Source organism: Pontibacter coccineus (assembly GCF_030546575.1).
GTDB lineage: Bacteria > Bacteroidota > Bacteroidia > Cytophagales > Hymenobacteraceae > Pontibacter > Pontibacter coccineus.
Genome location: NZ_JAUOTN010000001.1, coordinates 229,730 through 287,400 on the forward strand (window position 1 = coordinate 229,730; position 57,671 = coordinate 287,400).

Sequence of the window (57,671 nt, forward strand, 5' to 3'; positions counted from 1 at the left end):
CCCTTACAGAAATATACCCACAACGCACTTTTATAAGACACCATCCTGATAGCCATACCTACTTCTCAATTTGCAACACATCTGCCAGCACATCATGCTCTCCCACCGTACGTTCATCGGTCGGGCTGTCGAAGACCACCAGCACACGCTCCTCATCGAGTATGGCAAGGCCTTCGGCTTTGTCTTTCCCGGAGTCCTCGCCAGTGCCGTGCGGTACCTCGCACAGGCGCTCCAGTTCATTGTGGTGTAGCAGCTGCTCTGTGCGCCCGTTCACAGCATCGCGCCAGCGGTAAATGGCAATCACGCCGTCCAAGTCCATGGTGGGCCCGGCCAGCAGGTACATATCATTCCCGAAAATGCGCAGCTCCCGTATACCTTTGCCCCGCAGGTTGAGAAAGTGCTTCCGGTAGGGCTTCTCCTTGGTCAGCTGCTTCAGGTGCAGGATGCCAGCCTTGTCCTCCTCGGGCTCTACTTCCAGCACCATGGCCCAGCCGCGCAACACCGGACCGCGCAACCCGATAAAAATGCGATGCCCGTGTATAGCCAGTCCTTCTATATCGAAGCCGTTGTCTTTGCCGGGGATGTTCATGAAAGGCGCTATGTGCTCGTCCTGCTCCATCAATTCCGTTAAGATGTTGCTGTTCTTGTCGCCCTTCAACTGCCCCGCACGCAGCATTTTGCCGGGCTGGTCCGGGTGTGCCACTTCTTTGTACAAGGTATAGTCCCCTGTTGCCGGATCCTGAAGAATAGGTATGCGCGCCAGCAGGTAGCGGTTGGGGTCACTCTTGATTTGAGCCAGGCGCTTGATCTGTTTTTTGATGGAGTCGTGCCGCTTCGGCTTCTTCCGCTTCAGGCTGTGGGAGCCCACCAGCCACAGGTAATGGTCGGCCATGCCCATGCCCTCTATGTCTATCTCGCTGAAATCTTTTGCCGGGAGATCCAGGTAATCATGAATATCAAAGGAATGGTGTTTACCAAAGTCCCCGTCGGGTAGGCGGGTGAGGCGCTCGATGGTGGTGCGCTCGTCGCAGCTCAACCATAAATTATCGCCAGTAAGCATGGCGGTCGAAAGGCCATCGCGCACATGCTTGCCTTCGGCATTCAGGCTCAGGTCGGGGGAAAAGCAAAGTTTAATCTGATCACGCATGTTTGGTTTCGGTTTAGGTATCACCTGTTCTGGTGTACGTACGCAGGTTCAGGTGTACAGACTGTGGCTATATAACGAACCATGCGACAAATCGTATGTCCCCCGCTAACGCGACCTTATAACCTTATCTTGTCCCATAAATTTCTGGGTATGGGCCTTGATTTTGGGGAACTGTCCCCTTAAGGGGACCACAGGGGTGTAAAGCTACAAAGCGGCCGTCTTGTGTGCACCTATGCCGATAGATCCACAGGAGTAGACACCCCTATTGACCTTTGGTCGCAAGTTTCGACTCTCGTCTCACTTGTCCTCATGGGGATACTTTTAGCCTGCGACTGGTATTCTTCAGCAGGGAAAGGCCGAAACTGAAAAAAATGTAGGACAGGATAAGGTTTGCAGCTCGTGTCGATACTTTTCCACGCAGCTATACCTCCGGCACGCGAACAGAACGAGCTACAAACTTGAACCGGCACTTCATGAATGCGCGCTGTAAACTATAAAAGCGGGGCGCCAAGGTTTTGTCCCTGCCCCGCTTTTATAGCATACTATTCAAAATTTCTGCAGTCTACAGACTTCAGGCCTCCTGTTTCTGGGCAGCCAGCAAGGCATCAAGGCCTTCCATAGCCATGGTCAAGCCTTCTTTAAAGCCCATCTGGATGGTGGTTTCGAGTTGCGCCAGGTCATCGAATACGATCAGGTTCTCAACCAGCGTCACCTCGTCTTTGGGTGTAAAGCTGACCTCCCACTTCGATTGCGGCATTTCCGGGTTTACTACTCCTTCGGCATCTGCAAAGCCATCCAGTGCGGTAAAGCGCTTTTTAGGATCAATGGACTTGTAATTAGCCAGTGCCCAATGCTCTTCCCCTTCCGGACCAACCATGGCATAGTGCCAGTGGCCGCCTTCTCTGAAGTCCATCGTTTTGGTGCGGGCTTTCCAGGGTTTAGGCGCCCACCACTGGTCCAGGATCTCACTCTTGGTATAGGCATCCCATACGAGCGGAAGCTCTGCGGCAAATTCTCTTTTAACGGTGATCGTTTTGTTTTCCTTGTTCACGGAAAACTCAAATTCCAGGTCTTTTTTCATGGCTTATTTGTTTTTAGGTTTGATAATACGGTGTCAAGTTCGCTGAAACGGTCTTCCCAGATCTTCCTGAATTGTTCCAGCCATTTGTCAATCTCTTTCATTTTAGCTACTTCCAGTTGATAGTAAATCTCGCGCCCCTGCTGTTCCTGTTTTACAAGTTGGCACTCCACAAGGATCTGCAGGTGTTTGGAGACAGCTTGCCTGCTGGTGTCAAAATGTTCGGCTATCGCATTAGGCGTCATGGCCTGCAAGGCAATCAAACCAATAATGGCTCTTCGGGTAGGGTCTGCTATCGCCTGAAAAACGTCTCTTCTCATCTCTTAATTAAAATATGCAACCGTTTCATTGCTAATATACGCGCAATTAATCGGTTGCGCAAGTTATTTCGCAATTATTTTTGTCTAATGTACTGAAGTATAGCCATTAAGGAGTTAATGTGAAAGAATTTTTTCCGCATACTTATACCTGCAGCTTGCGTCATAGTCCGATCTACAAGTCAACACTAGCGGAGCTAATAAGCAATTTCACCTGTTATTTCCAGTACTCCGGGTACCACCCCAGGTATACCCGCTGGCGCGAGCCTGCCGCTTCCGAAAATTCCACCTGATACTTTTATGATAGCTTCAAGCGTATCCACTTTTCTGCTACTGCTTCATCTTCAAAAGATTTCACCTCAAAATGCTTCTCCATTTCAGGCTTTAGTTTTTCGAAAGAACGTTTACCGAATATACCATGCGACAACACATGGGCAAAGTAGAGCGTACCCAGCGCTTTTGCCTGTGGGGCCCACTTGTACGCCATCCAATTTACAGCAATTTCCCAGGGACCTATCAGTTCGCGGTTGCTGTTTAATATAGCAAGACAAGACTCTTCTCGCAGCATGGTCAGCACCTGGTTCCCTCCCATCACCATGGTCTCCAGAGATTGTATGCCAATCCAGTTCACATAGATAAAAGCGTTATCAGCCGACCTTTTCAACTCGCAGAACACATCTCCATTAGCTTTTCTCAGCTCCTTGTTATTTGTGGTCTCTGTCAATTGCTAAATATCTTTTTTATATGTGTGCTTTCAATACTTCAGAATTTCTAATGCAAGGAAGTGCTGCAGCTGCCTGAGCGGCCCCTAATTTAAAAAGCTTTTCATGGCTGCAATGGTTGTTGCGGGTGAGCTCAGATTCGGGCAATGCCCGGTTGCATCCAGCAGTACCATCTTACTTCCGGCAATATGCTTGTGCACATAATCGCCAACACTGATAGGGGCAATAGCATCTTCAGAGCACTGCAGAATCAGGGTACCTGTTTTTACTTGAGGCAGGTCTTTCCTGTTATCAGACAAGAAAGTGATGTGAGCAAAGTCTCTGGCTACTTCCGGGTTGCTTCTGCAGAAACTTCCGGCCAACTCCTGCCCTAGCTCCGGCTTATCTTCATTACCCATAATAACGGGCGCTATGGTGTTGGCCCAGCCCAGGTAATCGCTGTCCAGCGATTGCAGCAGGCCATCTATTGCCTCTCTTGTAAAGCCTCCTATGTATTCCCCGTCGTTAATAAAACTTGGCGACGGACAGATCAGGATCAGCTTCGAAAAGCGGCCCGGTTCCTGAATGGAAGCCAGTACACCTATCATAGCACTTACCGAGTGGCCGACATAGATCACATCCTGCAGTTCTAACGCCTGGCATATCTCCAGTACATCGGCAGCATAACCCTGCAGGGAATCATACCGCTCTTTGGAATAGGTAGAGGCATCGGAGTTTCCGAAACCGATATGATCGAAAAGAACAATCGTGTAATCGTTATAAAATGCCGGCGTAATGTAGCGCCACATATTTTGGTCGCAGCCATAGCCATGGGCAAACAACATCGTCTTTTCACCTTTACCAATAACCTTAACGTTATTCCTTTTCAGTACATCCATAGTCCAAAGTTCGGTTAAACGACTACCATCAGACGCTATTACGTATACAGGTTAATTTTATGATGGTAATTTCTATAAACAAAAGTACTATAAATACCCGCACAAATCGAATAAAGAAAACTAAAGCAACCCTCTGTTGGTGAAAGCTTGCAGCTAGTGCCTTTTCCACGCCGTTATACCCTCCCCCCCGCTGGCGCGAGTTTGCAGCTCGTGCCTATACCTTGCTACGCAGCTATACCCCTGGCACGAGTAACAGTACGAGCTACAAGCTCGCACTAGCGGAGTATAAAGTCGATTTTATTGGATTTACCAGGTAGCATGAAGTTATACTTTTTGTATATTTCTCGTACATATTCCTTCCTCCCACCTTAAACAATACACTATGAAATCACGCCTCTCCATTCGCCAGTTCTCCCCCTCCGAAAACTCCGGCAGTTCCACCCCTTCGGTAGCAGACTACCACAACTACGCCGGAACGGTAGACGAACTAAGCGGTGGCGCGAGACGAATCACCATCAGCACCCCCAAAGGCGATTTTTTTGTGTGGACGAAACGGGTAGGCAACAACCCCACCATGAAGCTGTTGTTGCTGCATGGCGGACCGGGCGGCACGCACGAGGCCTTTGAGTGCTTCGACAGCTTCCTGCCAAAGGCGGGCATCGAATACTATTACTACGACCAACTAGGCTCTCACTACAGCGACAAACCCGACGACACCAGCCTTTGGGAAATCGACCGCTTTGTGGAGGAAGTGGAGCAGGTGCGCCAGGCGCTGAACCTGGACAAAAGCAACTTTTACCTGCTGGGTCACTCCTGGGGCGGCATCCTGGCCATGGAGTACGCGCTCAAGTACCAGCAGCACCTCAAAGGCCTGATCATCTCGAACATGATGTCGAGCGTGCCCGACTACAACCGCTATGCCGACGAGGTGCTGGGTCCGCAGATGCCTGCCGAGGTGCTGGCCGAGATCAAGCAGCTGGAAGCCGACAACGACTTTGATAATCCGCGTTACATGGAGCTGCTGCTACCGCACTTCTATACCCAGCACGCGCTGCGCATGCCGCTGGAAGAGTGGCCGGACCCGGCGCTGCGCATGCTCGACCACATGAACCAGACCATCTACGTGCAGATGCAGGGCCCGAGCGAGTTCGGCATCCGGGGCGAGGCCTCACTCCTGAAATGGGACCGCTCCCGGGATTTGCCTGACATCAATGTGCCCACCCTCACCATCGGCGGCCAGCACGACACCATGGACCCGAAGCACATGGAATGGATGGCCACGCAGTTTCCGAACGGCCGCTACCTGCACTGCGCCAAAGGCAGTCACATGGCCTTTTACGACGATCAGCAAACCTACTTTGAGGGGCTGGTGCAGTTTATGAAGGAGGTGGATCAGTTGGGGAGTTAAAAAAATTAAAAAGTTTAGGAGTCATGGGTTCTGCGTTTCGTAGGGACAGGTCGCGACCTATCCGAATCGTGCAAAAGGGCTATACCTATACCTATACCTATACCTATACCTATACCTATACCTATACCTATACCTGAAGCGAGGGCTCCGGCATGACGGCGGGTCTACCTGTGACTAAAAGACCTCGCAGCGTCCGAAGGTCCTGCAAGTGCCTGGGCAAACACTAAGCATGCAGCAGACCGTTACAAAAGCGATTTATTTCAAAATTTATAGCCTTTACACCAGCCATCAGTCTGTTCACGCGGTAATCCGGTTAGTTGTTCCGGAACACCTGGATTATAGGTAAATTAGGTAGTACAGTTAACTTGTTTATTCTACCTAATCCTTACCACTATGAAAATTTTTCTGTTTATCTCCTCTCTCCTTCTCTTCTCCATCCTGTTGCTTTCTACACCGATTTTGAAAAATAAGCCTGAAACAAGTAAGCAGCCTACTGGTTCTACTACCGCTCTTCAGCAGGATCAGGAAAAGATCAAACTCGGGAAGCACCTGGTCTTAACATCTGCCTGCCATGACTGTCATACGCCCAAGAAAATGTCCGACAAGGGTCCGGTGTTTGACTACGACAGAGCTTTATCTGGCCATCCGGCTAATTTGCCTCCTCCTGATATAGACCGCAAAGAAATAGAACAGAAAAATCTGGTGGTTACGCAAACACTGACTGCCTGGATAGGACCCTGGGGAATTTCGTATGCGGCCAATCTAACCTCTGATGCTACCGGCATTGGCAACTGGACGGAAAAACAGTTCTTTACGGCCATACGGGAAGGTAAGTATAAAGGCCTGGAAAATTCACGGATGTTGCTGCCTCCCATGCCCTGGGACATGTACAAGAACATGACAGACGAAGAGTTGAGTGCCATCTTCGCCTACCTCAAATCTACCAAGCCCATCAAGAACGTCGTTCCGGCCGCCACCCCTCCGGTGACAGCCGCAACCGGCAAGTAAAGGTTATATCTTGCTTTTTTCCATCGAACAGAAAGGTCCGCTTGTCAGATCAGACAGGCATCCGCTGTTGCGAGCATGCAACTCGTGCCCAAACCTTGCCACACAGCTATACCTGCCAGCACGGGCAACAGCACGAACAACGAGCACACATCATTAGGTGGCTTCGTTCTGCTGAATCAGGCTATTCTTCCTGGCAAACATTACAACCTGCGCCCTGTTTAAAGAGTAAACAGGTAAAAAAAAATCGCGCACTCTGCATGAACCCACAGCATTCACCGGAAGAAATCAACTCTTATTTTATTGAGCAAGTTAAAGATTACGCCATATTCGCGATGGATACCCAGGGTATCATTACAACTTGGAACCAGGGGGTAGAGCAGCTGAAGGGCTACAAGGAAGAAGAATTTGTTGGCGAATATTACGGTATGCTTTTTCCGGATGAATACCAGCAGGCGGGCAAACCCGAAACAGAGCTGAAATCTGCCCTGAAAGATGGCGTGTACGAAATGCAGGACTGGCGCAAACGAAAAGACGGCTCCCTGTTCTGGGCCAACATCAAACTCACTCCTATATTCGATGCCGAGGGCAAACACATCGGTTTCACGAAAGTGACGGGCGACAGAACCGAGCAGAAAGAGCTGCGGGACAAACTGGCCGCTCGCCAGCAAAGTGCGCTCGAGCACAAGAATATGGAGCTACAGCGCATCAACCTCGACCTGGATACCTTTATTTACACCGCTTCCCACGATCTTCGCTCCCCGATCATGAACATTGAGGGGCTGATGGTTATCCTGAAAAAGGAACTCGAAGCCTCCAAGGCCCTGAACAACACCACCGAAGAGATCCTGAAGCACGTAGTGGATTCTGTTAACCGGTTTAAACGCACCATCGCAGACCTGACCGAGATCAGCAGGATGCAGAAAGGATTCAGCGAAAGTGCCTCGAACGAAGTGATCAACATCAAAGATGTGTATGATGAGATCATGGCCGACCTCAACAAGCCGGCCAAGCTAAAGGATTGCTTCATCCATACCGACCTGCAGGTTTATCAGCTAAAGTTCTCACGAAAGAACTTCAGGAGTATCCTGTACAACCTGATCAGCAATGCCGTCAAGTTTCAGTCGCCGGACCGGGAGTGCCTGATCACGCTCAGCACCCGCCTGGAAGAGCCCTGGGTGGTGCTCAGCATGAAAGACAATGGCCTGGGTATCAATAGTCGCCAGCATCCACAAATGTTCACGATGTTCAAGCGTTTTCATGACCACGTGGAAGGCACCGGTATTGGACTTTACATGGTAAAGCGTATTTTGGAGAATGCCGGCGGCAAAATAGAATTGAAAAGTGAAGAGGACGCCGGTGCAGAATTCAGGCTCTATTTTCCGGCGGCTGTTTAGGGCTTTCTTTGGGTATGCATCATTTAGAAAACCTCCGAGCAGGCTGAGCTCCCTGCCGCTATACCTTCAGCACGAAAACTGCACGCGCTACAAGCGCACGCTTGCATAGAACCCGACAGCAGGTACTACTTAAAACGAATAGGTTATGCCTGCTTTGATGAAGAACGGGGTGCCCGGCGTGAAGTGTATTTCCGATACCGGCTCCGTCTCATTTCTCAGCCTGGATTCCGTTTCGAACTGGGCTTCCTTCCAGTCGTTGTTCAGCAGGTTCTCGGCCGTCAGCTTCAGCTCCAAGTTTTTTAAGGTATAGCTGGCCACCGCATTCAGCAACAGATACCCTTCCGCGGTCAGGCTGTAGTCTTCGTTTGCCGGGCGGCTTTTCAGGTAGCGGTAGCGGGCGCTGGCATTCAGCCCCGTCTTGTTCCGGAAGGTCAGCCCTCCGGCACTGGTTACCATGGGCGCCAGAGGAATATAATCGCTGCCTTCTGCTGCTTCCCGCGCTCTCGGCCGGGTCACACTGAGGTCGCCGTCTGCAAACAGGTACGGGCTGAGCTGCCAACGTGCCGTTACATCCACGCCGTAGCGCCTTGTTTTCCCTGACGGTTCCACAATGCCTTCATCCCCGACATAGACAAACTCCTCCTCCAGGTCGAGCGCCCACAGCGCCGTATGCAGCACCAGGCTGGGAAGCGGTTTGAAGATAAACCCCAGGTCAGCCCCGTAAGCTGCCGGCAGTATGCGGTTTTTGTCAGCCAATACTGATACCCTGGTGTCGTTGGAATGGAACCCCATGCCGGCACTGGCATAAAGGCGCAAGGTTGGGGAATAGGTATAGAAAAGATTTAGCTTGGGACTGAACCGGTTTTGCGATGCCACCTGCCTGTTAAAGACGGAGTCCGCTGGCAGGCGGCTCACGTAATCGAAGAGGAACTGATCGAAGCGAAGCGCGGCATTCACCGTCCAGGCGGGGCTCAGCTCCAGCGTCTCACTGATATACGCCGAAGCGTTCACTTCATCTATGTCTCCTTTCTGCACCTCGCTCAGGGTAATTTTTCGGCCCAGTGTGCGCGACAATTCCGAGTCCTGCACCCTGTCGTAACGCAGGCCAAGCCCGGCTACGCTTTTGAGTGGGAGATTGAACAAAGTGCCCTCTCTGCTGTAGGCCCCTTTGTATCCGATGATGCTGCGTTGCTCTTTCTGCCTGATCTGGTCACCGTTCACGCTGTCGTGCAGGAAAAAAGTAAAGTTGGAGTAGAGCTCGAAGTCGTAGTGGATGATGTATACCTGGTTATCGAGCACCGCATTGTTCGGGAGCACGGTCATCAGGCTTATGTTCAGGCTCTGGCGCGACGTACTGCCTCCTTCCGTATCGTCAATGGCGCCAAACCGGCTAATGGTACCATCGGCTATGGCACGCTCGGGTATCTGCCCGGAGGCATCCCATTTGCTCCCGAAGCTGGCCATTGATACAGACAGTACTTTATTGCCGTCCAGCAGGCCGTTGTAGCGGCCGAACAGGTTGATGCGGTTAAAATTTTGCGGAGACTCAAAATACCCGTTGGTGAACATGTACTCTGTGGCCAGGTAGGCGTTTTGTTGTTTCTGCTGTGCGCCCTCGCCGAGCAGGTTAAACAGGCCTACGGCCCGGTAGGTATCGAAGCGGCCCGCCTCCAGCTTTAGGCTGCTCCTGCTCAGCCTGGAGCGGGTGCTGAAATCGGCATACCCGGCTGTGGCGAAATTGCCCTGCCTGGCCTCATATGGTCCTTTGCCGAAGTCGACCTGCTCAATGGTTTCGGGAATGATGAAGTGGAGGTCCGAGTACCCCTGCCCGTGTGCATGCGACACCATGTTGACAGGCATGCCATCCACGGAGAGGCTTATATCGGTACCGTGGTCAATGTCGAACCCCCTCAGAAATATCTGCTCGGCTTTGCCGCCGCCGGCATGCTGGGCAATGAACAGGCCCGGCACAATGCGCAGTACGTCCTGCGAGTTTTGTGTCGGGCGCAGGTTAATATCGATGGAACTGATGGTGTTGAGGGGCGTTTCCTGCCCGGCAGTTACGTTAACCTCAGATAGGCTGAACTCCCCCCGCTCCAGGTATGAGGTCACCAGGCTAGTTTCAGTACTTTTCACCTCCACCACCTGTGTAACCGTCTTAAAACCCATATAAGAAACCTGCAGGCTGTACCGCCCTTCGGCCAGGTTGCTGAAGGAGAACACACCGAAGACGTCGGTGGTAGTGCCTTTATCCTGGCTCGTGAGTACAACGGTAGCCCCTGCCAGTGGCGCATGGTCCGCTTTGCTGAACACCCCACCCCGGATGGTGCCGTTGTGGCCGTAGGCAGCCCCACCCAGCAGCAGAAGCAGTGTGACGATCAGGAATGGCTTTGTCATCTGTGCGCACTTGACTTGACGAATAGGATTATGGTACCGCTGCGTGAAGCGTGACAGCCAGCGGGCAGCTGCTTTCTGTTATTTTAGGCTTGTGCGCTTAGCTATAGCTTTTCCCAACAGCCGCTGCCCTTCCTCCCCGATGGAGTTTGTCTGAAACGGGTTGATAGCAAAAGACTTTTGCAGCAGCTCCTTCCCGGCTACGGTGTCTCCCAGTTTGTAGTGTACCAGGCCATTCAGGCAGAGCAGGCTCGCATCCTGCCGGTTGGTGCGGTTTGCTTTTTTCAGATAGGCCTCCGCCTGCTTGTAATCCTGCTTTTTATAGTAAATGGTGGCCATGGTTTTGCAGACTTCGATGTTGTCGGGCCGCCTCTTATATTCTTTCGAGGCATACTGCATGGCCTTACCCAGGTCCCCATCCAACTCCAGGTAGATGTTTGCCAGCTCCAGGTCTACAATGTGCCCTGCGTCCTCATCTTCCTGCAAGCCATCCAGTAACTCCTGTCTGCTGGCTTTCGCTTTTCTGGGCTGACCTGTCAGTTGGTACAGACTGGTGAGCTCTTCCTGAAAAGTGAATTCAGGGATGACGGTTGCCGCACGTTCAAATAGTTGAATGGCCTCCTGGTAGTTTTTCTTTTTCGCCTCCAGCCTTCCAAGGCCGCCAAGTGCAAAGGCATAATCAGGGTACTCATAAAGCGCTCTCTGAAACTCCGCCTCTGCCTGTTGCAGGTCTCCGTTCTGCTCATAGAGCTTACCCAGCGTGACGCGTGTCCAGGCGGTCTGCTCCAGGCCGGGGTATCCGGCATCGGCCGCCATGCGCATTGCATCAATGGCCCCCGGCATGTCGCCGTGTAGCTCACGCAGGTAAGAAACGCGTGCGTAGGATTGCAGGTCCGGGCGAACACTCACCATTTTATCGGCCATTTCAATGGCCTCCTCATAGTTGCCCAGCTCCACATTCGCGTCGCACAACACCCCATACACGGCTGCTCTGTGGGCATTCATCTTCAATGCCGCATGGCCGGTTTTAAGGGCTTCCTCAAACTGGTGCAGGGAGAGTTGTATCAGGGCTTTGGCCACGGTGGCTTCAAAGCGAATGGCCTCATCCGCGTTTCGCCGGGCCAGTACATCGTTCACGAGTTTAAGGGCTGCCGGGTAATAGTAGGGATGCTCCCCCGTAACGCGTGCTTCCTGCATGTAGGCCATGGCCAGGAACAGCTTGCTTTGGGTGTCATTCGCGTTTTGCCGCAGCTTGTACTGCAGGCCCTCAATGGCTGCCTTGGTATTCACCCATTCGCTGGTGGTGGAGATGGGCCCGGACCTTTCCAGCAGCGGGGGAATAGGCTCCTCTTTTTCTCTGCTATAGAGGAAAATGACAAGAGCGGCAGTAAGAAGAACGATGAAGGTAATGGAGTAAATGTTTTCTCTTTTCATATAGTGTGCTTTATGAGGCTTGAAAAAGCAGGCCGGACATGGTGCCCGGCCTGCTTCTGCTTATTTTGCTACAACTATTTTCACTGTCTGCTTCTTGCCGTCACTGTCCTCCATGGTAGCGAAGTAAACGCCTCTGTCGAGCTTGCTCACATCTATCTTTACTTCATGCACTCCAGCGCGCTGCTGCCTGTTCTGGAGCGGAGAACCTACCAGGCGTCCGGCCATATCGAAAACCTGCATCGATACCGTGGCATCGTTTATGAGGTTGTAGCGGATGGTCGTGAACTCCGACGCTGGGTTCGGGTACGTCTCGATCTCCTTCATCAGGATGGCGGGAGGCGCCATGTTCAAACCCATGTTCATACCTTGTATGTTTTGGGATCCGGGCATGCCGTCGTCACCGCAGTCGCACTGGGCGCCGTCCTCAAAGCCGTTCCATGGTGGTGCCACATAAGGGAAACCTTGCAGGAGCGGCCTGTCATTCTGCTCTACCCCGGTGGTGAAGGAGAGTGTGCTCACCAGCTGCGGCGTTACCGGATTGGGTGAGCCAACGGTATAGTCGTCGTACCAGAGGCCGATGGCTGCCAGCACTACGCCGCCTACTGCCTGCAATTCAATGCGGGTCACATCGTCTTCCAACCGGCGTCCGTTCGGGAAGCCATCCATGTTCGGTATATTCTGCCATTCGGTGCTTGTGTTAAAGCGCGGGTCAGTGAGGCCCAGCACCGCGGCATGCAAAAGACCCAGGCTGCTGAAGTCCGGTGAGTCACGCGGAGTGGTGGGCGTAGACACGTTGATGCGGAGCATGTCGCCGAAAGTTGGGAGGAAGTTATTCACAAAAGGTTTGCCCTGGGCCAGTGGGTTCCCGTTTTTGCCGGTAGCCAGCTGGTAAGGAGGCAGGTTAGGAACTCCCGTCATGAATATGGGCAGGATGTCTACCGAGCGTGGCGCATTGGCTCTCAGGAGGTAATTCCCGAACAGTTGCGGGTCCAGGGCCGTGCCTTTTACCGCTTCGCTGCCTAACAATGGAAACAGGCCGGGCTTGCCGTTGCGGAAGTCAAACTGCTGCAGGGAGTTGGTCTGTATGCGAAGCTGGGATAAGCCCGGCACCGCAGCTCCAAACTGGGATTCATCCATGTAAAGGGCCAGTTCCGGATTGGTGAAGTACTGCTCAAATTCCTTGTCCTCATCATAAGGAGTTTTGGCGTTCCACTCATCTTTTCTGCCAATCGGAATGATCACCTCGTTCGTTAGCGGCATACCCAGGCGAGATACCTGCACCAGTGGTCCATGGTGCTTTATCAGGCCATTTGATTCCCGCACGGTTATTTTAGGGCGGCTGGCAGAAGCCCAGATACCTAACACAAAGTCGGAGTCCAGGATGCTCTTGGCCTGGTCGGGGTGTTTTCCATCTTTCTGCAACAGGGTAATAGGTATGTTCAGGGCCAGGGTATGGACGTTGAGACATTTGAGCCCGTCCACGGCATTTGTGGGTCTGATGTTTCCTAAGTCAGCAATGGCGCCGATATCAACGAAGAACGGATCGTCTATTGCACCTACAAAGGCTATCTCGCCGGTAGCCGCCCGCTCAATACCTTTCAGCAACAGTTCCTGGTGGTAATTGGTGTTCAGACCGACAGCACTTTGTATGGTACGCGGGCCGGCATTGTAAGCGGGCACGGCTCCATCGGCGATCACTGTTGTAAACGACCTACCCCCGTTGTCACTCCTGGAGAGTGTATAGGTCTGCTTTAGGTTTTGCTTGCCCAATCGGGCGTAGAAAAACGTGGTGGGATCTTCATTGACAGTCTTGAACTTGAAGCGGTACAGGATGTCGTCTCCCTCCGTTTCTGCATTGTTCTTGATGTGGATGTCGTAGGCCACATCATCGCTGAAAAAATAATAGTTGGGCCCTCCCTGCGGTAACTGAAAGGGAATGTAGTTGGCTATGATGACTAATTTACTCGGATCATGTGGATTTCGGAAAGCATATAGATCGGTATTGTCTGCCTGCGGGTCGTTGGCGATCATTGGCGCCTCGCGGTGGCTGGATGACTCCAGGTAATTTGTCTGCGTGCCTACCACTGCCAAACCGGCAATAGCAAGCCCCATGAGCCACGTTTTATGGCTCCCCCTCGTAAAAATTTTCATACAGTTTCTTTAAATTAGTAAAACAGAAGAATAAATTAAACAGAGCTTTACAGGAGGGCGCCTGAATAGCATTAACTCACTAAAGGCAAGCTAGTTATATCTCAAAACATATAATTATCTACGTACTTAGTCAAGATTAGGCTCAGTAATTTGCATAATTAAACCACATAATTTTATAAATGAATACAATTAATCCTATACATGACGCGAATAAATTGCACACATTATGAGCCCTGCCCTTTACGCTTCTTCTATACTAAAGCCCCGGATATAGGTTCATATACTTTCTGAGCGGATTTTGCGTGCAAGTGAAGGTTATACAATAGTACTCAGATGATAAGATACATATTTAATATATTATAAAAGTCCTACATATAATTGAACTTTTAACAACCTAAAGACCGCTGTGCTGTGTCAGAGAAATCACCTGAGCTTCCAGTTAAAATTCGAGAAATAGCAAAAGGTTCGAAAGCATAGGTATACCTCTAGCGTTTTGATCTGGTCATAGCTCGCCATCCATGGTACAGAAATGACAGCGCCATCGACAACGGCAGGAAAGCAAGCAGGAGGATGCAACTCGTGTCTATAGCTGCAGTTTACCGACACTGGTAGGTATAGCTTACCACCTCTTCCCTCCCATCGGTATAGCGGGTGATGGCCGTAGTCGGGAAACCCTGTGTGTTGTAGGTATAGGCCGTGGTATGGCTGGCGAAACTTGGGTTGACCTCCAGCACGATATAGCTCACCACGTTATGGGCAGACGGCGGGCGCAGCGGCTCGAAATAGGTATGGGCCAGCGTCGCTGCGGGCAGGGGATTCGCATCGTAGGTCAACTGCACATGATAGTAGCTGTCGGCGCCAGGCACAAGCTGTTCTAACGTAACAGGATCGCCATTCACATAGGTATACCGCCACATCAGCTCCGTAACCGGCTTTCCGGATGACATACTGATGTATTGCGCTTCGGCTAGTTCCTGCCGGTTGTTGTAGGTCAGGGTATAGTAGCCCAATTCCACTTCTTTGAAGTCGCCGGTGCGCTTGTTGAACCGGGTCTGTTTCGCCAGTTTTCCCTGTCCGTTGTACTCGTTCACGTAGCGGTTATACTTTTGTACAACCTCTGTTACCTGGCTTTGTTTATTATACTTCAGGTCGGCTCTGTCAAAGTATAAACCGGCATACTCTGTCTGGAAAATGGTTGCGAGCGCCTGCCTATCGGTGTATTCCAACCGGGTGGTGATCGTCTGGGGTTTGATGGGGTTATCGGGATACCGGACGGGGTCATAGGTGAGCGTACTGGTTTGCTCAATCAGCAGGCACTCCGGTACCGAAACAGGTGCAGGTTCATCGCGCTCGGAGCAGCCCCACAGCAACAGGACCAGAGGGAAAAGGAAGCGTACTTTCATGCCAGCTTTGCAGTTATAATTTGTCCTTCAGAAAAAGCCTATTCGGTAAAGGAGTGCCCTCCCGCTTATTTGACAGGAACACCTATCACCGCAAACTCCTGCACCACCAGGGTATCGCCCTCGCGGAGCACGGAAACACCCGTCGGATCAAACTGGTTGTTAATGACCATGCTGCGCCCACTGGACTGCCGTTGATGGGCATAGGCCAGGCGATGCAAGAGCAATTCCTGCCCTTTCAGCGAAACCGCCAGCTGCTCTTTTGTTTTGTAGGTATAGTCGTAACCGACGCCCAGGGCCGGAGGCAAAGGTTGCTTGTCGTAGATGAGGGGCTTGTGCTTGCTGATGCCGGCGAGTAGATTCATGTAGAACTCGTCGTTGCGACTATACCCGGCTGTTCGCTCTTCTCTGGAGGTGAGCACCAGCGCATTGTCCTCCTTTCGCACGTCATACCTGGTTACCCTCCCGTTGTCCATTTCCGCTTCTGAGCCGGATAGGAAAGTGATTTTGGTGCCTGTAGCATCATCGGGCTCTGTGGCTCCCAAATCGTAGAGCGACTGCATTCTGAGGGTTAAAGCGTGGCTCTTGATGAAGGCCTGGTCCTTCACTTCCCCAGTGCGGGTAAACATGCGGACAGGTTGTGCCTGGTCGAAGCGCTTGAGTTGAAAGGTAGCGGGATAATCCATGTTCGGACCATCCGAGTCTTTGCCGCAGGCGCTCAGCCATACCAGCGCGAGGAAAAGGAGGAAGCGTGTGTTCATGTAAGCAGGTATAAGTCAGACAAATATATTGTTTTCTGAATAAAAGTGTGCTGCTACCCGTCTATTTATTCATCCTCTTGATAGCAGCAACAGCGCCGTCCGTTGGTGTCAGGTATAGCGCACAGCTTATACTCCTTACCTGCATAAAATCCGTATAGGGCTTAGCCGTTTTGAAGTGCCTGCGGCTGTCTGGTACGGGTTCAAAGACTTTAAAAAGCATGACGAAGGAATTTTTGTACGAGCTCAACAGTATCCTGATTGTGTCGGTATTGTTTATACTGATCCTGCTGGCCCAGGAAGCAGGCTACCGCATAGGCCGCCATCACCAGCGCATATCCGACAGGGACGTAAAAGCGCAGACCAACACCATACAGGCTGCCACCCTGGGCTTGCTGGCGCTTATACTTGGTTTTGCCTTTAACATGTCCCTGCAAAGTTATAACAACCGCAGCAAGGCTGTTTTAAACGAGGCCAACGCCATCGGCACGGCCCTTATGCGCACGCACCTGCTCCCCTCCCCCTATGATTCGCTCACCCGCATGCAGCTGCAACAGTACATCGACCTGCGGCTGGCCATTAGCAACACGAATGACTCGCTGGTGACAGAGCAGAAGACGCTCGCCTCCGACACCGAAACACTGCAGCGCACCCTCTGGGGCGAGGCCGTACAGGCCGCACGCATAGACCCGAACCCAGTGACCACAGGCTCCTTTGTCACAGCGCTCAACAGTATGGTAGTCGCCCATAACGAACGAAACGCACTGCTGATCATGCATGTACCCGAAGTAATTCTATACCTGATGTTTACTGTGTTCATCATGTCAGGGGGGCTGATCGGGTATGGCAGCGGACTGGGCCAAAAACGCACCATCCTACCATCGGCGCTGCTGAGTTTGATGATCTGCCTGGTCGTTTTCATCATCATCGACCTGGACCGGCCCATGCGTGGCATCATTAACGTGGACCAGCAAAGTCTGGAGCGGCTTAAATCGGATGATCATCCTGAGTAAAATCCTGTTTTCCGTGCAATGTTTACGACTGCACACTTGTTTCTGAAACCCAATAAGCCCGCTCATCCGGCCCAAAGGCTGCTTTGTTAAAATAGAACAGAATAAGCCGTTGATAATGGTTTAAAGTGCGTATCTTAGAATATGTTAGAAAACACATTCCCCATCGGATCTGAAGTGTTCGCAAAAGTGAATCCGGATCTAAAATTAATCATCAGACAATACCTGAAGCGTATTTACTACTGCACCGTCATGGGTAACCCTTTGCAGAAGGACCTTGTGTACTTCGAGCGGGAGTTGATACCGGTACGCGTTAAATAAAAAGTGAAAGCCCCCGCCAAAAGCAGGGGCTTTTTTAATAGATGCGGCTTTTGCGGTCCTGCGTAAAAGCTACTTGATACTGTACGTCATCAGCGGAATGTTAGCGTACTGTCCGGCATCTGTCATGATCAGGCCGACGCCTTTGGCCCAGAAGTAATTCATCTCGATGCCCGAATCAATTTCCATTTCCATGAAAGTAATAGAGGTCTTGGTTTGCACATGGATCACCTCCTTGTAGGTCTTTCCCTCCACCGTTTTGGTCATGTTTTTGGCGATAATGGTAAAGGTCATTTTGGTATCGATGCCATTCATCACATTGGTCTGGTACCACGGCTTGCCCTCAGGCGTTTCTTCTTTCAGAAATGTCAAGGCTATATTCCCGATGGTTGGATCCATTCCGACACCGGTATACACGCCCTTTTCTTTCAGCAGATAAGATTTTCTTGTTTCACTTCCCTGCTTCGTTTCAAACTCTGAGTAGGTTTTCCCTTCGATGACCTTGGTGTTGCCTGTGGCGGTAAGGGAGTAAGGATTGGTACCACCATAATTCCAGGTGGAGCCTTTTGTCGTAGGGAAGTAATCCAGTTCCGTTGTTGCAGGCGAAGCATCGTCGTCCTTGTCGCCACACGAAACCAGGATGCCCAGCATCAGGCACCACATCATCACAAATCTAAGCTTGTTCATAGGTATATAGTTATTTTACTATGCAAGATAGGAAAATAAAATTCCAGCCGAAATAGAATAGTTATCTGCCTCGCCAACCAACAAAACTGGGGCACCAACTCGCCGCGGCGTTTCCGGCCTATCCGGATAAGAAATGGATTTCCGGGAACATTTACCCTCACAATCAGTTAAAAGAAAGCGCCTTCCGGCATAAACTGAACAACATCTATAACCACTAAAACAAACTTAAAACTATGCCTTTTATCGAAACAGAAGACATCCAGCGGGGAGAGAATGTATACCTGAACTACCAGGACTATGGCGACGGACAGCCCGTGATCCTGATCCATGGCTGGCCGCTTAGCCACAAAATGTGGGAGAACCAGGTACAAGCAATCGTTAAAGCTGGCTTTCGCTGCATTGCCTACGACCGCCGCGGCTTTGGTGACTCCGACCGGCCCTATCTCAACTACGACTATACCTCCCTGGCGCGGGACCTTCGCGCCCTGATCGAACAGCTCGACCTGCGCCACTGCGTACTGGTGGGCTTCTCGATGGGCGGTGGTGAAGTGGTGCGCTACCTGAGCATGTACGGCAATGACCGCATCGACAAGGCGGTGCTTGTGAGCTCGGTTATCCCGATCGTAAAGAAAACTGAAAATAACCCGGACGGTGTGCCGGAAGACAAACTGGACGAGATCATGGAAGCGCTCGAAACCAAGCGAGTAACTTTCCTGGCGGAGTTCAGCAAGCAGTTCTACAACTCCAGCGAGAACAAAGACACGGTCACAGAAGAAGTGCTAAAATATGATTGGGCCATTGCCACAGCAGCCTCTCCGCATGCTACCATCGAAACCGCCAAGGCCTGGGCCAATACCGACTTCCGCCCTGAGCTCCGCAACGTAATGGTGCCGACACTGATCGTGCACGGCGATGCCGACCAGATCGTGCCGATCAAGACCAGCAGTGACCAGTCTTCCAAAGAAATCCGAGACAACAAGTACATTAAAATAAAAGGGGCACCGCACGGCTTGTTCCTCACGCACAAAGAAGAACTGAACAATGCGCTGCTGGATTTCCTACGGCAGTAACCAATTCAATCGCAAAGAAAGGCGAGTGCTGCAGCAATTTTACCAAACAAAAAGGTCCGGACTTTTCAGCCCGGACCTTTCTGTTTTAGCAACTTATACCTGCTATCTGCTTACTTTCTGCCCTGGCTTGTAGGTAGCTTTGGCTCTTTTCTCCACGTCTTCGCGGTAGTAGGCAACGTCTTTGAACTCCACATCGGCATAGCGTTGCGCCTGGTCGTTGAAGTGCGGGGATTTCGGGTCGCCGCTCTGGCCACCAGCCAACATGGTTTTGGCTTTCACCTTGTCACCAAACTCTACCACGGCCACAAAGCTGTTGCCGGAAGTGCCGTACAGGCGCTTGGTGTTGTAGCTGTTGGCGCCATAGGAAGCCAGGGCTCCCCAGTTGCCGGATGCCATACCTACCGGTATACTAGGAGCCGCATCGTTGAACGGCTGCTTAATGTCGCCGGTGAGGCGCTGGAAACGGTTGATCTCACCCCAAGGTGTGTTCCATTTGCCAAAGTCGTGCTCTAGTTGCGCAATGGTCTTCCCGAAAATATCCAGGCGCTCCGTTGCAGGTGCCGTGTTGGCATAGTAGTCAAAACGCTCCATAACGTGGCCTTTTGGCGCATTGCCGTCGCGCAGCAGGTTGGTGGCATAGAAATGCGCAAGCGACATCGCCACCGATTCTTTCGACACAGAATAGTCCCAGGTGCGCATCACCTCGATGGCTGCTTTCAGTTTCGGGTCGTTTGGCTTTTGAGTATCATAGGCTTTTACGAGCCCGGGTATGAGCACTTCGAAGCCTGGCAGGTAGGGATCATAAGCCAGGTCGATCAGTTTGTCGAGCGTCAGGTTCTCTGCTTTCTTGAGCAGGCGGATGGCGTGCACTCCCCGGAAGTTTTCAGGTGACGGTGCCATGTAGACCGGGTAGTCTTCTTTTTTCGGACTGTACTCAGCGGCTGCAGTAAACGGCGTGGAGTTGCAGTTCTGGATCCAGCCGTTTGGCGGATTTACAAGGCGGATGGTTTCATCGAGCGGGTGCAGCCCGTTCCAGTCAGTTTTCGGATTGCTGCCGTCTACCGGCTTGGAGTAGTCGAAGGAAGTGTCGCGCTTCGGGAAGAAGTTGCCGTGGTAGTAGGCGATATTGCCATCGGCGTCAGCGTATACGGTGGCGTTGGAAGAGTTGGTGCGCATCTGCATCATCTCGTCGAACTCCTTCAGGTTGCTTTTCTTGGTGCGGGTATAGGACTGGATCAGCGCATCCACCGGCTTCCACATCAGGGCCGTGGCCACCCACTTGTCGCCGTTCATATGCGTGATCGGCCCGTGGTGGGTGCGGTAGGTCGTGAAGGTCTTTTGCTTCAGCTCCTCACCATCCTTGTAAGCCAGCGTTACCTCCTGTGTTTCCACCGGGCGCAGCTCCTCACCATACCTGTAAAAGAGCTTGCCGTCCTGCTTCACGATCGTTTCTTCAAACTCGTCGATCACATCGGCATAGGCGGACGTGTGCATCCAGCCGGTCTTCTCGTTAAAGCCCTGATAAATGAAGAACTGCCCCCAGGTTACAGCGCCGTAGGCGTTCAGTCCCTCTTCGCTCACGGCATGTACCTCGCCCCGGAAAAAGAAAGAGGTATGCGGGTTGATCAGCAGCATGGCATCGCCGGAGGCGGTGTGCTTGCCCGAGATCGCAAAACCGTTGGAACCCTTTGGCTCTTCCAGCAGGGCCGGCTGTACCAAACCGTGGCCGGCACTATTCAAGCCAAGCGAACGATTTTGCTCATAAAATGCCTTGATGCCTTTGGTAGAAACGCTCTCGATGTCGCCGCCAATGGAGCCTTCGCTGAAATACATCGGCATCCAGGGTTCAAAGCGCGTGAGCAGCTTCGGCTTCACTTCCGGGTGCGTGTGCAGGTAGTAGTTGATGCCGTCGGCAAAAGCCTGGCACAGTTCCTTCAGCCACGCCGGGCTTCTCTCGTATTCGGCTTTGGCTTCCGCCTCTGTCATGTACAGACGGGCACGCAGGTCGCTGTATAGTTGCTCCTCTCCTTCTGCCTCCGCTAGCCGGCCGATGGCCCACATGTAGTTGCGCTCCACGCGGTTAAAGTCATCTTCGCACTGTGCATAGAGCAGTCCGAACACGGCATCAGCATCTGTTTTGCCATAGACGTGCGGTACGCCAAAATCATCACGCATGATGGTGACACGGGCAGCCTGCTCTTCCCACCTGGCCACCTCGCTTGCAGAATCTGTTTTGCTGTTGGTGGCGCAGGAAGTAAGGTAGATGAATAAAAGCAGCAGGAGCGCCTGGGACTTGAAAAGGTATTTCATGGTTTTAGGGTAGGTAAGCTGAAAAACGATCTACCAATTTAAGCATTATTCTGAAAAACACAGGAATGATGTATAGCAGGCCCGCGCTATACCTGAGGCAGACAATTATAGCTTCAGGTATAGCGCGCGTTTACAGGTATAGACGAGTGCTTAGATTCTGGTCCGGGAGCTCTTTCGGATTTGCAATCCGGAAGTTCAAAGGCTGCGGATTTGCAATCCGCATTGCAAAGGCTACAGTTACTGTCCGGTAAGCGGATTACAAATCCGCAATACAAGTGGAGCCGGGTTGCAAATCCAAAACCGCAGTAAATGGCAAATACGAAATAGCAAAGGCAGCTATACCTTCTGCAAGTTCAAAAGCAGCGCTACAGCCTACACCTTCACATTAGATAGAGCATTAAATTCTGGCCTGATAGGTATAGAGTTGATAATACCTCCCCTGCTTCTCCAGCAGTTCTTCATGATGCCCCTGCTCAGCGATGCGGCCTTGCTCGATCACCAGAATCTGGTCGGCCTGGCGGATGGTGCTGAGGCGGTGGGCGATCACAAACGTAGTGCGCCCCTGCATCAGGGTTTTGAGGCTGGCCTGGATGAGACTTTCGCTTTCGGTATCGAGGTTGGAGGTGGCTTCGTCCAGAATGAGGATACGCGGGTCGGCCAATATGGCCCGTGCTATCGCGATGCGCTGCCGCTGCCCGCCTGACAGCTTCACGCCCCGCTCCCCTATCAGCGTATCCAGACCATGCGGGAAACGATCCGTGAATTCCTGCACGTGCGCTGCCTGTACGGCCTGCATCAACTGTTCCTCCGTAGCATTGGGCCGCGGGAAAAGGATGTTCTGGCGGATGCTGCCCTCGAACAGAAAATCGTCCTGCAACACCACGCCCAACTGACTGCGGTAGCTTTGCAAACTGATACTTTGCAGGTCGTGGCCATCTACCGTAATTGTGCCACTGTCAGGATTCAGGAAAGAAGCAGCCAGCCCGGCAATGGTGGTTTTGCCAGAGCCCGATGTGCCTACCAGGGCCGTGACAGAACCGGCGGGTGCCCGGAAGCTGATCTCCTTCACCACATCTTTCCCTGATTCATAGGCAAAAGCCACGCGGTCGAACACAATATCGCCGTGAATCTGATCGAGCCTGAGCGTACGGGTTCCGTGCGCATCCTCCAGCGGTGTGTTCAGGATTTCCTGGGTGCGGTCGAGGCCGGCGAAGGCTTCGGTAAACTGGCTCCCGATGTTGCTCATTTGCAGAATCGGGGCGATCATAAAACCCAGGTATAGCGTGAAGGCCAGAAAGTCACCAAAGGTCATCTCACCTTTCATGATCAGGTAGCCGCCAATGCCCATAATCCCCGCTGAGGCAATGCCCAGCAGCAAGGTAGCGGCCGAAGTCACCATACTGGTCGTGGTAAGACTCTGCTTCACATTCAGGAAAAGTCGCGTCACACCGTCTTCAAAAGTTTTGATCTCCTGCACCTCCGCATTGAAACCTTTGATCACGCGCACACCGCCCAGCGTCTCCGTCAGGCGACCGGTTACTTCGGCATTGATCACGCCACGCTCCCGGAAGATCGGCCTGATCTTACCAAACGCTTTAAGGGAGATCACCCCAAAAATGGCCACCGGAATGAGCGCAAAGCCTGTCATGAGCGGACTGATGTAAATGAGCAGCACCAGGCAAATGAGCGAGGTCAATACGCCGCCTATCATCTGTGCAAAGCCGGTGCCCACGAGGTTTCGCACCCCTTCAACATCTGTCATGATGCGCGATACCAGTTCGCCGGTTTTGGTATTGTCGAAAAAGCGGATGGGCAGCTGCATGATGTGGCGCTGCACTTTGGCCCGCAATTGCGAAATCAGGTGCTGGGCCTCCACACTCAGTATTTGGGTGAGCGCAAAGGAAGTAACCGACTGGATAACAATCGCTAATAGCACGGCCCCGATCAGCCACTTGAGCATGGTGCTGTCACCCGTCGGAATTACATCATCGATGAGGAACTTACTGGCACCGGGCAGCACCAGCCCGGCCAGGCGGCTGATCACGATCAGCACCAAACCGAACCCAAGGTACCTCCGCCGCGGCCAGATGATGGTTCTGAATACTTCTGCAATCGTAACGTTCTGTAGTTTTTTTGATTTTGGCATGGGCGTGAAGGTACGACAAAAAAACGCTCACAGCTGCTACTAGCTGTGAGCGTTTCAGTTAAGCCGCGTGCTTAAACCTTAAGAAGGAATGCTGCGTCGCCAGCTGCTCCATTGCTGAAGCTGAGTGGGGTTCAGCGTGGTTTCAATGTTTTGCATCAGGCCGGTGCGGTGCTCGCGTAGCACCTGCATATGCGTTTGCTTCTGTTCATGTTTGCTGAGTTCCGCCATCACACGATCGAGCAGGGTGACGAGTTTCTCGTCCAATTGCGCTTTTGTGATCCGCTTTTCGTTGTAGGCGTTCATATAGCTGTCGCGCTCGGCGTTGGCCCGCATCAGGATCTGCTGGTGAATCATGTTGATGCTACCCCGGACTGTCACGGTAGCCTGCTGATGGTTGCGTGCAAAATCCCGGATCGTGGCGGCCTGGTTGGCCTGCAGCCCCAATGTAGGCAGGATGTAAGAAAGGGTTTGCCGTTCGGTTTTGACTGTGGCTACGGTATGGATGTTAAACGCTTTATCATTGCATCCATCGCGGAGCTGCGGCTTTGCCAGCGCATCCAGGTCTTCGAGCAAAAACTCGGTCGATGAAAATGAGAGGTCGGCAGCAGGATCAGCGCCGTCTTTTTCCTCGCAGGCCGACAGGCTCAGGAAGGAAATGAAGGTCATCAGCCCCCAGATGCGTAAATTTCTTTTCATAGATAAGTTCTTTATAATAAGCAACTTATATACACGAAGCCAGAAATAAAAAGAAGACACCTTTGCCCGATAAGCAGGTACTTTCACCATGTTTAGCAGCCCCAGCTCAGAACCCTTCCCGAAACTCCCGCAGGTGGGCGTAGCAAACCGGACTGCTGTATTCGTTTGCCTCGTTATCAGCGGAATGGCTGCCTGGTCTTGCCGGGGAAATCCCCTGGTAAAAGCGCACCAACTGCCCAGGTGCCTGCAGGCTGGAACAGGCATTTGTCAGGCGTCTGTTTGCGGGTTTCGGATTGTTTCTTGGTTTTCCGGGCATGGACTGGCGATAATTTATTTTTGGGCGGAAGATTCGCGTTGGGGCTGTATGAGCTTTTCCAGGGTATAGCGCAGCACTTCGTCGTCTTCGTCGAGCAGGTGGTCGCGCACCAGGTGGTCAGGTATAAGACCGGCCAGTTTCTCGTCGCCGTTCGGCCGCACAATGTAGCCTTTGGGCACCTTGAGTTCCACGCTCGTGCGGGGAAGCTGAAAACTGAATTGCGCGGCATAGAGGGTCGGTGTGTCGCCGGTCTCCTCTCCCACGATCTCGCCAAAGCCATAGTCCTGGATCAGGGCGCCGCTCACGGCCGCCATAGAATAGGACTGGCGGTTGACGAGCACGTATACCTTGCCCTTGAAGCGCCGCGCCTCCGGCATGGGTTGCTGCATGGTTTGGGCATAGGCGAAGGTGCTGCCACCAGCATTTTCCAGTATCTGGCGGGTGTAGTCATCCGGTATAGCATCCGGGTACTGCTTTCGGGTCTGGGTCTTGAGCACCTCACTGGTTTTGACGGTGAATGCTGAAAACCAACGGAAAGGCTTGTCTGCAAAATAGGCGATCAGGTAGTCGCTGAAGGTATTGTGCCCGCCGGCATTGTTGCGCAGGTCCAGGATTAGGTACTTCGCCTGCTGGGTGTTGATGGCCGCAAACGCACTGTCCACGAAGGCTTTGAACTGCGCCTCCCCATCTGACGCGGGCGAACTGAAAGGACCCGGATGCAGGTACGCGACATCCTCGCTATACCTGAAAGAGCGCTCGTTTTTGAGAATCTCCCCTCCCCGGCTGGCCTCGTAGCCCATCACGGTCATGGCGTCCAGGGTATGGGTGCTGCGCTTGCCACCTGCCTGTTTCACTTTCACGTTGAATTTTTCCTTCTGCCCGAACACGGCCCAGTAGTAGCGGGGGAAAGACCAGAACTCGAGTTTGGCATCTTTGAAATAAGAGCGCTCCGCTGACAGGTAGGGATGAATAGCCGCCTGCAGCTTTCGGATGGGTTTGCCATTGAGCTCCAGCAGTTGGTCGCCTGCCTTGATGCTGGAATCCGGCATATAGCTTTTGCGCACAAAGGCCTTGCCGTCTTCAAAGGCCAGCTCGAGCGGAAACACCGTGCCACCCTGCGTCGCGTAAGTGATGTACGAAGCTGCCGGAAAATCCACTTCGCAGTGGCCCACGTTGCCAATCGCCAGTAGGCGTTGCATCAGCATGGTCGTCTCGAGCAGGCTCAGCGAGTCCTTCCGGATCGACTGCAACAGGTTATTGTATGCCGCATCGTAGACGGGCTTGCTCACATAGGCGTACAGGTTGTAATGTGCTTTCTGCAGCGTCTCGTAAGCATAGGCCATGTCCACTTTCACATCCGTTGCCGCGAATCTGATCGGCTTGTGCTGCGCGGTTAAATGCCCGGGCGCTGCCAGCACCAACAAGCACAGCAAGAGCTGAATCGATTTCATGTACACGTTGCTTTTCATGCTGTCGCTTTTCTGTGGTTTATAAGCTGTTATCCCGGTTAGATCAAATAAGAGATAAGTGGCACCTGATTATTATGATTGATTTATAGCTGGTTACGGCTAAATATGCTTGATTAAAGCAAGTAGATGAGTCAGCAACCTACCCAGCCAGGTATAGCCGGTCACTTTTCAGAAACAAGCCGCTTTGACCAGGGCCAGCCATCGGCTTCCGGACGGGGCGTGACCCAGCTTTTAGCACCCCAGGTATAAGGCACAGCCGCCAGGTCCACTTTAGGATCAACGATGGGGTGCGCGGGGTAGCCGTTGAGGCTGAGACTGGAGACGGCGTACACCTGCGGATTGGCCATGCCCTGCTGCTCGAACTCCGTTTTCAGAAACTGCGCGAACTGCCAGATCATGTCCGGGTGCTTGGGTAGTTCTTTCTGCTGCTCCCATACCAGGTATGTACGCGGATACACATACACGGTCTGGTCCGTGGCGGGGTCTTTGACCAGGTAGTACACGTCGCCTCTTTTGGTGCGCAGCATCATGCGCCACGAAAAGCGGTGCCCTTCTTCGGTCCAGTTAACATCACCGGGAATGAAGAAATGCCGCAGCGGGAAAAGCAACTGAAAACCCAGGTATAGCACACAGAATTGTGCGCCCAGTCGCAGCAGCCAGCGAGGCTGTTTGAGGGGTGCATCCTGCAGGTATCCGGGGGTGATCTCTTTCCGGAAAATCCAGCGGGCGATCTGCTCCGGACTGAAGAAGAGCACATTGGCTGCGATCATAAAATAAGGGAACACCCCAACATGAAACACGGCCGAGTTGAAGATGTGAAAAGCGAATGCCACCCAGAAAGCCGCCGTGCGGGTGCGGGGCCAGAGCAGTGCAAAGCCGATCAGGAAATCAAACACAATGCCACCCCACACCACCATCTGTATCATGGCCGGCGTGTTCAGGTATGGCCCGATCACATAGAAGTGCGTTTTGGATGACATCCAGATGCTCATGGACTTGGCGGCCAGCCAGTCAGGTTGCAGCTTGGCCACCCCGGCATAAAAATATACCATTACCAGCTGCGCCCTAAAGAGCCAGAGCGTCCACTGCGGAGCCACCTCTGTTTCGAGCTCGGGTCGCCGCCGCACATCCAGGGAGTATTTGCGGTGGGCGGGCAAAACAACCATCAGCCCGCTGATGAGCCAGATGAGGTAATGGTGGTTGAGGTAGTGCGTCTTTTCGCAGAAAAAACTGTAGCCAAAGAGCAAAAAGAACAGAAAGGAGCTGAGCTTGTAACGCCAGCCCACCATGATCAGGAAGCCCAGCAGCGCCATGAACAGGTATAGGTAGACCATGCCATTACCGGGCAGCGGCTTCATCCACTCCAGCCCGATGTAGCCGAAGTGGTAGGTCGGCTCCACGTAATGCTCCTGCACCCAGTCAATGAGCACGGCACCGATCCCTTCGCAGAACATCAGCAAACCGAACAGGATGCGGAAGTAAACCAGCGGATAAATGCCTATTGGATTGAGGAGCTGTTGCATAGCGATACGGGGTGTAGTTGGTTTAAGTCTACCGCTTCCGGCATGGCCTCACCATGCCTATTCCCTTATTCCAGCACCAAACGGTACACTAATATAAGCACACTGATGAAAACGATGGTGGTATATATCTCTTTATTATACCGGGCCAGCCAGTTCGGCAGGAAAATATCAAAATTGTCCCGGGTAGAGTCGGAGTAACGCCGGGCCACGACCGTGATAGGGCACATTTTTTTGAACACCAGCAGTACGAGTCCCTCCATCACGATCAGTCCGAGGCAGATCCAGACCCATTTGTCAATCCAGTTGGCGAGCACGGCATAGAGCAGGTAAAAGATCACCACATTGTAAAACACCCATACCATGGTATGCACGACTTTGATGAGCAGTAGCTTGCGTTTACGGAGTTCTAGCTCCTGTTCCAGATGCTGTTCCATCTTCAAATCTCTTCTCTATTTTTTACGAATGAAAGTACCGGGCGGAGCAGGGACTGCTGCTTTTAGCTGGTCAGGGATGGATGGATGGATGGATGGATGGATGGCTATCTGTCTGCTGTTGCCGGAACGGTCAGCGCTGCCGCTTTGCCTGCCGGGTCGGCAGCTTTCACCATTCAGAGCGCCACATGCCCGAGCAATCGGCGGAGCACCATGATCTGGCCCAGGTGATAGGCATTGTGCTCGGATACCAGCATGGCTTCGCGCAGGAGCGTCTGGCCGCTGCCATGAGGTATAGGCGCAAAGAGATCGTTATCCGTATCCTGCACCAACTGCACCATGGCCTCCAGGTCGCGCTTGATGGTTTGCAGGGTCTGGTCCAGGGCAGCCTGATCGGCTGGTGTCGCCGCATCGGTCCAGTAATCGTCCGGCCACTCGGGCATCTGGTAGTTGGGGTTGCGGCAAAAGTCGAGGATGTCGTACTGGGTAAAACGTAGGTGCTCGAGCAGCTGCCAGATGGTATAGGGCAGGTCCTTTACGTGCGCGCCCGCTTCCTGCACGCTGATGCCCTGCAGCAGTTCCCCATGCGGACGAAAGGCCTGCCCCATCCGCATCAGTTTTTCCAGATGATCACGCAATTGCTGGTCTTCTTTCATGCATCGCCTTTTATTTGCTCATACTCCTGTCGCGGCAAAAAGATCAGCGGGGAAGGCAAAAGCACTGAAAACAAAACAGCCGCTACCCAAAGGCAGCGGCTGTCCTGTCAGTCACTATTTAGTCCATTGATTTTAGTAACGGTCGTCGCGGTTACGGCCGTAGCCGCCGCCTTGTGAGCCATAGCCGCCGTAGTTGCCGGACGAGATGCGGTTGCTGCGGCTGCTGTCCAGGTCGGTGCCATAGTCATCCTCAAAGCTGCTGGTAATGCCTGCGTTCGGAATACCCCTGCTGGAGTGTATGTCCTGCTGGCCCATGCGCCCATAGTCTGAAATGCCGTAGCCCTCGCGCATACGGTCCTGTCTCATGCGGCTACCCCGGCCTTGCTCCATCCGGTGGCTGCGATCCTGGCCCCCAAATTGGTCACGACTGCGCATGTCACGGTCACGGTCAAAATTTCCGGAGCCCTGGCTATACCTGCCTGATGCACCATAACGGTTCGCTTCAGACCAGTTTTGGTTTTGGTTGCGGCTCTCGCCCCAGCTACCTCTGTCACGGTCGCCGTAGTTCATGTTATAGTCGGAATCACGGTGCTCCGTGCCCCTTCCTTCGCGCATGCGTTCATAAGCATCGCCCATATTGCCTTTGTGGTAGCTTTGCCGCATGCCACCGCGATTGCGGCCCTGGTCGTAGCGGTCGTCCTCCGTATTGCGGTGATGGCTGCGATATTCCTGCTCAAATTCGTTGGTGAGGTTACGTGCACTGTGGTAGTGCTCATCGTTGCGGTTGTATCCGGCACCTTCGCTGTAATCGCGTTCGTAGTTGTGGCGATCTCTGTCTTGTCTGTCCATAGTTTTGTTATCAGGTTTAAAATGATACTTCCTTTTTTAAACGGAGACAGCGGATTACGGTTATCCAGACGACACCTCAGGTCTCTTTGATGCGGGAAGCCAGCACGCGGAACAGGATGTAAAGGAAGGCGAAAATTGCCATGGCGATCAGTGTCCAGAATTTCTGCTCGTTCTTATCCTGCCAGTAGTCACGCTCGCTTTCCGTTGACTTCAGTCTGCCGCGAATGGCCTGGTTCGCCAGTTGCTCGATCTGCAGCTCCCGGTGCAGGGAGTCAAGGGCCAGGGTATCACGCAGGTATACGGTGCGGGTCACCACCCGGCTTTGGGCAGATGCGTAAGGTATAGCTGTTCGAGGCGCATCAGGTATAGCCGGTCTTCCTGGTTGGTATGTAGCGTAGAAGTTTCCTCCAATAGGACCTCCCGGGCTGAGGGCTGATCTGGAAGGGCTGAGGACAGGTTTGGGATGAACCACGGGCGCATACAGTTTGGGCACCCTTTTGCTGGCAGCAGGTATAGCGTCCTCATCAGCCCTTGTCTGGCGCTGGGTGGCGCAGGCACTGAGCAGCAGCAATAAAACCAGGGTCCATCTCATGCGGCAGGATCGTCAATTTAGAAACGCTATACCTGTCGCCTATACGCATGCGAACGCCCGGTGGGTACGAAAATGGAGGAGCGTCCCTTGTTATTTTTTTTATCCCGGCGTCATCTCTTTTAACAAGTTGACGTTTGAATTGTCTTTAAGAATAAACATATTTAAAAAAATCAGGTTCACGTTTTCGAATGACTACAACCCGCTCCATCTCTCCAGAAGTTTTACGCGCCTTTGAGACCGTGCCTGACCTCTACCTCATCCTTTCCCCTGACTTCACCATACTGGGCGCCAGCAACGCCTACCTGGAGGTTGCCCACCTGAAAATAGAAGAAATCAAAGGACGCTATCTGTTCGACGTGTTTCCCGATAACCCGGAACTCGCTGCGCCGGATGGCACCTTCAACCTGAGAAGCTCGCTGGAGTGGGTGTTGCAGCACAGAAAACCCCACCATATGGCGCTGCAACGCTACGATGTGCAGTTGCCACCCGTAACAGGTGAGTTTCAGGAAAGATACTGGCTGCCTTCCAACACACCTGCGCTGGATGAAGCGGGCAACATCAGCTACATCCTCCACAAGGTACTGAACGTGACAGAGCAGGTGCTGGTGGAGGAGCGACTGGCACATAGGGAGCAGGAGTTGAAAGAGCTGCACAGCGAACAAAGGATCACCAACGCCGCCTTAGTGGCGGCGCATGCTGCGGCTGATTTGGAGCGGCGCAAACTACACAGTATCTTCATGCAGGCCCCGGCCATGATCTGCATCCTGGAGGGGCCGCAGCATGTGTTCACCTTTGCCAACCCAACCTACCAGCAGCTGGTCGGCAACAGACCCATATTGGGCATACCTATTCTGGAAGCTATGCCGGAGCTGGCCGGGCAGGCAGTGATGGTACTGCTGGACAAGGTATACCAGACCGGTGAAAGTGAATTTGCACACGAAATGCTGGTGCGCCTGGACCACACGAACTCCGGCATCTTAGGCAATAATTACTACAACTTCATTTACCAGGCCATCCGCAACCTCGCCGGCGACATAGCTGGCATCATGGTGTTTGCTTTCGAGGTGACCTCGCAGGTGGAGTCGCGGCGTGAGATGGAGCTCGCCAACCAGGAGCTGTACCGTGCGCAGGAGGAGCTGCTGCAGCTGAACCAGGAACTCGAAAGGCGCATAGCTGCCCGCACAGCCGAACTGGAACTTTCCAAAGCGGCCATCGAGGCACAGCGCAACCAGCTGCACACCATTTTCATGAACTCCCCCACCCCATTTCTGGTGTTGGGCGGTCCCAATTTTACGTTCCAGCTGATCAATCCGGCCTTCAAGAAAATGTTTCCGGGCAAAAACATGCTAGGCAAAAAACCGCTCGAGGTGTTCCCGGAGCTGCGGGCCACTCCTATTCCGGAGTTCATGGAAAAGGTATACCGGACGGGCGAGAATTATGAAGCCGTGGCGTTACCGCTTATGCTCTCGCGAAATGAAGGGGCCGATCCCGAGGAAATGTACGTAACATTCACCCTACAGGCGCGCCGTGACGAAAAAGGAGCGATCGATGGCGTACTGGTATTTGCCCACGACGTGACAGAGCAGGTGAGGTCGCAGCAAAAGGTAGAGCAAAGTGCTAATCGGCTACGCCTGATCACGGACGCGCTGCCTGTGCTGATCGGCTACCTGGACAAGGAAGAGAAATACCGGTTCACGAACAAGGCCTACGAATTCTGGTTTCCCATCAAGGCGGATGACCTGCTTGGCCGTGCCGTGCGGGACGTGGTGGGTGAGAAAGCATACAGCGGCGTGAAGCAGTACATTGACCGGGCGCTGGCCGGCGAGCGGCTCGATTTTGAGAGCCGCATGCCCTACCGCGAGGATTTCGTAAAGTACATCCACACCAGCTACGTGCCAGATATAAGAGACGGGGAAGTAGCCGGGTTCTATACCCTGGTGCATGACATCACAGAGCCAACCATTGCGCGCCTGAAACTGGAAGAAAGCGAGCACGAGGCCCGTGCACTCACCGCGAAACTGGCTGCTGCCAACCTGGAGCTTTCCGAAACCAACACCCAACTCACCCGCACCAACATCGACCTCGACAACTTTATTTACGCAGCCTCCCACGACCTCAAGGCTCCGATCTACAACATCGAGCGCCTGCTGCTTATCCTGATGGAGTCTATTCCGAACGAAGCACAGGCCTCTCTGGAGCTAAAGCATGTGATCGGGATGATTGACAGCTCCATCAGCCGTTTCAAGCGCACCATTGATCACCTGACGGACGTAACCAAACTCCAGAAGGAAAACAGCCAGGAGGCTTCGGAGGTTAACCTGACTAACCTTATCCATGATATCACACTTGACCTCAGTGCCCAGATAGAGAGCACGGAGGCCAGCATTGAAGTGGACGTCGCGGCCTGCAACGCCATCCGGTTCTCGGAAAAGAATCTGCGCTCCATCCTGTACAACCTGATCTCCAATGCCCTTAAATACAGAGCTCCGGACCGTACACCGATTATTCAGATCAGCTGTGAAGAAGCCGGTGACGACTTCCTGCTGAAAGTGCGCGACAATGGACTGGGTATGAAACCAAGCGGGGTGGCCAAGATCTTCTCCATGTTCACCCGTCTGCATGACCACGTGGAGGGTTCGGGAATTGGGCTATATATGGTCAAGAAAATTGTGGAAAATGCGGAAGGCCGTATCGAGGTGGAAAGCGGAATCGGGCAGGGCTCTACGTTTAGCGTATACTTTAAACGCTAGCAGGCTGCCGTTTTTTTCAGAACTTGCAACGGTGCAACTGCGCTATACCTAGCTTATGAACACCAATCGTTTTCTGCCCCGTCACAAAGCCGCCGAACTGCTCCAGCATATCCGTTCCTCCGATACCAAAACCGTATACGACCCCGAAAAGCACCGCCTGACACTACTGGATGAAGCAGGTATAGAACAGGTGCATTTCCGCCTGCCGCTTTCGTTGCCTCATTCCGACACAGGTATAGCCGAGGATGGGAAGGTGCACTACATCCTGCTGCTGATACAGGCCGGCCACTGCGCCATGGGTTATTTTGAGGACGGCCAATGCCTGAACCACAAGGTGTTTCGCTCATACATGGTGCGCCAGAAACAAGGCAAAAGCCAGATCAAGTACCTCAAGACCAAAGGCAAGTCACGGGCAGGCTCCCGGGTGAGGCTGGGTGAAACGGCGGAGTTTTTCGAGAACATCAACAACCGGTTGCAGGATTATTTCCGGGAGCACCGTATCGACCGCATCGCCCTTAGCTGCTCTAAAACCCTGCTTCCTTATTTGTATGCCTCCGCTATACCTACGCCTTTCGACAAGCGGGACCCACGCCTGTTCAAAATCCCGAAACACATCCACACCCCCATCTACGAGGTGCTGCTCGACGCCAACCGTTTCCTGCAGCGGGGCGAACTCATTTCCCTGACCGAGGCAGGATTTGCAGCTATACCTGCGCTGGAGGATTTTCTGCTTCACCACCTAGACGCTGCTGACGGGCATGACGGAACTTTACCATTTACGGAAACGGCCGACGAGGTATATGTGACGGATGAATGGGAGGATGAAGGAGACGACGTTTTCTTTGATGATGTAGATGATGAGGACGACATAGTGGATTGGGACTAGCGCTTTCATACCACGTGTAAGTGTCCCGTGGTTCCGACTCTTCGGGGCAGCTTTACGTAAGTACACCTATCAGAAAAACGAAAACTATGGAAGACCAGATCAACAGAGACATGGCGGTGTTTGAGCAGGTATGCGAAATAAATGAACTAGACCCGCAGGCAATTACTGAAGAGGCACACAAGCGGTTCCCGGACAAGTTCAAAACCGGCAAGAACCCGGAGCAACTTATCTGGACAGCTTATGATCACCGTGCCAAAGCACTGATCAACAGCGTGACACAAGAAGCTGAGCGGAAAACGGATCAGGCTTATACCATTGATGGTGACCCGGCTGCACCCGCCTTTGTCATAAACGAGGACGCGATCCGTAGCCAGTACAGTGCAGATAAAGCAACTGCGATAATTGATGCGCTCGGGCAGGTACAGCTTCCGGTTACCGGCTAAAACAGGAAAGGCAGCCACTAGCAAGTGGCTGCCTTTCTTTCAGGCTATTGTCTAACCCTTCAGCTGTTCTTTTTGCGCGTGAGGAGCAGGACGGCAGCGGTCGTAACCAGTGCCATTATCCCCACTTTCTGGATGAGCCCGCTGCGGTTGTGCTCCCAATCGGCTTTCCAACCTTTTTCTGCAAAGATGTTCGGCACGGTGCCTTTGGCAAAATCATCCAGCACGCCCTCCACCACATTCACGCGGTCTGCCATAAGCAGGGGCAGCCAGTGCAGGTAGCTGTTTTCGCTATGCTTGAAGGCAAAGCGGCGGATCATTCCGCTCAGTCCGCTGGGTGGCATGGAGGTGCCAAACACAGCCGTTACGTTGGGCCGCTCAATGGAGTGCAGCACTTCGATATCGACGTCCTGCAGCGTTGGCCGCTCCCAACTGTAGCCCTCCTGCTCAGCGTCCGTGCGGTGTTTCATGGGGTACGTCGGGTCGTTCTTCGGGTCGGCGTCTATACCCCAGCCTTTTATATGCGAATAATCTTTCGGTGTCTTGTTTTCCATGGTCTTTCTCTCCTTTATCTGGCTGATGGCGGAATCATGACAGGCTTAATGCAATTGTCCAGCTTCTCTGAAAAAATATGGTAGGCGTCGGCTACGTCTTCAAGCGGCACGCGGTGCGTGATAAGTGCTTTCGGATTCAGGATACCGTTCTGCACGTGGTCGATCAGCCTTGGCAGCAGGCGTTTCACCGAGGCCTGGTTTGCCCGGATGGTGATGCCCTTGTTCACCACGTTCCCAAGTGGGAAGAGGTTGTCTGTCGGACCGTAAATACCGACGATGGATACGATGCCGCCTTTTTTCACAGAGTTAACGGCCCAGTGCGCGGCTGTAGCCGAGCCAGCCTGTAGCAGAAGTTTGCGCCCTGTGATGGTCTGCATCACGTTACCGGTTGCTTCGGCACCCACTGCATCGATCACCACATCGGCACCCATCCAGTCAGTGGTCTTTTTCACAAACACCACCGGGTCGTCCATTTCCTCGTAGTTGTAGGCCTCGCAGTTGGCGTAGTTACGCACGAACTCCAGGCGGTACTCCACTTTGTCGATCACGATCACGCGGCCCGCGCCGAAGAGCCAGGAGCAGCGTGCCGCCATGATACCAATAGGCCCTGCTCCGAAGATCACGACCGTGTCGCCTTTCTGGATGCCGCCCATCTCAGCAGCCTGGTAACCGGTTGGCACCACATCCGTCAGTAGCACGGCGTCGTCCGGATCCATCCCTGGAGGTATAACAGTTGGTCCGACATCGGCATAAGGAACGCGCACGTACTCGGCCTGTCCGCCATCATAGCCACCGGCTGTGTGCGAGTAGCCAAAAATACCACCGACAGCCGTGGCCTGTGAGTTGGACTCGTGGCAGTTGCCAAACAGACCCTGCTTACAGAAATGGCATTTACCGCAGGCGATGTTAAATGGCACGATCACCATATCGCCCACTTTCAGCTTCTGTATTTCAGATCCGATCTCAATTACTTCGCCAATAAATTCATGGCCGAACGTCATGCCCACACGGGTGTCGGGTACGTTGCCATTATAGAGGTGGAGGTCAGAGCCGCAAATACAGGAGCGCGTAACGCGCACGATGGCATCCTGGGGATGCAGAATTTTGGGCTCTGGTTTTTCGTCAATGCGGACCCGCTGCGGCCCGCGATAGTTCATTGCCAGCATAAGTTAGTTTTCAGTTTGTCTTCAAAAGTGCAAACTCTTCCGCCCTGAACGGGCTTCCGAATCACGTTTAGATAAATACTAATCTATACCTTAATGGTTGCAATAATTGTACTTTTAAAAGAAATAGCTATATAAGCATGCTTTTATACTTCAGCTGCCAGGTACTCATAGCGTACCCTCCCATGCTGTAGCAAAAGCGCAGCCTATACCCTGTTCAATAATAACCTGCAACCAGTTTGGCCAGGCGCTACCTGCCGTCGTCCTTGATCCTGGTTTTGATCTGCTCGGCCATTTCAGGTGTCACCTCTACATGGTGCACCTCCCGTGCGTGTTTACCGGCTTGTGCCAGCACTTCCTGTTCGCTGTTAGCTCTTATTTCGGCATTGCAATCAAAGCCGACATCCCTGCATTTTAATGTTTTCATGATCTGGCTGGTTTAGTATGTTTATTCGAGGTATCACAATTAAAACGAATGAGTAAACTATTCTATACCCTGTTGTATTTCAATTAGTTATAACATTACAAAGATTTTCATCAAGACTTTATCCGTGGCACCTGCGATGTTGCCACCTCTTACCAAAAGCGGAAACCTGCGTACACTCAACAATTTTCTTTTGCGGCACGAAGCTATACCTTCGTGTCAGAACAGCATACAACAGCACACATGGCAACACCAAAACAGGATCAGACGACAACCGGGCAGTTCAAGGGATTCGTAGAAGTGCGGGGAGCGCGGGAGCATAATCTCAAAAACATCAGCCTCTCTATACCCCGCGATGCGCTCGTTGTCTTTACCGGTGTATCCGGTTCCGGTAAGTCCAGCCTGGCCTTTGGAACGCTGTATGCCGAGGCGCAGCGCCGCTACCTGGAGTCCGTGTCGCCTTATGCCCGCCGCCTGTTTCACCAGATGGCGGTGCCTGAAGTGGACGCAATAGACGGACTGCCCCCTGCAGTGGCCCTGCAACAGCAGCGCGGCACACCCACTACCCGTTCCTCAGTCGGCAGCGTGACCACGCTCTCCAACCTGCTGCGCATGCTCTACTCACGGGCCGGCGACTACCCTTCGGGACAATCCATTATCTATGCCGAGGCTTTCTCGCCCAACACCGCAGAAGGGGCCTGCCCAACCTGTCATGGTCTGGGGCGCATGTACGATGTCACCGAAAAGTCGATGGTGCCCGACGATTCGCTCACCATCCGGGAGCGGGCCATCGCGGCCTGGCCCATGGCCTGGGGCGGACAGAACCAGCGCGACATCCTGGTGACATTGGGCTTCGATGTGGACAGGCCCTGGTGTGAGTTGCCACAGAAAGACCGCGACTGGATACTCTTCACGGACGAGCAGCCCGTCGTGCCGGTATACCCTGGCTATACCCCTGAAGAAACGCAACGTGCCCTCAAACGCAAGGAAGAGCCTAACTACATGGGTACCTTTAGCAGTGCCCGCCGCCACGTGTTCCATACCTTCGCCAACACCAACAGCCCGCTCATGAAAAAGCGGGTGATGCAGTATATGCTGAGCACCGACTGCCCCACCTGCCAGGGCAAGCGGCTGCGGCCGGAGTCGCTCTCCGTCAAATTTGCGGGCTACGACATCACGGAACTGTCACGCCTGCCTTTAAAACGGGTGCAGGCCGTCCTCAAGCCTTTTGCACGGGGCAACGAGCCGGGCCATGCCCGCACGGAAGCCGAACACCCGGAGCAGGCCATTGTGGCCAGGCGCATTGCCGATGACCTGTGCGCCCGCATCGAGGTGCTGCTCGATCTGGGCCTGGGCTATTTATCGCTGGATCGCAGCACCCCTACCCTCTCCCCGGGCGAACTGCAGCGCCTGCGCCTGGCCACGCAGCTTTACTCGCACCTGTTCGGAGTGGTGTATGTGCTTGACGAGCCATCCGCCGGCCTGCACCCTGCCGACAAAGTGGCCCTGCTCCGGGCACTCGACGGACTCAAGAAAGCGGGCAATTCGCTCTTTGTGGTAGAACACGACCTGGCTGTGATCCGCCACGCGGACTGGATCGTGGATGTGGGCCCTGCTGCCGGCGAGCAAGGCGGCGAGATTCTGTACAGTGGCCCTACTGAAGGATTGCGGCAGGTTAAAGCCTCCCGCACGGGTGAGTATCTGTTTGGCAAAGCAAAGGGCTTCAACTCCGATCCGCGTGAACCCAAAGCCTGGCTAAAACTAAGCGATGTCAGCCGAAACAACCTGGACAGCCTGTCTGCCGAGTTTCCGATTGGGGTGTTCACCGCCGTGACGGGCGTATCCGGCTCCGGCAAATCCAGCCTGGTGAGCCAGGTGCTGGTGGAGCTGGTGGCCGCTCACCTGGGGCACCAACTGCCTGTTGAAGAAGAGGAGGGCGAGGAACTGGAACGTGATATACCTGTCACAACCGGAGGTCATATCACGGCAGGTATGGAACAGATCAAACGGTTGGTGCGCGTCGACCAGAAGCCCATCGGCCGGACACCACGCTCCAACATGGCCACCTACACCGGCCTGTTCGACCATGTGCGCAATCTTTTTGCCAGCACGCCGCTTGCCAAAAAGCGCCGCTACGATGCCGGGCGCTTCTCCTTTAACGTGGCAAAGGGGCGCTGTGAGAACTGCCAGGGAGAGGGCTTTGTGATGGTGGAGCTGCTCTTTTTGCCCAGCGTATACGCCCCCTGCCCTGTGTGCCACGGTGCCCGCTACAATGCCCAGACCCTGGAGGTGACCTACCGCGACAGGAACATCGCCGAAGTGCTCGACATGACAGTGGATGCGGCCTGGGAGTTCTTTGACGAGGAGCCAGCCGTGCACCGCGCCCTCACCATGCTAAGGGAAGTCGGGCTGGGTTACCTGCGCCTCGGGCAGCCCGCCACCGAACTCTCCGGCGGTGAGGCGCAACGCATTAAACTGGCCACTGAACTACAGCGTGCGCAACGCGGCAATACCCTCTACATCTTAGACGAACCAACCACTGGTCTGCACCCTGCTGATGTGGACAGGCTGATGACCCAGCTTCACCTATTGGTTGATGCCGGCAATACGGTGATTGTAGTAGAGCACGACATGCGCGTCGTGGCTGCCAGCGACTGGGTGATCGATATCGGGCCGGGTGCAGGCGAAGAAGGCGGTCAGATAGTAGCGGCTGGGCCACCCGAAGCAATTGCCAGATCCGAAGGAAGCAAAACAGCCCCCTTTTTAAGAACATTATCTACAGCCTAAGCCCAGGCTGCAACCGTGAATAGTTGCAACTTCATGCTGCTTGAGCAGGTTGTATGGGCTGTCGCCTGATTAGTGAGAAGTAGCGCTCAGGCAAAGAAAAGGACCTTCATGCTGAGGCTGTTTGAAAAGGATTCTGCCCTTTCAGTATTAATACAGCTGAATGGATGAACCGGCATAAGTACAAAGCCTGCAGCCGCGAAACAAAAAGACACAATTTGGAAAAAACAAACTCCTGGACGCAGTGTTTATATTTAACCAACACCATAAGTAATTCACAAATTGACATTTAGCCTATTGTTTTCTTATTGCTAAAATGTTTAAATTTGCAGATTATCATCTTTTTAGTTTGTGCGATGGAATATAGATTCGTGCATCATTGGAATTATGTGCTAAGGGAGGATGAGCACCGTATAATGGAATCGGCCATTTCGCTCACCTCGCAGCCACGCAACGAGTCCTTCCTCAGACAGGCGGCCGAATTCATCGCGACCCATGCCCAGGTGCAGTATGTACTAATCGGCAGCTTAAGCGAAGATGGCAAGGATGTGCTGACGAAAGTGTTTCTGAAAAACGGAGAGGTACAGCCGAATATCTCATACCCTCTGCAATCCGGTCCCTGCGATGCTGTTCTTACACAGCGGTTCTGCTATTACCCCAACAACGTACAGCGCCACTTCCCCCAAGACATCGAGCTGCAGGAAATGAACATCGAAAGCTACCTAGGCAGCATTTTCCTGACAGAAGGCGGAGATCCGGTTGGATTGATCGCCCTGATGAGTGACCAACAACTCGAAAACGCCGCTTTTGCCGAGCACCTGGTGCTGGTGCTGAGCCCTGCTATTGAAGAAGAATTGATCCTGCAGTGTCATCCCTCACTCTAAACATACCAAGCCAATAAAAAAACCTCTGCCTACTTCCAGCGTCTGTGCTGGTGTAGCAGAGGTTTTTTCACTTTCAGAAACAGGTATAGCGCAACGGCCCTAGATAGCAGGATCGTTTGGCGTATTCGGGTTGTTGCGGCGCTCCTGGTCAGGATACGGATAGAAATTGCGGTTACGCTCCGTCAGGTTTTCAGGTGGTCCCGGACGGTTGAAACGACGGCTGTCCTCCCATTTCTGTCCGCTCAGGTATAGCTCAGCAGACCGCTGTTTGTATACCTCCAATAGCAAGGCCTCTCTGGTCACAGGGCCGCTATAAGCCGGCAAAGCAGCATGAACGCCAAACGGATCACCGGAAGTCTGCGTCCGCACCTGGTTGATCAGTGCCAATGCTTCCTCCGGGGAGCCATTGCTTCGCAGCAGCGCTTCTGCTTTGATCAGTTTCATCTCGTCTGGCAGGTATGCCGGTATACTGGTCGTCTGTGTGTTGAAAAATCCTGCCAGCGTCATCACCCGGTCTCCGGACACGTCGGCACCTGGCTCTGTCATGTAGAAGTTGTATCGCCCATCTCCCTCTTCAAAAAGCGCATCCGGCAAGCCGAATTGATCCCGCGGTCTGAAGTAACCCAGGATAAATACAGTATTATAGATCGGGTTCGGACTCAGTGTGCTGTACACAAACTCAGAGCGTTTGGTCAGATCCACTTTGTCTGCATTAGCAATAGCCGCGTCATAATTTCCTGCATATAAGTTATACCGCGCATTGTAAGCGTACAGCGTGCTACGCAGATCGAACGCAGTACCGGTAACCTGTGTCGTAAACTCCGGTGACGGGGGCGTGGCCTCGATCAGTGCGATCCCTTCGTTCAGGTGGGCGATGGCAGCTGCCAGCACCTCTGCTCTGGGCCTGAATGTTACTTTGTCGGTCCGGCTGGTTTCGGTGTTTGCCTGTTCATATGCGATGTACAGGTTGCCGAGCGCCATGGCATTGAACAGGTGCGCGTGCGCCATTACCCCGCTCAGCGTTCCGCCCGTCAAGGTGGGTACATTGGGAGCGTTCTCCAGAATCTGCTCACTCATCAGCATGGTGCGCTGCATGCGTGACCAATGGCCGAGGATGTTGCCGTTGAACGTGGGCAGGGCAGTTCCACCAGCCTCCAGTTCGAGCACGTTGGTAAAGGTGGCTACCCCTTTCATCTCGCGACCCGTCACACCTGTGTATAACAGCGCCGCCTCCAGGCCTGAGGTAGAGTAAAACTGTCGCAACCCGACACTCAGGGCAATGATGCCTTCACGGGAGTTCAGCACCTCCACGTCACTGGCTGCGTTTGGATTGGGTATATCCAGTTCGCACCCAGTCGTCAACAGCAGACAGCCCGATAGGAAGCCCACTTTTAAGTAAGAAGCTATATTTTTCATGTTGTTTTTCATAAGGTTAGGAAGCATTAGAAGGTAAAGTTGAGGCCCAGTGCATAGGTTCTCGGGATCGGCACCTCCACAAAGTCAAAGCCTCTCACGGCGTTGGTCTGACCAGCCGCATTCACTTCCGGGTCATAACCGCTGTAGTCGTCAATCGAGAACAGGTTACGCCCGGCCAGGCTGAGGCGCATGCTGTTCCCTCCCAAAAAGGCGGGCTTAAAATCATAGGCCACCGACACTTCTCTCAGCTTAATAAAAGAGCCGTCTTCAATGTAATTTTCAAATATGCCGAACAGTGCGGCAGAGGTACCTTTCGGCACTTCCCCTCTTAGTTCCGGCTCATAACCGGCCAGTCCGCCATACAGGTCGCGCTCGCCCACGCGACGGGTGAAGTTGAACACGTCAAACCCGTAAACGGCATCAAACTGGGTACGGAAGGACAGTCGCTCGCCTACCGAGATGTCGTTTGTCCAGGAGCCGGTCCAGTCCGGGTTCGGGTCGCCGATCACCTTGGGCACGGTGGCGCCCATCGGCTGCCCGTTTTCGGGGTTGCGCCCGGCACGCTCAGGCTGTGGCAGTCCGGCAGGGTTCAGCAGCAGCGAACCGTCGGGATTTCGTGCAAAATAGGTAGCGTAGAAGGCACCGAGCGGGTACCCATCCACGGCAGCCACCTGACCGAAACCACCCGGGAATGGCAGCACGCCACCCGGTATGTTATTCACTTCGTTTTTGTTGCGGGAATAGATCAGCGTAGAGGTCCAGCGCACACGCTCTGTCTGGACAGGCGCGCCTGTGATCATCAGTTCAAAACCCTTGTTAGTCATGGTGCCGATGTTGGCGTACTGGTTCAGGAAACCCGAAGAAGGCGTCAGGCCAATGAACAACAGCAGGTCCTCCACATCTTTCTTGTAAACCGAAAACTCCAGACCCAGCCTACCGCCGAGGAAACTCATATCAGCACCGAACTCTGTTTCTACCTGGCGCTCCGGCTTAATGCCCGAGTTACCCAATAAGGTAGATGGAATAACGCCCGGAAGTCCAGGAAGTGAAACAGGGTTGTAATTGGTATAGCGGTCATAAGCTCCGATCGCTGTCAGGTTGCCCGCCTGGCCATAGGAGGCCCGCAGTTTGAAAATAGGGATGATATCGGCCAATCCCTGCCAAAAACTTTCGTTGGAGATCAGGTAGCTGGCGCTCACTTTCGGGTAAAACTGCCATCTGTTGTCTTCTCCAAACACCGAAGACACGTCGTAGCGACCGGCGCCCGTCAGGAAGAAACGCTCTCCGATACCGAACGTTTGCTGGGCGAAAAAGCCCATGATGTTTATATCGGCTCTTCCATCGATGGAGACTACCGTGGCGCCGCCGGAGCTAACCTGGGCGATCGGTCCTAACTGCGTGCCTGTTATACCTGTTGAGTAGTATTTCTCCGTCTGCACCGTACCCCCTATACCTGTGGTAGATTCCAGCCAGTCGGTCAGGAAAGTGCGGTAAGAGGCATTCAGATCGTTGTTAAGCAGGTATGAGGTGCGGTCAGCACGTCGTGAGTAGCCGGCATTATAGGAAGGTGTTGTGTTGCCCACCGGTATATAGCCCGTTGCGATCTGCGTTGAATTGTCAAAACCCAGCACGTAGCTCACATTCAGGCCATTGATCGGTGTGAGGTTTACCTGAAAATCGCCGATGAAACGGTTGGTGCGCTGCCCGAAATCAAAGCGGTTGATGGCCTCAAGCGGGTTGGTGCGACGAAGGATAGCCGTAGGCGCCGTGGAAGGGTATATTCCGTTCACCGGTTCCGGGTTGATGAAGTTGTTACTGAAAATGAAGCCGGTCAGGGCTCCGTATGCTTCGCTCAGGCCGCCGTTTGGTATTTCCTCGCTCGTGCTGAGCACATAGTTGGCTCCTAACGACACCGAGATCCAGTTTCTGATCGTCTGGTCGATTCGAATACGGGCGCCTCCCCGCTTAAAGTTCGTATTATCGATGATGCCCTGGTTGCTCAGGAAATTGCCGCTCATATAGTACTGGGTATTCGCGCTGCCCCCCGACACCGACACATTGTTCTCGGTACCATAGGCAGTCCTGAAGATTCTGTCCTGGTAGTCATACCTAGTGACTGGTTCCTGCGTGAGGTCGGCGGCCAGGTTGTTCACAAAGCGGAAAGGGTGCTGGTTATAATCCAGCGTTTTGCGCACTTCATTCACCCGAAACTGCGTGGAGACCGAGATTTTAGGAGCACCCTCCACCCCGCGTTTCGTGAAGATCTGCACCACCCCGTTGCTGGCCCGTGACCCGTAGATAGCAGCCGCAGCGGCCCCTTTGATGATCTCGATGCGTTCAATGTCATTTGGGTTAATGTCTACCAGTCGGTTCTGCGCATAGCCACCCAGGTCGATCAGTTCAGGAGAGCTGTTGTTGATGATCACCCCATCCACAATGTAAAGCGGGTCGCCCGACCCAACGACCGTGCTGGTACCTCGCAGGCGCACACTGATACCGCCCGCCGGGTTGCCGGAGTTCTGGCTGATCTGCGCACCGGCGACCTTACCAGCCAAGGCCTGGTCTATGGACGTCGCCACACTGTTTTCGATAGCATCTCCTGAAACGGTGGAAATGGCATTGCCCAGCTCCTTTTTGCTGGTTGCCACGGAAGTGCCCGTCACCACCACTTCATCCAGCCCCACTATATCCTCCTGAATCTGCGCATCCACCTGCACGGTCTGCTGATCACCGAGGGTAACAGGACGGGTCTGTGGTTTAAAGCCGATGAAAGAGAACGTGAGCTGGTAAGTACCTGGGGGCAGGGCAGCCGACAGGTTGTATACCCCACTGGCATCGGTGGCCGTGGCAATGTTGTGGTTCTGAAACTTTACCACCACACCGGGCAGCGGAGACTTGGTGCGGGCATCTGTGACGGTGCCCGTAATCGCGTAGCGTGCCCCTTGCGCGCTGGCCAGCTGACAGGCAGCAGCCAACAGAAGGAAACACAGCAGGATAGCCTTTCCGGAGGCCCTCCCGATCAGGTAAATTTTTCTCATAGTGCCTCTTATTTTGTACGGTTAAAATGTGATGTATAAGTGTTCAGAATTTACTCAGGTAAACTGATCTTCCCCATCAGCACGGAGGGTACCCGCCTCTTGCCAGGGCCGAAGTGGATGGGCTCCCCCACCAGGCACTCATTGGCCAGTGTGGCAAACAGCACCGCCTCTTTCGCATCCGGTGATACTCCCAGCTCTGCTGTGTTGCGTACGGTGGCACCCGGTAAAAGCGCCTTTATGTTCTGTACAAGCAGCGGATTGTGCATACCGCCGCCACTCAGGAAAATTTCAAAATCAGCATCATCGAGTGAGCGGGTCAGGGCCCCGCAAATGGCAACGGCCGAAAAGCGGTTCAGGCTCGCCATGACATCTTCCGGGGACAGGTGTTCCGTATCGGATCTGCGTTGTGCTTCGGCCAGGTATGAGAGGTTGAACAGTTCCGGGCCAGTCGTTTTGGGAAAGTCCTGCTCAAAAAAGGGATGGTAAAGCAAGGAGGCCACCAATGCCTGGTTGTAGGTTCCTTTCCTTGCAATGGCAGCATCTGCATCATAATAGGTGCCGGGAAATTGCTGCTGCACATAGGCATCCATCAACGTGTTGCCAGGTCCTACATCGGTCGAGAAGATACGGCTCGTGTCCAGGTCGCCGGGCAGGAAGGTAAAGTTGGCAATACCGCCAATGTTGAGCATGATCCGGTTCTGATCCTGCTTCGAGAATAGCAGGTAGTCACCGTACACGGCCAGTGGGGCACCCTCTCCTCCTGCAGCCACATGCTTCTGCCGGAAATCACTCAGGGTGATGACGCCTGTACCCATGGCGATATGATCGCCGTCGCCAATCTGCAACGTGGCATCCGGCATACCGGCTATACCATGCAGCGACGCCGGTGCGTGGTAAATGGTTTGGCCGTGGCTGGCTATGACGTCCACTTCAGAGGAATCTACTCCCCACTCCTGCAGGCTTTTGTTGATGAGGTCGGCATGGAAGCGGCCAATATAGGCGTTGAGGAGGCAGACGCGCTCCAGGTCAACTTCCCGCTTCGAAAAGATCGCCTTCACTTCCTCTTTAAAGGTTTCATCATAAGGCATGGTCACAAATTCCCGGAGTTGCATGCGGGTTTCGGTACCCTGTCCCTCAAATTCACAAAGCGCGATGTCTAGACCGTCAAGCGAGGTGCCTGACATGAGACCAATGATGGTTCTTTTTTCTTTACTGGCAACTTCAAAAAGTTGTCTTAGTACTTTATTCATATAAGTTAAGATTAAAATGACCTTAAGTCAAAAGAACCATAGGTTCTTCATACGAAATACATAAAGTTAGGGTAATATAGAGACAGACGAATTTCCGCATAATCAGGCAGAAATCCACAAGAAGGTTGTTGTTATGACTGGCTTGATCAGAGGCGTATAATCCGGCCGTCCTCCATCTCGATGGTGCGGTGCGTATTTTCGGCGAACTCGGGGTCGTGCGTCACAATGAGCAGGGTCTGGTTGTGCGCCTCGGCAAGTTCTTTGAAAATGTTGAAGACGATGTCGCTGTTGCGCTTGTCGAGGTTGCCGGTGGGCTCGTCGCCCATGATGATGTGCGGATCGTTAATGAGTGCCCGGGCAATGGCGACGCGCTGCTTCTCCCCGCCCGAAACACGGTAAGCCGACTGCGTGGCCAGGTGATCAATCCCCAGCATTTTGAGCCGCTCCATGGCGCGGTGCTCCACTTCCTGCTCGCTATACCTGCCCAGTTTCAGGCCGGGCAGCATGACGTTGCGCAGCACCGTGAACTCGTTGAGCAGGTAATGGAACTGAAACACAAAGCCGATCTTCTCGTTGCGGATGCGTGCCAGCTCCTTGTCCGGCCGGCCGGACATTAGCTCCTTGTCGATGTACAGCTCACCGGTGTAGTCGGTGTCCATGGTGGAGAGGATGTAGAGGAGCGTGGACTTGCCGCAACCCGACTTTCCGATCACGGACACGAACTCCCCTTTGTTCACCGAGAACGTGATGTCGCGTAGCACCTGCACTGTCACGGGGTCATGGAACTCCTTGTTGATCCCCCTCGCTTCGAGTATAACTTCCTGCATCTTTTCTTCGCTCCCTTTCATCCTATACCTATTTGCCCCTGATGATCTCGACCGGGTCCACCCGGCTTGCCTTGCGGGCCGGGAAGAAACCGGCAAAGTACGTCGTGATCAGTGAGAAAATCCCGCCGATCATGTAGTATACCACGTCGTAATTAACCGGGTAAGTCGTGATAGTGGGCAGCGCTGCCGTCACGAAGGGGATGTTATCAATGAGGACCGAGAACAGGAAGCCGAACACCAGCCCCACCACACCTCCGAAAAAGCCGATGCTCATCGCGATCAGCAGAAAGACCAGGTTCACGTCCCTGCCCGAGAAGCCGGTGGCCTTGAGAATGGCAATGGAATCCATCTTCTCGTAGATCATCATGTTGAGGATGTTGAAAATCCCGAATCCCGCCACAATCAGCAGCGTGATACCCACGGCGTATGAGATGAGCGAACGCACGCTGCTTCCCGTCTCGAACTGCGCATTGGCCGTCTGTATATCCTCCGCATCGACATTGAAAAGCTGTGCATACTCCCGGGCAACGGCCGGGGCCTGCTCCAGGTCATGGAGCTTCACCTGGATGTCGGTCATGTAGTTGGCCGGTTTGCCGAGCAGTTTCTGCGTAGTCTCGATGGAGGCGTAGCTCTGCACCTTGTCGATTTCCTGTATACCTGACTGAAAATACCCGACCACCTTCAGCGAAAAACGCTCGCCCTGCGCCGTCGTCACCTGCACCACATCGCCGATGTCTGCCACCAGTATGTCTGCCAGCCCCTTGCCCAAAATGATGCTGTTGGCCACGTTTTTAGCGTCGATGGGATTGCCGGCTGTCACGTAGTCCTGGAAGTTAAACAGGCGGCTCTCCTCCTCCACATCGATGCCATTGATCACACCGGTAATTTCGATCGTGCCCTCGTTGTAGAACACCTGCGCGAGGAGCTTGGGGGTGGCGCCCAGCACCCGCTCGTCGGCCTTCACGGCCTGCAGAATGGGGCCACTGTTGTAAATCTCCTGCCGGGTGATGCCGGCTTTCACGGAGCTGATGAAGTTGTATGAGTCCTTGTATTGCGCGGCCACATTCACCGGCTGGTTTTCGCTGGGCTTGATCTCGTTGTAGAGACGCACGTGCGGGGTGCGGTTCAGGATAAGGCCATCGAGCAGATCGTTGAGGCCGTTCATGAAGCCGAGCAGCGTGATGAACATGGCGATGCTAAAGGTCACGCCAACGGCTGCCACCAGCGTCTGCCGCCAGCGGGCCAGCAGCATGGATTTCGCGATGCTGTATATCAGTGTGAAATTCATCGCTAAGGCTTCACGATCACATCTTCTTTCGACAGGCCCTCCACGATCTCCACTTTCTGGTAGTCTTTCAGCCCGGTCTTCACAGGCACGCGTTCGCCATCCTCTTGCAGCACATAGGCGCCCTCCACCAGGTACTCGCGCGGTATGGTCAGGGCATTTTTTTTGGCCTGAATGATGATGTTGGCCTCTGTGGTCAGGTTCGGGTATAGCGCATCGGGTTTGGTCACGAAAGCGGCCTCCACGGTAAAGGAGCGGGTGCGCTCATTCATGGCCGGGTTGACCTTGGTGATGCGCCCCTCAAAAACCTGGCCTCTGTAGCTGTCCAGGTTGAGCAGTACCTGCTGGCCCGGCTTCACACGGGCGATGTCATACTCGTCCACCTGCAGTTCCAGTATAAATTCGTCGGCATCGCCCAGCACCGCAATCGGCACCTGCGGACTCACCAGCTCGCCTTTCTCACGGAGCACGCTGTATACCTTGCCGTTGGTTTCGCTTTTCACCGTATAGTCGTCGCGCAGGGTCTCGCTGATCTGCAGGTTCTTCTGGGACTGGCGGGCGGCAAAATCGAGTTGTTTTTTAAGGTCGCTGTAGCGCAGGCGGGCTGAGCGGTAGGCTGTCTGGGAATTTTTGTAGGCCAGTTCGCGCTGCTCCAGTTCCACGCGGGTACCGATCTGGCTGGCCCAGAGGTTGCGCTGCCGCACCAGCAGCAGCGAGTCGTTGCGCATGCGGCTGCGGGCCAGGTCGATGGACTCCTGCAGCTCGGTCAGTTTTTCGGCATTGGCACCGACGCGGGCGTATTCCGCGGCCAGGCGGGCATTCTCAGTGTTCAGTTGGGCGGCCTCGTTGCTGATGCGGACGAGCGTTTCGCCCCGCCGCACGGTATCCCCCTCCGTCACCAGTATTTCCTCTATGATGCCACTCACCACCGGGTATACCTGGTACTGGTTGCGGCTTTTCACGAGTCCGGATGCGTATACGGCTTCCGAGATATCCTCCACGGTGGGCTGCGTCGTTTCCTGCCCGTCTCCACAGGAGGTGAAAAAAACCAGCAGCAGAAGCAGTTGTAAATAGTGTTTTGTTGACATGATACCTCAAACGTAAAAGACACTATGCAGCTTGTTTGCTCTTATACCTGCCCCATCTTCTAATGTATGGCTATACCTGCCAACAGCCGGACCGGAAAGTTGCTGCGCTTCAAATGTACTACATTCAGCATACGATAACATTATCATGGGCAGGCTAAAAAGTATTATAGCGTATACCTGATATATTTTCCCGCGGAGTGACCAGCGTCATAGGCAGCGCCTTTCGGTCTTTCTAAATTTGTCGTGAGGCGAAGTTCTATACCTACGGGCATAAACTTAGGAACGAAGCTATACCTGATCGGGCAGAACTGTTCCTTGCAAAAGTGGTGCAGGTCACGCTGCCGGCATAATTGGAGAGATGCTACAGTCCGGACAGGCTTCTTCGTCACAGGATCGTGCCAGGCCCGGGACTAGGCATACCCGGCACTTAATTGCCCGTATGACCTACAGACTACCACTAGCTATCGTTATTCAGCCACTCACCTTGTATTGAAATCATCAAGGCCTGCGGCGGCATTCCAAACCTCTGCAGGTATAGACAAGAACAACCAGCAACATGCGTGTAACAGAAGAGGAAAGACATAAAAAAACGACCCTGTCTGCGGACAAACCCCAGCACTGGCATAGCCTCGACGCGCAGGAGGCCCTCAAACTTCTGCACGTTGACCAGAAAGAGGGTTTATCAGAGGAAGAAGTACAAAAGCGCCGGGAAACTTACGGACCTAACATCATCACGCAGCAAAAACAGCAGAGTGCCTTGGTGCTTTTTCTGCTGCAGTTTCACCAACCCCTCATTTACATCCTGCTGGCCGCCACCGTTGTTTCACTGCTGCTCGGCGAGTACATCGATGCAAGCGTTATTTTCGGTGTAGTCCTGATCAATTCCATCATCGGCTACATACAGGAATCCAAAGCACTGGCCGCCATCGACGCTTTGTCCAAAAGCATGTCCGCCAGGGCCAGCGTGTTGCGCGGGGGCAGTAAGCAACAGATCGAGGCCTCGGAGTTGGTGCCCGGCGACATCGTGCTGCTGCAGTCCGGCGATAAGTTTCCGGCTGATGTGCGGCTGGTGCGGGCCCGTGACCTGAAAGTGGACGAATCGGCGCTGACCGGGGAATCGGTGGCAGTGGAGAAACACACGGATCCCGTGGCTGCAGACGATGTGCTGGGCGACCGCTTCTCCATGGGATTCGCCTCCACAGTGGTAACCTACGGGCAGGCAACGGGCCTGGTGGTCGCCACCGGCGACAAAACCGAGGTGGGCAAAATACAGGAATCCATTTCGAGCGCGCAGAACCTGGACACGCCGCTTACCATCAAAATAAAGGAATTCAGCAACCTGCTCCTATGGGTTATCCTGGTGCTTTGCGTCGTGCTTTTCCTGGTCCAGTACCTGCGGGGAGCCGACCCGGCTGATACCTTTATGCTAGCCGTGGCCCTGGCGGTAGGCGCTATACCGGAGGGTTTGCCGGTGGCTGTGACCATCATGCTGGCGCTGGGAGTATCTAAAATGGCCAAGCGACGCGCCATTATCCGCAAACTGGTGGCCGTCGAAACACTGGGCAGCACCAACGTCATTTGCTCCGATAAAACCGGGACGCTCACCGAAAACCAGATGACCGTGCAGCAAATCATGGCCGGCGGCGAAAACTACACCGCTACCGGACTGGGTTACCGGCCCGAGGGTGAAATCCAACAGAAAGAAAAACAGGCTGACCTGAACGGAAACCAAGCACTGGAGCAATGCCTGAAAGCCGGTTTGCTCTGCAACGACAGCGCCCTGAAAGAGAAAGACGGGCAGTGGCTGATAGAAGGCGACCCTACCGAGGGAGCGCTGGAGGTGGCCGCCCGAAAAGCCGGGTTCGAGAAACGAAAGCTGGAGGAGCACCAGCCCCGGCAGGACACCATACCGTTTGAGTCCGAATACCAGTACATGGCCACGCTGCACAGCGGCGACAGACCGGTTATCTACCTGAAAGGTTCAGTAGAAGCCGTGCTGGCTCGCAGCAGCAAAACCCTGCTGCCAAACGGCGAATTAGGCGAGCTTGACAAGGAGCGTATCGAAAAGCACGTGGAGCAAATGGCCAGTGAGGGGCTCCGTGTACTGGCGTTTGCCATGCTGGAGGCACCCGACGGCCAGACGCAGATAGACCACGGGCACACCACTTCGAACCTCATTTTCCTGGGCCTGCAAGGTATGATAGACCCGCCCCGCAAAGAGGCGATGGAGGCCGTGGCCCTGTGCCAGCGCGCAGGTATAGACGTCAAGATGATTACGGGCGACCATGCTGTGACAGCCGCCGCCATTGCCAGCCAGATCGGGTTGAAAGGCCGCCAGAAAAACGGGCAACTGGTGGCCGTGACAGGTAAACAGCTCCAGCAGATCGGTGACCAGGAACTCCCTGACCTCGTCGAGAAAACCGCCGTATTTGCCCGTGTGGCGCCCGAACAGAAACTGCGGCTGGTCAAAGCCCTGCAGTCGCGCGACCGGGTGGTGGCCATGACGGGAGACGGCGTGAACGACGGCCCTGCCCTGAAACAGGCCAACATCGGCATCGCCATGGGCATTACCGGAACCGATGTGGCCAAAGATGCCTCGGACATGGTACTCACCGATGACAATTTTTCGTCCATAGAAGGCGCCGTGGAAGAAGGCCGGAGCGTGTTTGACAACCTGACCAAGTTTATTGTCTGGACGCTGCCTACCAATCTGGGAGAGGCGCTGGTGGTACTGCTGGCCATTGCGCTCAATTCCCAGCTCCCCATGCAGCCGGTGCAGTTCCTTTGGATAAACATGACCACTTCGGTGCTGTTGGGGCTCACGCTGGTATTCGAGCCCAAAGAGCCCGGTATCATGGACCGCCCGCCACGTGCCGCTAACCAGCCGCTGCTCACCACCAAACTGATTATGCGCACGCTGCTGGTGGGTGTGCTAATGCTTGCAGCCGCCTACGGCCTGTTTCTGTACGAACTGTACCAGGGTGCGACGCTTGCCGAGGCCCAGACCGTTGTAACGACGGTGTTTGTGGTGGTGGAATCCTTCTACCTGCTTAACTGCCGCTCGCTGGTAAGGCCGACTGGCCAGATTGGCTGGTTCTCGAACATGTGGGTGTACTACGGTATTGGTGTGATGTTCCTGGCGCAGGCGCTCTTCATCTACACGCCGTTCATGAACATGCTCTTTGGCACCAGTCCGCTGGATGCCATGCAGCTACTGCGCATTTTTGGGGCGGGTGCCGTCGTGTTCACAATTATCTCTATTGAGAAGCGGATTCGCTTCCGGCTGGGTGCCAAAAGGCTGAAGGCAGCCAAACAGGAAGTGCAATTCACGTAAGCTATACCTTGGTGAAACAGGTGATCGGAGCGGCGGTTTTAGTAGGTACCTTATACCTTGTCATGATGGGTTTACTTTCATTTCAGCAGGAGAAACTGATCTTCTTTCCGGAAAAACTGCCGGTAGACTACACGTTCCGCTTCGACCAGGAGGCTGAGGAAATACGTATACCTGCGCCGGACGGCGTGTTGCTGCATGGGCTGCATTTTAAATCGGAAGAGTCAAAGGGGCTGGTGTTTTACCTGCATGGCAACGCGGGTTCGGTGGCCAGTTGGGGCTGGGCGCACGAGGCCTATACCGCACTGGGTTACGATATGTTCGTGCTCGACTACCGCGGCTATGGCAAAAGCCAGGGCGAGATTAGCAGCGAAAAGCAGTTTTACGCCGATGCCGAGGCAGCCTTCCTGGAGATGGCCGGCAGGTATAGCGGCAAACATGTTCTGGTGGTCGGCTATTCCATTGGCACGGCAGCAGCGGCGCGGCTGGCGGCCCTGCATTCACCCACTTTGCTGCTGCTGCAGGCGCCTTACTATAGCCTCAGCGATTTGATGCAAAGCCTATACCCGATGGTGCCGGGCTTTTTGCTCAGGTATAAGTTTGAGACGTATACCTTTGTGGCGCAAACCAAATCGCCCATCGCCATTTTCCATGGCGCGCAGGACGAGATCATTTACCCGGGCTCTTCGGAAAAGCTGAAGGCATACCTTAAACCAACAGACCGCGTTATCCTTCTCGAAGGACAGGGCCACAATGGCATGAACGAGAACCCGGCTTTCCGGCGCGAACTGGCAAACGTGCTTCACAATTTGCCACCCGCAAAGCCCTGAAACTATACCTGACAGAGACCACAATACACACTGCTATACCTGAAAAAGGTACTGCAGCCTTACAAAACCAGAAACTACACAAAACTAAAGAAGAAACATGGAAGGCGTTTTTAACACTACCGGTCGGACGAACATACCTGACTCCTATACCTACACCCCACAAAACGAACAGGAAGCCTGGATTGCTATAATGCACGCCTGCATGGCCGTGGATGATGACGTGGCCGATGAAGAACTGGACGAAATGGCGCAAACACTGGCCGACCGGCCGCTGTTCGAAGGGCACGACATCATGGCCTACAGCCGGAACGTCTTCTATGCACACGTGCAGTTGGGCAGCAAAATACTGATCGACAACTCGGTAGAACTGATATCGGAGGAAAACCGCCCCAACCTGTTTGCCCATACCATTCAACTGGTGCTGTCCGACAGTGTGGTAACCGAGAAAGAGGAAGAGTTGATCCACTACCTGCACTCCGCCCTGGACATGGATGAGAGAGAAGCGCAGGCGATCGTCCGGGATATACTGGTCCTCAACCAAGACAAGAAACACAGGGGAGGAAGTGGTGAAGAGGAGGACTAACTCGTTCTTTTGAGTATGTTTGTGCACTAAACCACTGTGCATGACACGATTTCTACTCAGCTTCCTTCTTTTCTTTTCCGTTTTGCAGACTAGTGCACAGGATCCGGGGCCCTCGCCGCTTACCTTAGCCGACCAGCACCTCGATGCCGGTCGCTACCAGGAGGCGGTGGCCGCCTATACGATTGTCATCACCCGCGACAGCTTCACCTTTGAGCCCTTCTATAACCGGGGACTGGCCTACCTGAAACTCAAAAACTACCGGGCAGCTCTCACGGACCTTGACCGGGCTCTCCTGCTGAATGCGGGAAGCAAAGACGGGTTCAGCAACAGGGCGCTGACAAAAGTGCACCTGAAAGACATGGAAGGGGCTCAGGACGATTACAGCAAGGCGATCCGCATTGCCCCTCAGGACGCCGACCTTTACTACCAGTCTGCCCTGGCCCTGCTCCTCGACGACAAAACCGCTCCTGCCAGACAGCACCTCCTAAAGAGTATAGAGCTGGCACCCTCTGCCCCTGCCTACCTGGAATTGGGCAAGTTGAGCGACGCCTCCGGGAATTTTGAGGGAGCCAAGGGTTACTTCGATAAAGCCATCGCGCTCGATGCCAGTATGGCAGAAGCGCACTTCCGAAGGGGAACGGTACAGGAGCAACTGGCGCAGCACTCAGCGGCAGAAACAGACTACAGCACAACGGTCAGATTAGATCCGGCACATGCGGACGCCTACTTTAACAGGGCGTTGCTCCGGTACATGCGCGAGAACTCGGCCGGCGCAATTCAGGACCTGACGAAAGTGATCTCACTGGACAAAGGCCGCTCCGAGGCTTATGCTAACCGCGCCACGGCCTATACCAAGACTGGACAGACACAGGAAGCGCTCGCAGATTATAACAAAGCAATCAGCCTCAACAGCAAAAATGCTGAGTTCTATACAAAACGGGGAGAGCTGAAGATCAAGCTGAAAGACTATGCCGGGGGCGAAAAGGACTTTACCCGCGCCCTGAGCCTGGACGCAAAATCACCTGGCGCTTACCTCGGGCGCGGCTACTGCCACATGGCCCTGAAGCAAACGGCCAAAGCCTGTGCCGACCTCACCAAAGCATACCAACTGGGTAACCGCAACGCCATGGACCTCATGAAGTACAACAAGTGCAACTAAGGTATAGCTGCACAAACATGTCAGACCTGCCTGGCGATAGGCCGGCTCCGGATTGCTATACCTGACATAGTAGACGATAGCTTTCCAGCGTAGCATAGCTGCTTCTGCGCAGCCCCCGCTCAACTATCAGGTATAGCTGGCCCGCTTGTGCTCTTCCCGTCTTACCCCTCTGCCCATCGCGGCGTCGATGCTCCAAATGCCAGCACCGCGGGCGGCCATGTACAGAAACAGAAAGCAGTAGAGCAGCGCATTCTCCCCCTGGTTGAGCAGTGGGTTCCAGCCCTGTGGCACGTGCGCCATGAAAAAGGCCACCGCCATCTCACCACTGGCAATGAACGCGGCCCAACCCGTCAGGAATCCAAATGCGATCATGAGTCCGGCAACCAGTTCTATTATGCCGGCCACCCCCATCAGCGAGGCTATTTCCACGGTATTGCCGTCCCCGGGCCAGCCAAAGAGCTTTTGGGTGCCGTGCATGGCAAACATCAATCCGGCCACAATGCGCAAGATGGCGTACAGTTGCGGGCTGTAGGGCCCCAGAAATCTTTCCATAGTTTTTGAGCTTTATACCTGTTTGGTTAGCAGGCTATTATACAAGCACTTACATACGGAAATTACGATTATAAGATTATCATGTTGAACTAATCGGATGCGCCCAGTCGCTGCGGGTCAGCAATTTCGAATGGTGGTTGAATTTAAGTGGCGTGACTACTTGATTTCGGTAAAGGCGGTGTCGATCTGGTAGTATCGCAGCACATCCAGAAACTCGTTGCGTAGCACAAGGGAAATGTCTTCCCGCTCCCGTCGGTTGCTGAGCTTCACCTTGTATTTATCCTGATCACGCACCAGCAGCAGGTGCTGCTTGCTCGGGCTGTTCTTCAGCGACAGCGAATCTTCCTGTATCTGCTCGATGCGGCGCTGGTTGTTTCCGAAGAGGATGTTAAAAACGTTGATGTCCACGCTCAGGCGGGCATCCCCACGCATGGTATATGAGCCCCTGAGGTCGAAAGAGGACAGGTTGTTGTTCATGCTGAAACCAGGCGCAACAAACTTATTTTTGTAGAGCACAAAATCGGCCTCCACATCCTCGAAAAACAGGTGCTCGGTCCTTTCTTTCCGCATGAAGCCCAGGGCTTCCTGAATAGGCTTAATGTCGATCAGCTCCATGCCCCGGAAGGAGGCCCGGCTGTAGGCGACCGTTTGGTCAAAGCTCGGCGTGAAGGTCCCGTCCAGTTTGGTATAAAGGGTCAGGTTACAGTCCGCCTCGCCTTTAATGTTCTGGCTTCCCAGCATATCCAGCTCCATCTGTTCGGCCACCGCAAACAACTGCTCCAGATCGACGTCCTGCACCTGCGCCTTCAGCCGGACGGGGATGGTGTCGGAGGGCTCGTTGAGGTACATCATGCCGTTCGAAAAAATCTTGCCGCCGAAGGCTTCCAGGTATAGCTTGTCGAGTTGGGCCTGCTCCCGGTTCATGCGGGCTTTTATCGCCAGGTTGCTTCCCGTCAGGTACTCGTACTTCAATTCCTGCGCTTCTACATGCAAACCCAGGTCGTATACCTTCTCCCGCAGCTTACGCATGCCTTTTTCATCCTCCTCTTTCTTTTCGGGCAAATTCTGCGGCGGCTCGGTAGGCAGTAGCGTTTTCAACCCTGCCATATTTTGCATGAAGGCCTGCAGGTCCAGAAAATCGTACTGCAGCGACACATCCAGGTATGGCCGGGTCAATTTCGAGCTGATCAGGTAGAAGCCGCCGTGGGCTGTGGCCGCACCGCCTTTGGTTGTCTTAAACCGCATCGATTGCATTGTCACGTGGCTCTTGTTTTTATTCAGGGTCACGGAAAGGTGCTGCAGGTCTTCTTCCCCAGGCAGGTCAATGTGCTTCACGCGCAGCAGTAGATCCACTTTCTGCAGCGGCATCAGGATAGCGAGACCTCCGTCTTTGCCAGTCGCAGCACTTTTACCCTTGCCTGCCGAACCAGCAATGGCATTCACCTGCTGCAGGCTGGTCAGGTCGAGGGTATCCATTTGGGCAGCCAGCTCTATGTTGGCGGCATGGAGCTGGCGGTTGTCATTGGGCGCCGTCACGTTTCCGGTCACCGTGATTCCCTGCGAGGTCATGCCGATGTCGGAGAGCGTGAGGCGCTTGCCGTCACTCTTTAGCCTGGCCCGCATGTTTCGAACAGACGCTGCCTCCAGGTTGAGCTGCTCACACGTCAGCCGCACGTTCAGCCTCAAAAATTCGGGCACGATCGTAGTAGTAGCCGCGACTGCTGCATTTGCCGGGGCTGATGGCTGCCCGTTGGGTTTAGCATCGGGCTTTAGCTTTAGCCAGTCCGTGTCCAGCCGATTCACTTTAACGGCGCCTCGTACGGTCACGGTGCCTTGCTGGCCCAAAAGGTAATTCATCACATCGCGCACAGATCCATCCACCGAAAAAGGCTTGCCACCTAGTTTGCCTCCCATCCCTTGCAGGCGCAGTTCGTTGCCTGCCAGTTTCGCCTCCCCATTCAGGTCGGTGAAGGGCACGGTGAGCTTTGCCGGCTGAAAGCCAACTTCCTGCAGGCGGATAGCTCCCTGCCACTGCAGGTCATTCTTCCGTAGCCGGTCCTCGCCGGCGTACAAATTTCCTTTGATGGTGACGTCGCCGGCCAGTGTACCGCGCGGCAGGGAAAGGTAATCCGGTGGCATCAGGTCTGCCAGGCTATCCAGGGTATAGCTTCCGCTGAGATGCGCATCTACAAAGGGTTTGGTAAAGTCTGTGATCTTCGCCTGGAGCTGCAGGCTATCCTGGCCAGTGCGCACCGACACACGGTG

Annotated in this window: 48 protein-coding genes (1 of these 48 cut by a window edge); 16 read left to right on the top strand and 32 right to left on the bottom strand. The window is 53.8% G+C overall.

The features are described 5' to 3' along the window. Positions 1–58 precede the first annotated feature (58 nt). The 5 genes from Q4E40_RS01085 to Q4E40_RS01105 all read right to left on the bottom strand — a co-directional run bounded on the left by Q4E40_RS01085 (position 59) and on the right by Q4E40_RS01105 (position 4,142). Entirely contained in the window at positions 59–1,147 is a 1,089-nt protein-coding gene (locus tag Q4E40_RS01085) for a DUF3616 domain-containing protein (protein ID WP_303409550.1), read from the bottom strand. 571 nt (positions 1,148–1,718) lie between these two features. Continuing rightward, positions 1,719–2,228, bottom strand: coding sequence for an SRPBCC family protein (locus tag Q4E40_RS01090; protein ID WP_303409551.1), 510 nt, complete (start codon positions 2,226–2,228; stop codon positions 1,719–1,721). After that, on the bottom strand, positions 2,225–2,545 hold the full coding sequence (locus Q4E40_RS01095; RefSeq protein WP_303409552.1) for an ArsR/SmtB family transcription factor: 321 nt from the start codon (positions 2,543–2,545) through the stop codon (positions 2,225–2,227). The genes Q4E40_RS01090 and Q4E40_RS01095 overlap by 4 nt, the downstream gene beginning before the upstream one ends. 295 nt (positions 2,546–2,840) lie before the next feature. Continuing rightward, complete coding sequence (locus Q4E40_RS01100; RefSeq protein WP_303409553.1) at positions 2,841–3,266, bottom strand: hypothetical protein; 426 nt, start codon at positions 3,264–3,266, stop codon at positions 2,841–2,843. A gap of 84 nt (positions 3,267–3,350) precedes the next feature. Beyond that, positions 3,351–4,142 carry an alpha/beta fold hydrolase gene (locus Q4E40_RS01105; protein ID WP_303409554.1) on the bottom strand — a complete coding sequence of 264 codons (792 nt, stop codon included), beginning with the start codon at positions 4,140–4,142 and terminating at the stop codon, positions 3,351–3,353. Between the two features lie 382 nt (positions 4,143–4,524). Between Q4E40_RS01105 and Q4E40_RS01110 the strand changes: the two genes are divergently transcribed. From Q4E40_RS01110 to Q4E40_RS01125, 4 genes are all read left to right on the top strand, one after another. Then, positions 4,525–5,550, top strand: coding sequence for a proline iminopeptidase-family hydrolase (locus Q4E40_RS01110; RefSeq protein WP_303409555.1), 1,026 nt, complete (start codon positions 4,525–4,527; stop codon positions 5,548–5,550). Positions 5,551–5,943: 393 nt separating this feature from the next. Continuing rightward, positions 5,944–6,558 (top strand): c-type cytochrome, encoded by a 615-nt coding sequence (locus tag Q4E40_RS01115; protein WP_303409556.1) that lies wholly within the window; start codon positions 5,944–5,946, stop codon positions 6,556–6,558. 75 nt (positions 6,559–6,633) lie between these two features. Next, positions 6,634–6,780: a hypothetical protein gene (locus tag Q4E40_RS01120; protein ID WP_303409557.1), complete on the top strand. Its 147-nt coding sequence runs from the start codon at positions 6,634–6,636 to the stop codon at positions 6,778–6,780. A gap of 35 nt (positions 6,781–6,815) precedes the next feature. Further along, complete coding sequence (locus Q4E40_RS01125; RefSeq protein WP_303409558.1) at positions 6,816–7,952, top strand: sensor histidine kinase; 1,137 nt, start codon at positions 6,816–6,818, stop codon at positions 7,950–7,952. A 129-nt stretch (positions 7,953–8,081) separates the two neighbouring features. Here Q4E40_RS01125 and Q4E40_RS01130 read toward each other — a convergent pair whose 3' ends face one another. The 5 genes from Q4E40_RS01130 to Q4E40_RS01150 all read right to left on the bottom strand — a co-directional run bounded on the left by Q4E40_RS01130 (position 8,082) and on the right by Q4E40_RS01150 (position 16,092). Beyond that, entirely contained in the window at positions 8,082–10,349 is a 2,268-nt protein-coding gene (locus Q4E40_RS01130) for a TonB-dependent receptor (protein ID WP_303409559.1), read from the bottom strand. 78 nt (positions 10,350–10,427) lie between these two features. Beyond that, positions 10,428–11,780: a tetratricopeptide repeat protein gene (locus Q4E40_RS01135; RefSeq protein WP_303409560.1), complete on the bottom strand. Its 1,353-nt coding sequence runs from the start codon at positions 11,778–11,780 to the stop codon at positions 10,428–10,430. 60 nt (positions 11,781–11,840) lie between these two features. After that, complete coding sequence (locus tag Q4E40_RS01140; RefSeq protein ID WP_303409561.1) at positions 11,841–13,931, bottom strand: T9SS type A sorting domain-containing protein; 2,091 nt, start codon at positions 13,929–13,931, stop codon at positions 11,841–11,843. A 596-nt stretch (positions 13,932–14,527) separates the two neighbouring features. Then, the gene (locus tag Q4E40_RS01145; protein WP_303409562.1) at positions 14,528–15,334 is read right to left on the bottom strand and encodes a hypothetical protein; all 807 of its coding nucleotides are present in this window, start codon (positions 15,332–15,334) and stop codon (positions 14,528–14,530) included. A 65-nt stretch (positions 15,335–15,399) separates the two neighbouring features. Then, positions 15,400–16,092, bottom strand: a complete 693-nt coding sequence (locus tag Q4E40_RS01150) for a hypothetical protein (protein ID WP_303409563.1) — start codon at positions 16,090–16,092, stop codon at positions 15,400–15,402. Between the two features lie 218 nt (positions 16,093–16,310). On the opposite strand from Q4E40_RS01150, the gene Q4E40_RS01155 reads away from it, so the two are divergent. Together Q4E40_RS01155 and Q4E40_RS01160 are read left to right on the top strand one after the other, a co-directional pair. After that, positions 16,311–17,102, top strand: coding sequence for a bestrophin-like domain (locus tag Q4E40_RS01155; protein WP_303409564.1), 792 nt, complete (start codon positions 16,311–16,313; stop codon positions 17,100–17,102). A 141-nt stretch (positions 17,103–17,243) separates the two neighbouring features. After that, positions 17,244–17,420 (top strand): hypothetical protein, encoded by a 177-nt coding sequence (locus tag Q4E40_RS01160; protein WP_303409565.1) that lies wholly within the window; start codon positions 17,244–17,246, stop codon positions 17,418–17,420. A 69-nt stretch (positions 17,421–17,489) separates the two neighbouring features. Here the strand turns inward: Q4E40_RS01160 and Q4E40_RS01165 are convergent, their stop codons facing one another. After that, entirely contained in the window at positions 17,490–18,104 is a 615-nt protein-coding gene (locus tag Q4E40_RS01165; RefSeq protein WP_303409566.1) for a hypothetical protein, read from the bottom strand. 233 nt (positions 18,105–18,337) lie between these two features. On the opposite strand from Q4E40_RS01165, the gene Q4E40_RS01170 reads away from it, so the two are divergent. Further along, a complete protein-coding gene (locus Q4E40_RS01170; protein ID WP_303409567.1) occupies positions 18,338–19,174 on the top strand; it encodes an alpha/beta fold hydrolase in 837 nt (278 codons plus the stop codon). A 102-nt stretch (positions 19,175–19,276) separates the two neighbouring features. On the opposite strand, the gene Q4E40_RS01175 is transcribed toward Q4E40_RS01170, so the two are convergent. From Q4E40_RS01175 to Q4E40_RS01220, 10 genes are all read right to left on the bottom strand, one after another. Beyond that, positions 19,277–21,484, bottom strand: a complete 2,208-nt coding sequence (locus Q4E40_RS01175) for an acylase (protein WP_303409568.1) — start codon at positions 21,482–21,484, stop codon at positions 19,277–19,279. Between the two features lie 397 nt (positions 21,485–21,881). Then, positions 21,882–23,630 (bottom strand): ABC transporter ATP-binding protein, encoded by a 1,749-nt coding sequence (locus Q4E40_RS01180; RefSeq protein ID WP_303409569.1) that lies wholly within the window; start codon positions 23,628–23,630, stop codon positions 21,882–21,884. 78 nt (positions 23,631–23,708) lie between these two features. Further along, positions 23,709–24,326, bottom strand: coding sequence for a hypothetical protein (locus Q4E40_RS01185; RefSeq protein ID WP_303409570.1), 618 nt, complete (start codon positions 24,324–24,326; stop codon positions 23,709–23,711). A 106-nt stretch (positions 24,327–24,432) separates the two neighbouring features. Then, on the bottom strand, positions 24,433–24,642 hold the full coding sequence (locus tag Q4E40_RS01190; protein ID WP_303409571.1) for a hypothetical protein: 210 nt from the start codon (positions 24,640–24,642) through the stop codon (positions 24,433–24,435). A 14-nt stretch (positions 24,643–24,656) separates the two neighbouring features. Next, positions 24,657–26,111, bottom strand: a complete 1,455-nt coding sequence (locus tag Q4E40_RS01195; protein ID WP_303409572.1) for a S41 family peptidase — start codon at positions 26,109–26,111, stop codon at positions 24,657–24,659. A gap of 161 nt (positions 26,112–26,272) precedes the next feature. Then, a complete protein-coding gene (locus Q4E40_RS01200) occupies positions 26,273–27,634 on the bottom strand; it encodes an HTTM domain-containing protein (RefSeq protein ID WP_303409573.1) in 1,362 nt (453 codons plus the stop codon). Between the two features lie 65 nt (positions 27,635–27,699). Continuing rightward, complete coding sequence (locus Q4E40_RS01205) at positions 27,700–28,068, bottom strand: hypothetical protein (RefSeq protein ID WP_303409574.1); 369 nt, start codon at positions 28,066–28,068, stop codon at positions 27,700–27,702. A 173-nt stretch (positions 28,069–28,241) separates the two neighbouring features. Then, a complete protein-coding gene (locus Q4E40_RS01210; protein ID WP_303409575.1) occupies positions 28,242–28,721 on the bottom strand; it encodes a DinB family protein in 480 nt (159 codons plus the stop codon). Positions 28,722–28,853: 132 nt separating this feature from the next. Further along, positions 28,854–29,570, bottom strand: coding sequence for a hypothetical protein (locus Q4E40_RS01215; protein ID WP_303409576.1), 717 nt, complete (start codon positions 29,568–29,570; stop codon positions 28,854–28,856). Between the two features lie 76 nt (positions 29,571–29,646). Beyond that, complete coding sequence (locus tag Q4E40_RS01220) at positions 29,647–30,162, bottom strand: hypothetical protein (RefSeq protein WP_303409577.1); 516 nt, start codon at positions 30,160–30,162, stop codon at positions 29,647–29,649. 188 nt (positions 30,163–30,350) lie between these two features. Between Q4E40_RS01220 and Q4E40_RS01225 the strand changes: the two genes are divergently transcribed. The 3 genes from Q4E40_RS01225 to Q4E40_RS01235 all read left to right on the top strand — a co-directional run bounded on the left by Q4E40_RS01225 (position 30,351) and on the right by Q4E40_RS01235 (position 34,241). Next, a complete protein-coding gene (locus Q4E40_RS01225) occupies positions 30,351–32,912 on the top strand; it encodes a PAS domain-containing sensor histidine kinase (protein ID WP_303409578.1) in 2,562 nt (853 codons plus the stop codon). Positions 32,913–32,967: 55 nt separating this feature from the next. Next, complete coding sequence (locus Q4E40_RS01230) at positions 32,968–33,798, top strand: hypothetical protein (RefSeq protein ID WP_303409579.1); 831 nt, start codon at positions 32,968–32,970, stop codon at positions 33,796–33,798. An 86-nt stretch (positions 33,799–33,884) separates the two neighbouring features. Next, the gene (locus Q4E40_RS01235; RefSeq protein ID WP_303409580.1) at positions 33,885–34,241 is read left to right on the top strand and encodes a hypothetical protein; all 357 of its coding nucleotides are present in this window, start codon (positions 33,885–33,887) and stop codon (positions 34,239–34,241) included. A 59-nt stretch (positions 34,242–34,300) separates the two neighbouring features. On the opposite strand, the gene Q4E40_RS01240 is transcribed toward Q4E40_RS01235, so the two are convergent. The 3 genes from Q4E40_RS01240 to Q4E40_RS01250 form a co-directional block, all read right to left on the bottom strand. Beyond that, a complete protein-coding gene (locus tag Q4E40_RS01240; protein WP_303409581.1) occupies positions 34,301–34,792 on the bottom strand; it encodes a hypothetical protein in 492 nt (163 codons plus the stop codon). Between the two features lie 14 nt (positions 34,793–34,806). Next, positions 34,807–35,958 (bottom strand): zinc-dependent alcohol dehydrogenase, encoded by a 1,152-nt coding sequence (locus tag Q4E40_RS01245; RefSeq protein WP_303409582.1) that lies wholly within the window; start codon positions 35,956–35,958, stop codon positions 34,807–34,809. A gap of 247 nt (positions 35,959–36,205) precedes the next feature. Further along, positions 36,206–36,382: a DUF1059 domain-containing protein gene (locus Q4E40_RS01250; RefSeq protein WP_303409583.1), complete on the bottom strand. Its 177-nt coding sequence runs from the start codon at positions 36,380–36,382 to the stop codon at positions 36,206–36,208. 240 nt (positions 36,383–36,622) lie between these two features. Between Q4E40_RS01250 and uvrA the strand changes: the two genes are divergently transcribed. Together uvrA and Q4E40_RS01260 are read left to right on the top strand one after the other, a co-directional pair. After that, on the top strand, positions 36,623–39,166 hold the full coding sequence (gene uvrA / locus Q4E40_RS01255; protein WP_303409584.1) for an excinuclease ABC subunit UvrA: 2,544 nt from the start codon (positions 36,623–36,625) through the stop codon (positions 39,164–39,166). 353 nt (positions 39,167–39,519) lie between these two features. After that, a complete protein-coding gene (locus tag Q4E40_RS01260; protein ID WP_303409585.1) occupies positions 39,520–40,047 on the top strand; it encodes a hypothetical protein in 528 nt (175 codons plus the stop codon). 99 nt (positions 40,048–40,146) lie between these two features. Here Q4E40_RS01260 and Q4E40_RS01265 read toward each other — a convergent pair whose 3' ends face one another. The 6 genes from Q4E40_RS01265 to Q4E40_RS01290 all read right to left on the bottom strand — a co-directional run bounded on the left by Q4E40_RS01265 (position 40,147) and on the right by Q4E40_RS01290 (position 48,951). Then, positions 40,147–41,463, bottom strand: a complete 1,317-nt coding sequence (locus Q4E40_RS01265) for a RagB/SusD family nutrient uptake outer membrane protein (RefSeq protein ID WP_303409586.1) — start codon at positions 41,461–41,463, stop codon at positions 40,147–40,149. A gap of 26 nt (positions 41,464–41,489) precedes the next feature. Further along, on the bottom strand, positions 41,490–44,501 hold the full coding sequence (locus Q4E40_RS01270; protein ID WP_303409587.1) for a SusC/RagA family TonB-linked outer membrane protein: 3,012 nt from the start codon (positions 44,499–44,501) through the stop codon (positions 41,490–41,492). Positions 44,502–44,551: 50 nt separating this feature from the next. Next, entirely contained in the window at positions 44,552–45,751 is a 1,200-nt protein-coding gene (locus tag Q4E40_RS01275; protein WP_303409588.1) for an anhydro-N-acetylmuramic acid kinase, read from the bottom strand. Positions 45,752–45,897: 146 nt separating this feature from the next. Beyond that, on the bottom strand, positions 45,898–46,578 hold the full coding sequence (locus Q4E40_RS01280) for an ABC transporter ATP-binding protein (protein ID WP_303409589.1): 681 nt from the start codon (positions 46,576–46,578) through the stop codon (positions 45,898–45,900). Positions 46,579–46,606: 28 nt separating this feature from the next. Continuing rightward, positions 46,607–47,866, bottom strand: a complete 1,260-nt coding sequence (locus Q4E40_RS01285) for an ABC transporter permease (RefSeq protein WP_303409590.1) — start codon at positions 47,864–47,866, stop codon at positions 46,607–46,609. A gap of 2 nt (positions 47,867–47,868) precedes the next feature. Then, a complete protein-coding gene (locus Q4E40_RS01290; RefSeq protein ID WP_303409591.1) occupies positions 47,869–48,951 on the bottom strand; it encodes an efflux RND transporter periplasmic adaptor subunit in 1,083 nt (360 codons plus the stop codon). Between the two features lie 556 nt (positions 48,952–49,507). Here Q4E40_RS01290 and Q4E40_RS01295 point away from each other — a divergent pair. From Q4E40_RS01295 to Q4E40_RS01310, 4 genes are all read left to right on the top strand, one after another. Beyond that, positions 49,508–52,285 (top strand): cation-transporting P-type ATPase, encoded by a 2,778-nt coding sequence (locus Q4E40_RS01295; RefSeq protein ID WP_303409592.1) that lies wholly within the window; start codon positions 49,508–49,510, stop codon positions 52,283–52,285. A gap of 11 nt (positions 52,286–52,296) precedes the next feature. Further along, positions 52,297–53,112 carry an alpha/beta hydrolase gene (locus Q4E40_RS01300; RefSeq protein WP_303409593.1) on the top strand — a complete coding sequence of 272 codons (816 nt, stop codon included), beginning with the start codon at positions 52,297–52,299 and terminating at the stop codon, positions 53,110–53,112. 97 nt (positions 53,113–53,209) lie between these two features. After that, the gene (locus Q4E40_RS01305) at positions 53,210–53,695 is read left to right on the top strand and encodes a tellurite resistance TerB family protein (protein ID WP_303409594.1); all 486 of its coding nucleotides are present in this window, start codon (positions 53,210–53,212) and stop codon (positions 53,693–53,695) included. Positions 53,696–53,735: 40 nt separating this feature from the next. After that, on the top strand, positions 53,736–54,854 hold the full coding sequence (locus Q4E40_RS01310) for a tetratricopeptide repeat protein (protein WP_303409595.1): 1,119 nt from the start codon (positions 53,736–53,738) through the stop codon (positions 54,852–54,854). A gap of 126 nt (positions 54,855–54,980) precedes the next feature. Here the strand turns inward: Q4E40_RS01310 and Q4E40_RS01315 are convergent, their stop codons facing one another. Next, positions 54,981–55,406, bottom strand: a complete 426-nt coding sequence (locus tag Q4E40_RS01315) for a DoxX family protein (protein ID WP_303409596.1) — start codon at positions 55,404–55,406, stop codon at positions 54,981–54,983. A 156-nt stretch (positions 55,407–55,562) separates the two neighbouring features. Continuing rightward, positions 55,563–57,671 carry the 3' portion of an AsmA family protein gene (locus Q4E40_RS01320; protein ID WP_303409597.1) on the bottom strand. The gene runs 1,080 nt beyond the window's last position, so 2,109 of the gene's 3,189 nt are visible here — the last part of the coding sequence; its start codon lies off the right edge, out of view — the gene reads right to left on this strand; it ends in the stop codon at positions 55,563–55,565.

What these genes read in the sequence shown, in the direction of transcription:
- Q4E40_RS01205 (WP_303409574.1), bottom strand. Translation starts at nt 28,068, where the DNA reads ATGGAACAGCATCTGGAACAGGAGCTAGAACTCCGTAAACGCAAGCTA.
- Q4E40_RS01135 (WP_303409560.1), bottom strand. Translation starts at nt 11,780, where the DNA reads ATGAAAAGAGAAAACATTTACTCCATTACCTTCATCGTTCTTCTTACT.
- Q4E40_RS01195 (WP_303409572.1), bottom strand. Translation starts at nt 26,111, where the DNA reads ATGAAAAGCAACGTGTACATGAAATCGATTCAGCTCTTGCTGTGCTTG.
- Q4E40_RS01200 (WP_303409573.1), bottom strand. Translation starts at nt 27,634, where the DNA reads ATGCAACAGCTCCTCAATCCAATAGGCATTTATCCGCTGGTTTACTTC.
- Q4E40_RS01220 (WP_303409577.1), bottom strand. Translation starts at nt 30,162, where the DNA reads ATGAGATGGACCCTGGTTTTATTGCTGCTGCTCAGTGCCTGCGCCACC.
- Q4E40_RS01225 (WP_303409578.1), top strand. Translation starts at nt 30,351, where the DNA reads ATGACTACAACCCGCTCCATCTCTCCAGAAGTTTTACGCGCCTTTGAG.
- Q4E40_RS01115 (WP_303409556.1), top strand. Translation starts at nt 5,944, where the DNA reads ATGAAAATTTTTCTGTTTATCTCCTCTCTCCTTCTCTTCTCCATCCTG.
- Q4E40_RS01265 (WP_303409586.1), bottom strand. Translation starts at nt 41,463, where the DNA reads ATGAAAAATATAGCTTCTTACTTAAAAGTGGGCTTCCTATCGGGCTGT.
- Q4E40_RS01130 (WP_303409559.1), bottom strand. Translation starts at nt 10,349, where the DNA reads ATGACAAAGCCATTCCTGATCGTCACACTGCTTCTGCTGCTGGGTGGG.
- Q4E40_RS01270 (WP_303409587.1), bottom strand. Translation starts at nt 44,501, where the DNA reads ATGAGAAAAATTTACCTGATCGGGAGGGCCTCCGGAAAGGCTATCCTG.
- Q4E40_RS01275 (WP_303409588.1), bottom strand. Translation starts at nt 45,751, where the DNA reads ATGAATAAAGTACTAAGACAACTTTTTGAAGTTGCCAGTAAAGAAAAA.
- Q4E40_RS01215 (WP_303409576.1), bottom strand. Translation starts at nt 29,570, where the DNA reads ATGGACAGACAAGACAGAGATCGCCACAACTACGAACGCGATTACAGC.
- Q4E40_RS01290 (WP_303409591.1), bottom strand. Translation starts at nt 48,951, where the DNA reads ATGTCAACAAAACACTATTTACAACTGCTTCTGCTGCTGGTTTTTTTC.
- Q4E40_RS01105 (WP_303409554.1), bottom strand. Translation starts at nt 4,142, where the DNA reads ATGGATGTACTGAAAAGGAATAACGTTAAGGTTATTGGTAAAGGTGAA.
- Q4E40_RS01260 (WP_303409585.1), top strand. Translation starts at nt 39,520, where the DNA reads ATGGAATATAGATTCGTGCATCATTGGAATTATGTGCTAAGGGAGGAT.
- Q4E40_RS01085 (WP_303409550.1), bottom strand. Translation starts at nt 1,147, where the DNA reads ATGCGTGATCAGATTAAACTTTGCTTTTCCCCCGACCTGAGCCTGAAT.
- Q4E40_RS01180 (WP_303409569.1), bottom strand. Translation starts at nt 23,630, where the DNA reads ATGCCAAAATCAAAAAAACTACAGAACGTTACGATTGCAGAAGTATTC.
- Q4E40_RS01235 (WP_303409580.1), top strand. Translation starts at nt 33,885, where the DNA reads ATGGAAGACCAGATCAACAGAGACATGGCGGTGTTTGAGCAGGTATGC.
- Q4E40_RS01245 (WP_303409582.1), bottom strand. Translation starts at nt 35,958, where the DNA reads ATGCTGGCAATGAACTATCGCGGGCCGCAGCGGGTCCGCATTGACGAA.
- Q4E40_RS01170 (WP_303409567.1), top strand. Translation starts at nt 18,338, where the DNA reads ATGCCTTTTATCGAAACAGAAGACATCCAGCGGGGAGAGAATGTATAC.
- uvrA (WP_303409584.1), top strand. Translation starts at nt 36,623, where the DNA reads ATGGCAACACCAAAACAGGATCAGACGACAACCGGGCAGTTCAAGGGA.
- Q4E40_RS01110 (WP_303409555.1), top strand. Translation starts at nt 4,525, where the DNA reads ATGAAATCACGCCTCTCCATTCGCCAGTTCTCCCCCTCCGAAAACTCC.
- Q4E40_RS01140 (WP_303409561.1), bottom strand. Translation starts at nt 13,931, where the DNA reads ATGAAAATTTTTACGAGGGGGAGCCATAAAACGTGGCTCATGGGGCTT.
- Q4E40_RS01295 (WP_303409592.1), top strand. Translation starts at nt 49,508, where the DNA reads ATGCGTGTAACAGAAGAGGAAAGACATAAAAAAACGACCCTGTCTGCG.
- Q4E40_RS01150 (WP_303409563.1), bottom strand. Translation starts at nt 16,092, where the DNA reads ATGAACACACGCTTCCTCCTTTTCCTCGCGCTGGTATGGCTGAGCGCC.
- Q4E40_RS01280 (WP_303409589.1), bottom strand. Translation starts at nt 46,578, where the DNA reads ATGCAGGAAGTTATACTCGAAGCGAGGGGGATCAACAAGGAGTTCCAT.
- Q4E40_RS01145 (WP_303409562.1), bottom strand. Translation starts at nt 15,334, where the DNA reads ATGAAAGTACGCTTCCTTTTCCCTCTGGTCCTGTTGCTGTGGGGCTGC.
- Q4E40_RS01285 (WP_303409590.1), bottom strand. Translation starts at nt 47,866, where the DNA reads ATGAATTTCACACTGATATACAGCATCGCGAAATCCATGCTGCTGGCC.
- Q4E40_RS01175 (WP_303409568.1), bottom strand. Translation starts at nt 21,484, where the DNA reads ATGAAATACCTTTTCAAGTCCCAGGCGCTCCTGCTGCTTTTATTCATC.
- Q4E40_RS01240 (WP_303409581.1), bottom strand. Translation starts at nt 34,792, where the DNA reads ATGGAAAACAAGACACCGAAAGATTATTCGCATATAAAAGGCTGGGGT.
- Q4E40_RS01160 (WP_303409565.1), top strand. Translation starts at nt 17,244, where the DNA reads ATGTTAGAAAACACATTCCCCATCGGATCTGAAGTGTTCGCAAAAGTG.
- Q4E40_RS01310 (WP_303409595.1), top strand. Translation starts at nt 53,736, where the DNA reads ATGACACGATTTCTACTCAGCTTCCTTCTTTTCTTTTCCGTTTTGCAG.
- Q4E40_RS01250 (WP_303409583.1), bottom strand. Translation starts at nt 36,382, where the DNA reads ATGAAAACATTAAAATGCAGGGATGTCGGCTTTGATTGCAATGCCGAA.
- Q4E40_RS01120 (WP_303409557.1), top strand. Translation starts at nt 6,634, where the DNA reads ATGCAACTCGTGCCCAAACCTTGCCACACAGCTATACCTGCCAGCACG.
- Q4E40_RS01230 (WP_303409579.1), top strand. Translation starts at nt 32,968, where the DNA reads ATGAACACCAATCGTTTTCTGCCCCGTCACAAAGCCGCCGAACTGCTC.
- Q4E40_RS01095 (WP_303409552.1), bottom strand. Translation starts at nt 2,545, where the DNA reads ATGAGAAGAGACGTTTTTCAGGCGATAGCAGACCCTACCCGAAGAGCC.
- Q4E40_RS01315 (WP_303409596.1), bottom strand. Translation starts at nt 55,406, where the DNA reads ATGGAAAGATTTCTGGGGCCCTACAGCCCGCAACTGTACGCCATCTTG.
- Q4E40_RS01155 (WP_303409564.1), top strand. Translation starts at nt 16,311, where the DNA reads ATGACGAAGGAATTTTTGTACGAGCTCAACAGTATCCTGATTGTGTCG.
- Q4E40_RS01185 (WP_303409570.1), bottom strand. Translation starts at nt 24,326, where the DNA reads ATGAAAAGAAATTTACGCATCTGGGGGCTGATGACCTTCATTTCCTTC.
- Q4E40_RS01165 (WP_303409566.1), bottom strand. Translation starts at nt 18,104, where the DNA reads ATGAACAAGCTTAGATTTGTGATGATGTGGTGCCTGATGCTGGGCATC.
- Q4E40_RS01305 (WP_303409594.1), top strand. Translation starts at nt 53,210, where the DNA reads ATGGAAGGCGTTTTTAACACTACCGGTCGGACGAACATACCTGACTCC.
- Q4E40_RS01090 (WP_303409551.1), bottom strand. Translation starts at nt 2,228, where the DNA reads ATGAAAAAAGACCTGGAATTTGAGTTTTCCGTGAACAAGGAAAACAAA.
- Q4E40_RS01125 (WP_303409558.1), top strand. Translation starts at nt 6,816, where the DNA reads ATGAACCCACAGCATTCACCGGAAGAAATCAACTCTTATTTTATTGAG.
- Q4E40_RS01190 (WP_303409571.1), bottom strand. Translation starts at nt 24,642, where the DNA reads ATGCCCGGAAAACCAAGAAACAATCCGAAACCCGCAAACAGACGCCTG.
- Q4E40_RS01210 (WP_303409575.1), bottom strand. Translation starts at nt 28,721, where the DNA reads ATGAAAGAAGACCAGCAATTGCGTGATCATCTGGAAAAACTGATGCGG.